55 protein-coding genes (2 of these 55 only partly in view) are annotated in these 55,291 nt (G+C 66.8%); 23 read left to right on the plus strand and 32 right to left on the minus strand.

What is annotated here, in order from left to right:
* A protein-coding gene (locus ABIB14_RS02230; RefSeq protein WP_354233740.1) for an HNH endonuclease crosses the window boundary here: on the minus strand, window positions 1-233 show its start. The gene continues 1,321 nt to the left of window position 1, outside the view; the window shows 233 of its 1,554 coding nt (coding positions 1-233); its start codon is at window positions 231-233; its stop codon lies beyond the left edge, outside the window.
* 259 nt (window positions 234-492) lie between these two features.
* On the opposite strand from ABIB14_RS02230, the gene ABIB14_RS02235 reads away from it, so the two are divergent.
* Window positions 493-1,746 (plus strand): APC family permease, encoded by a 1,254-nt coding sequence (locus tag ABIB14_RS02235; protein WP_354233741.1) that lies wholly within the window; start codon window positions 493-495, stop codon window positions 1,744-1,746.
* Window positions 1,747-1,850: 104 nt separating this feature from the next.
* On the opposite strand, the gene ABIB14_RS02240 is transcribed toward ABIB14_RS02235, so the two are convergent.
* The 4 genes from ABIB14_RS02240 to ABIB14_RS02255 form a co-directional block, all read right to left on the minus strand.
* A complete protein-coding gene (locus ABIB14_RS02240) occupies window positions 1,851-2,597 on the minus strand; it encodes a YqjF family protein (protein ID WP_354233742.1) in 747 nt (248 codons plus the stop codon).
* Between the two features lie 7 nt (window positions 2,598-2,604).
* Complete coding sequence (locus ABIB14_RS02245; RefSeq protein WP_354233743.1) at window positions 2,605-2,991, minus strand: DUF1622 domain-containing protein; 387 nt, start codon at window positions 2,989-2,991, stop codon at window positions 2,605-2,607.
* A 63-nt stretch (window positions 2,992-3,054) separates the two neighbouring features.
* A complete protein-coding gene (locus tag ABIB14_RS02250) occupies window positions 3,055-4,002 on the minus strand; it encodes an NAD-dependent epimerase/dehydratase family protein (protein WP_354233744.1) in 948 nt (315 codons plus the stop codon).
* 188 nt (window positions 4,003-4,190) lie between these two features.
* A complete protein-coding gene (locus tag ABIB14_RS02255) occupies window positions 4,191-5,093 on the minus strand; it encodes an MSMEG_6728 family protein (RefSeq protein WP_354233745.1) in 903 nt (300 codons plus the stop codon).
* Between the two features lie 144 nt (window positions 5,094-5,237).
* On the opposite strand from ABIB14_RS02255, the gene ABIB14_RS02260 reads away from it, so the two are divergent.
* On the plus strand, window positions 5,238-5,810 hold the full coding sequence (locus ABIB14_RS02260; RefSeq protein WP_354233746.1) for a hypothetical protein: 573 nt from the start codon (window positions 5,238-5,240) through the stop codon (window positions 5,808-5,810).
* 142 nt (window positions 5,811-5,952) lie between these two features.
* On the opposite strand, the gene ABIB14_RS02265 is transcribed toward ABIB14_RS02260, so the two are convergent.
* The gene (locus ABIB14_RS02265) at window positions 5,953-6,624 is read right to left on the minus strand and encodes a transglycosylase family protein (RefSeq protein ID WP_354233748.1); all 672 of its coding nucleotides are present in this window, start codon (window positions 6,622-6,624) and stop codon (window positions 5,953-5,955) included.
* A 220-nt stretch (window positions 6,625-6,844) separates the two neighbouring features.
* Window positions 6,845-9,400 carry an excinuclease ABC subunit UvrA gene (uvrA, locus tag ABIB14_RS02270; protein WP_354233749.1) on the minus strand — a complete coding sequence of 852 codons (2,556 nt, stop codon included), beginning with the start codon at window positions 9,398-9,400 and terminating at the stop codon, window positions 6,845-6,847.
* 68 nt (window positions 9,401-9,468) lie between these two features.
* Between uvrA and ABIB14_RS02275 the strand changes: the two genes are divergently transcribed.
* Window positions 9,469-10,533, plus strand: coding sequence for an adenosine deaminase (locus ABIB14_RS02275; protein WP_354233751.1), 1,065 nt, complete (start codon window positions 9,469-9,471; stop codon window positions 10,531-10,533).
* Between the two features lie 106 nt (window positions 10,534-10,639).
* Here ABIB14_RS02275 and ABIB14_RS02280 read toward each other — a convergent pair whose 3' ends face one another.
* Window positions 10,640-11,614 carry an aldo/keto reductase gene (locus ABIB14_RS02280; protein WP_354233753.1) on the minus strand — a complete coding sequence of 325 codons (975 nt, stop codon included), beginning with the start codon at window positions 11,612-11,614 and terminating at the stop codon, window positions 10,640-10,642.
* Between the two features lie 249 nt (window positions 11,615-11,863).
* Between ABIB14_RS02280 and ABIB14_RS02285 the strand changes: the two genes are divergently transcribed.
* Complete coding sequence (locus tag ABIB14_RS02285) at window positions 11,864-12,745, plus strand: pullulanase X25 domain-containing protein (RefSeq protein ID WP_354233755.1); 882 nt, start codon at window positions 11,864-11,866, stop codon at window positions 12,743-12,745.
* A gap of 376 nt (window positions 12,746-13,121) precedes the next feature.
* Here ABIB14_RS02285 and ABIB14_RS02290 read toward each other — a convergent pair whose 3' ends face one another.
* Window positions 13,122-14,354, minus strand: a complete 1,233-nt coding sequence (locus tag ABIB14_RS02290; protein ID WP_354233757.1) for a mechanosensitive ion channel family protein — start codon at window positions 14,352-14,354, stop codon at window positions 13,122-13,124.
* Window positions 14,355-14,566: 212 nt separating this feature from the next.
* On the opposite strand from ABIB14_RS02290, the gene ABIB14_RS02295 reads away from it, so the two are divergent.
* A complete protein-coding gene (locus ABIB14_RS02295) occupies window positions 14,567-15,292 on the plus strand; it encodes a hypothetical protein (RefSeq protein WP_354233758.1) in 726 nt (241 codons plus the stop codon).
* Window positions 15,293-15,365: 73 nt separating this feature from the next.
* Here the strand turns inward: ABIB14_RS02295 and ABIB14_RS02300 are convergent, their stop codons facing one another.
* Entirely contained in the window at window positions 15,366-15,632 is a 267-nt protein-coding gene (locus ABIB14_RS02300) for a YegP family protein (protein WP_354233760.1), read from the minus strand.
* Window positions 15,633-15,789: 157 nt separating this feature from the next.
* On the opposite strand from ABIB14_RS02300, the gene ABIB14_RS02305 reads away from it, so the two are divergent.
* Window positions 15,790-16,107 (plus strand): acylphosphatase, encoded by a 318-nt coding sequence (locus tag ABIB14_RS02305; RefSeq protein WP_354233762.1) that lies wholly within the window; start codon window positions 15,790-15,792, stop codon window positions 16,105-16,107.
* Between the two features lie 36 nt (window positions 16,108-16,143).
* Here the strand turns inward: ABIB14_RS02305 and ABIB14_RS02310 are convergent, their stop codons facing one another.
* Complete coding sequence (locus ABIB14_RS02310; protein ID WP_354233764.1) at window positions 16,144-16,548, minus strand: hypothetical protein; 405 nt, start codon at window positions 16,546-16,548, stop codon at window positions 16,144-16,146.
* Between the two features lie 202 nt (window positions 16,549-16,750).
* Here ABIB14_RS02310 and ABIB14_RS02315 point away from each other — a divergent pair, with 202 nt between their 5' ends.
* Both ABIB14_RS02315 and ABIB14_RS02320 read left to right on the plus strand, forming a co-directional pair.
* Window positions 16,751-17,086 carry a cupin domain-containing protein gene (locus ABIB14_RS02315; RefSeq protein WP_354233766.1) on the plus strand — a complete coding sequence of 112 codons (336 nt, stop codon included), beginning with the start codon at window positions 16,751-16,753 and terminating at the stop codon, window positions 17,084-17,086.
* Window positions 17,087-17,281: 195 nt separating this feature from the next.
* Window positions 17,282-17,602, plus strand: coding sequence for a GYD domain-containing protein (locus tag ABIB14_RS02320; RefSeq protein WP_354233767.1), 321 nt, complete (start codon window positions 17,282-17,284; stop codon window positions 17,600-17,602).
* Window positions 17,603-17,643: 41 nt separating this feature from the next.
* Here ABIB14_RS02320 and ABIB14_RS02325 read toward each other — a convergent pair whose 3' ends face one another.
* Window positions 17,644-18,030 (minus strand): DUF1801 domain-containing protein, encoded by a 387-nt coding sequence (locus ABIB14_RS02325; RefSeq protein ID WP_354233769.1) that lies wholly within the window; start codon window positions 18,028-18,030, stop codon window positions 17,644-17,646.
* Between the two features lie 98 nt (window positions 18,031-18,128).
* Here ABIB14_RS02325 and ABIB14_RS02330 point away from each other — a divergent pair, with 98 nt between their 5' ends.
* Window positions 18,129-19,493 (plus strand): MFS transporter, encoded by a 1,365-nt coding sequence (locus ABIB14_RS02330; RefSeq protein WP_354233770.1) that lies wholly within the window; start codon window positions 18,129-18,131, stop codon window positions 19,491-19,493.
* Here the strand turns inward: ABIB14_RS02330 and ABIB14_RS02335 are convergent.
* The 10 genes from ABIB14_RS02335 to ABIB14_RS02380 all read right to left on the minus strand — a co-directional run bounded on the left by ABIB14_RS02335 (window position 19,490) and on the right by ABIB14_RS02380 (window position 30,796).
* Window positions 19,490-19,894 carry a type II toxin-antitoxin system VapC family toxin gene (locus tag ABIB14_RS02335; RefSeq protein ID WP_354233772.1) on the minus strand — a complete coding sequence of 135 codons (405 nt, stop codon included), beginning with the start codon at window positions 19,892-19,894 and terminating at the stop codon, window positions 19,490-19,492. The genes ABIB14_RS02330 and ABIB14_RS02335 overlap by 4 nt on opposite strands.
* Window positions 19,891-20,157 (minus strand): type II toxin-antitoxin system Phd/YefM family antitoxin, encoded by a 267-nt coding sequence (locus tag ABIB14_RS02340; protein ID WP_354233774.1) that lies wholly within the window; start codon window positions 20,155-20,157, stop codon window positions 19,891-19,893. Before ABIB14_RS02340 ends, ABIB14_RS02335 begins: the two co-directional genes overlap by 4 nt.
* Window positions 20,158-20,244: 87 nt before the next feature.
* Complete coding sequence (locus ABIB14_RS02345) at window positions 20,245-21,537, minus strand: Wadjet anti-phage system protein JetD domain-containing protein (RefSeq protein ID WP_354233776.1); 1,293 nt, start codon at window positions 21,535-21,537, stop codon at window positions 20,245-20,247.
* On the minus strand, window positions 21,527-24,934 hold the full coding sequence (locus ABIB14_RS02350; RefSeq protein WP_354233778.1) for an ATP-binding protein: 3,408 nt from the start codon (window positions 24,932-24,934) through the stop codon (window positions 21,527-21,529). Before ABIB14_RS02350 ends, ABIB14_RS02345 begins: the two co-directional genes overlap by 11 nt.
* Window positions 24,931-25,587 carry a DUF4194 domain-containing protein gene (locus ABIB14_RS02355; protein ID WP_354233780.1) on the minus strand — a complete coding sequence of 219 codons (657 nt, stop codon included), beginning with the start codon at window positions 25,585-25,587 and terminating at the stop codon, window positions 24,931-24,933. The genes ABIB14_RS02350 and ABIB14_RS02355 overlap by 4 nt, the downstream gene beginning before the upstream one ends.
* Window positions 25,584-27,026, minus strand: a complete 1,443-nt coding sequence (locus tag ABIB14_RS02360) for a DUF3375 domain-containing protein (RefSeq protein ID WP_354233781.1) — start codon at window positions 27,024-27,026, stop codon at window positions 25,584-25,586. The genes ABIB14_RS02355 and ABIB14_RS02360 overlap by 4 nt, the downstream gene beginning before the upstream one ends.
* Before the next feature lie 152 nt (window positions 27,027-27,178).
* Window positions 27,179-27,805, minus strand: coding sequence for a hypothetical protein (locus ABIB14_RS02365; RefSeq protein ID WP_354233783.1), 627 nt, complete (start codon window positions 27,803-27,805; stop codon window positions 27,179-27,181).
* Window positions 27,806-27,873: 68 nt separating this feature from the next.
* A complete protein-coding gene (locus ABIB14_RS02370; RefSeq protein WP_354233784.1) occupies window positions 27,874-28,455 on the minus strand; it encodes a histidine phosphatase family protein in 582 nt (193 codons plus the stop codon).
* Between the two features lie 59 nt (window positions 28,456-28,514).
* Window positions 28,515-30,173, minus strand: a complete 1,659-nt coding sequence (locus ABIB14_RS02375; RefSeq protein ID WP_354233786.1) for a thiamine pyrophosphate-binding protein — start codon at window positions 30,171-30,173, stop codon at window positions 28,515-28,517.
* A 119-nt stretch (window positions 30,174-30,292) separates the two neighbouring features.
* Complete coding sequence (locus ABIB14_RS02380; RefSeq protein WP_354233788.1) at window positions 30,293-30,796, minus strand: Lrp/AsnC family transcriptional regulator; 504 nt, start codon at window positions 30,794-30,796, stop codon at window positions 30,293-30,295.
* A 93-nt stretch (window positions 30,797-30,889) separates the two neighbouring features.
* Between ABIB14_RS02380 and hisC the strand changes: the two genes are divergently transcribed.
* Complete coding sequence (gene hisC / locus ABIB14_RS02385) at window positions 30,890-32,002, plus strand: histidinol-phosphate transaminase (protein WP_354233790.1); 1,113 nt, start codon at window positions 30,890-30,892, stop codon at window positions 32,000-32,002.
* Window positions 32,003-32,045: 43 nt separating this feature from the next.
* Complete coding sequence (locus ABIB14_RS02390; protein WP_354233792.1) at window positions 32,046-33,458, plus strand: amino acid permease; 1,413 nt, start codon at window positions 32,046-32,048, stop codon at window positions 33,456-33,458.
* Window positions 33,459-33,582: 124 nt separating this feature from the next.
* Here ABIB14_RS02390 and ABIB14_RS02395 read toward each other — a convergent pair whose 3' ends face one another.
* Window positions 33,583-33,834: a hypothetical protein gene (locus tag ABIB14_RS02395; RefSeq protein ID WP_354233793.1), complete on the minus strand. Its 252-nt coding sequence runs from the start codon at window positions 33,832-33,834 to the stop codon at window positions 33,583-33,585.
* 255 nt (window positions 33,835-34,089) lie between these two features.
* Window positions 34,090-34,848 carry a FadR/GntR family transcriptional regulator gene (locus ABIB14_RS02400; RefSeq protein ID WP_354233794.1) on the minus strand — a complete coding sequence of 253 codons (759 nt, stop codon included), beginning with the start codon at window positions 34,846-34,848 and terminating at the stop codon, window positions 34,090-34,092.
* Window positions 34,849-34,943: 95 nt separating this feature from the next.
* Here ABIB14_RS02400 and ABIB14_RS02405 point away from each other — a divergent pair, with 95 nt between their 5' ends.
* Genes ABIB14_RS02405 through ABIB14_RS02415 form a run of 3 tightly spaced genes read left to right on the plus strand, consistent with a single transcriptional unit; the run spans window position 34,944 to window position 38,019 of the window.
* Window positions 34,944-35,822 carry a carbon-nitrogen hydrolase family protein gene (locus ABIB14_RS02405; RefSeq protein WP_354233796.1) on the plus strand — a complete coding sequence of 293 codons (879 nt, stop codon included), beginning with the start codon at window positions 34,944-34,946 and terminating at the stop codon, window positions 35,820-35,822.
* A gap of 10 nt (window positions 35,823-35,832) precedes the next feature.
* Window positions 35,833-37,188: an APC family permease gene (locus ABIB14_RS02410; protein WP_354233797.1), complete on the plus strand. Its 1,356-nt coding sequence runs from the start codon at window positions 35,833-35,835 to the stop codon at window positions 37,186-37,188.
* A 48-nt stretch (window positions 37,189-37,236) separates the two neighbouring features.
* Window positions 37,237-38,019, plus strand: coding sequence for a carbon-nitrogen hydrolase family protein (locus ABIB14_RS02415; RefSeq protein ID WP_354233798.1), 783 nt, complete (start codon window positions 37,237-37,239; stop codon window positions 38,017-38,019).
* A gap of 131 nt (window positions 38,020-38,150) precedes the next feature.
* Here ABIB14_RS02415 and ABIB14_RS02420 read toward each other — a convergent pair whose 3' ends face one another.
* The 6 genes from ABIB14_RS02420 to ABIB14_RS02445 all read right to left on the minus strand — a co-directional run bounded on the left by ABIB14_RS02420 (window position 38,151) and on the right by ABIB14_RS02445 (window position 43,919).
* Complete coding sequence (locus tag ABIB14_RS02420) at window positions 38,151-38,996, minus strand: fumarylacetoacetate hydrolase family protein (protein ID WP_354233799.1); 846 nt, start codon at window positions 38,994-38,996, stop codon at window positions 38,151-38,153.
* Window positions 38,997-39,431: 435 nt separating this feature from the next.
* Window positions 39,432-40,217, minus strand: coding sequence for a DeoR/GlpR family DNA-binding transcription regulator (locus ABIB14_RS02425; RefSeq protein WP_354233800.1), 786 nt, complete (start codon window positions 40,215-40,217; stop codon window positions 39,432-39,434).
* Window positions 40,214-41,062, minus strand: a complete 849-nt coding sequence (locus ABIB14_RS02430; protein WP_354233801.1) for a class II fructose-bisphosphate aldolase — start codon at window positions 41,060-41,062, stop codon at window positions 40,214-40,216. The genes ABIB14_RS02425 and ABIB14_RS02430 overlap by 4 nt, the downstream gene beginning before the upstream one ends.
* Entirely contained in the window at window positions 41,059-42,039 is a 981-nt protein-coding gene (locus ABIB14_RS02435) for a 1-phosphofructokinase family hexose kinase (protein WP_354233802.1), read from the minus strand. The genes ABIB14_RS02430 and ABIB14_RS02435 overlap by 4 nt, the downstream gene beginning before the upstream one ends.
* Window positions 42,036-42,953, minus strand: a complete 918-nt coding sequence (locus ABIB14_RS02440) for an ROK family protein (RefSeq protein ID WP_354233804.1) — start codon at window positions 42,951-42,953, stop codon at window positions 42,036-42,038. The genes ABIB14_RS02435 and ABIB14_RS02440 overlap by 4 nt, the downstream gene beginning before the upstream one ends.
* Window positions 42,954-43,001: 48 nt before the next feature.
* Window positions 43,002-43,919, minus strand: coding sequence for an SIS domain-containing protein (locus tag ABIB14_RS02445; RefSeq protein ID WP_354233806.1), 918 nt, complete (start codon window positions 43,917-43,919; stop codon window positions 43,002-43,004).
* 446 nt (window positions 43,920-44,365) lie between these two features.
* Between ABIB14_RS02445 and ABIB14_RS02450 the strand changes: the two genes are divergently transcribed.
* The 7 genes from ABIB14_RS02450 to ABIB14_RS02480 all read left to right on the plus strand — a co-directional run bounded on the left by ABIB14_RS02450 (window position 44,366) and on the right by ABIB14_RS02480 (window position 51,884).
* Complete coding sequence (locus ABIB14_RS02450; protein WP_354233808.1) at window positions 44,366-45,607, plus strand: extracellular solute-binding protein; 1,242 nt, start codon at window positions 44,366-44,368, stop codon at window positions 45,605-45,607.
* 88 nt (window positions 45,608-45,695) lie between these two features.
* Complete coding sequence (locus ABIB14_RS02455) at window positions 45,696-46,655, plus strand: carbohydrate ABC transporter permease (protein WP_354233810.1); 960 nt, start codon at window positions 45,696-45,698, stop codon at window positions 46,653-46,655.
* On the plus strand, window positions 46,655-47,581 hold the full coding sequence (locus ABIB14_RS02460; protein ID WP_354233812.1) for a carbohydrate ABC transporter permease: 927 nt from the start codon (window positions 46,655-46,657) through the stop codon (window positions 47,579-47,581). The genes ABIB14_RS02455 and ABIB14_RS02460 overlap by 1 nt, the downstream gene beginning before the upstream one ends.
* Window positions 47,582-47,654: 73 nt before the next feature.
* Window positions 47,655-48,377 (plus strand): glucosamine-6-phosphate deaminase, encoded by a 723-nt coding sequence (locus tag ABIB14_RS02465; RefSeq protein WP_354233814.1) that lies wholly within the window; start codon window positions 47,655-47,657, stop codon window positions 48,375-48,377.
* A 64-nt stretch (window positions 48,378-48,441) separates the two neighbouring features.
* Complete coding sequence (gene nagA / locus ABIB14_RS02470; protein ID WP_354233815.1) at window positions 48,442-49,659, plus strand: N-acetylglucosamine-6-phosphate deacetylase; 1,218 nt, start codon at window positions 48,442-48,444, stop codon at window positions 49,657-49,659.
* A complete protein-coding gene (locus ABIB14_RS02475) occupies window positions 49,656-50,408 on the plus strand; it encodes a copper homeostasis protein CutC (protein ID WP_354233816.1) in 753 nt (250 codons plus the stop codon). Before nagA ends, ABIB14_RS02475 begins: the two co-directional genes overlap by 4 nt.
* Before the next feature lie 399 nt (window positions 50,409-50,807).
* Window positions 50,808-51,884 (plus strand): methyltransferase, encoded by a 1,077-nt coding sequence (locus ABIB14_RS02480; protein ID WP_502909585.1) that lies wholly within the window; start codon window positions 50,808-50,810, stop codon window positions 51,882-51,884.
* A 23-nt stretch (window positions 51,885-51,907) separates the two neighbouring features.
* Here ABIB14_RS02480 and ABIB14_RS02485 read toward each other — a convergent pair whose 3' ends face one another.
* Window positions 51,908-52,126 carry a hypothetical protein gene (locus ABIB14_RS02485; protein WP_354233818.1) on the minus strand — a complete coding sequence of 73 codons (219 nt, stop codon included), beginning with the start codon at window positions 52,124-52,126 and terminating at the stop codon, window positions 51,908-51,910.
* A gap of 201 nt (window positions 52,127-52,327) precedes the next feature.
* On the opposite strand from ABIB14_RS02485, the gene ABIB14_RS02490 reads away from it, so the two are divergent.
* On the plus strand, window positions 52,328-53,632 hold the full coding sequence (locus tag ABIB14_RS02490; RefSeq protein ID WP_354233819.1) for a hypothetical protein: 1,305 nt from the start codon (window positions 52,328-52,330) through the stop codon (window positions 53,630-53,632).
* 482 nt (window positions 53,633-54,114) lie between these two features.
* Window positions 54,115-54,741, plus strand: a complete 627-nt coding sequence (locus ABIB14_RS02495; protein ID WP_354233820.1) for a hypothetical protein — start codon at window positions 54,115-54,117, stop codon at window positions 54,739-54,741.
* A 290-nt stretch (window positions 54,742-55,031) separates the two neighbouring features.
* Here ABIB14_RS02495 and ABIB14_RS02500 read toward each other — a convergent pair whose 3' ends face one another.
* Window positions 55,032-55,291: the 3' end of a DUF6994 family protein gene (locus ABIB14_RS02500; RefSeq protein ID WP_354233821.1), read on the minus strand. The gene runs 451 nt beyond the window's last position; the window shows 260 of its 711 coding nt (coding positions 452-711); its start codon lies off the right edge, out of view; it ends in the stop codon at window positions 55,032-55,034.

The raw sequence follows: 55,291 nt of genomic DNA on the forward strand, positions 1-55,291 counted from the left end.
GCGGCCGCGACCAGCTGCAGGTAGTCCACGGCCCGGGAGATCTCCTCGACCCCGGCCGCGTAGTCAGCGGCGTCGCCGAATCCCAGCAACGCCGCGTCTGAGGCCGCCGTCGCAGTCAACTCCCGCAACTGGCCCAAAACACCCGCCAGCGACGGAGTCGTGCGCTCATCACCGGCCGGCCGGGTGGCCGGACCAACGGCCGGACGGACAGTGAGAGCTGCAGTGGTTCCCATGAACCAATCCAACACCGAGGCTAAGACATTATGAGCCGCACCGGCCGCGTCTGAGGCCGCCGTCGCAAGCAACTCCCGCAACTGGCCCAAAACCCTGCGGCGCGGAGGCGGTTCGCTGTGCGTGACTCAAGGTAGCGGCTGGGAGTGAGCAAAGTATCGTGGAACCCGAGATCGGATAGCGATATCCATACACATGTTGGGACGCTATGAATGATGCGATAGGTGAAGTGACGCGTGCACCGATACGGCGGCTGGTCGCATGAGTGACCCTCAGGTTCTTGCGCGCCGGCTGGGCACTTTTGATGCGTCTGTGCTCGGGCTCGGCTCGATGATCGGGGCCGGCGTATTCGCGGCCTTCACCCCGGCAGCTGCCGTTGCCGGCTCCGGTCTGTTGCTCGGGCTGGTCGTTGCTGCCGTAGTGGCTTTCTGCAATGCCACATCTTCCGCCCAGCTCGCCGCCGCCTACCCGACCTCCGGGGGGACCTACGTCTACGGGCGGGAACGACTCGGGCCGTGGCCGGGTTTCCTGGCCGGGTGGGGATTCTTAATCGGCAAGACCGCCAGCGCCGCGGCGATGGCCATGACCTTTGCCACCTACGCCGCCCCGCACGGTTGGGAACGCCCGGTGGCCATCGCAGCCGTCGTCCTCCTCGCCACGGTGAACTATCACGGTGTCACCCGGACGGCCGGGCTGACGCGCATCCTCGTGGTACTGGTACTAGCGGCACTTACGACGGCGGTGGCCGCCTCCTGGGGAAGTTCCGCGCCGGATCCGGCCAAGATTCTCGGGGACGGGCTGTTGGCCCACGGCTGGTATGGGATTTTTCAGTCAGCCGGGTTGCTGTTCTTCGCCTTCGCCGGTTACGCCAGGATCGCGACGATGGGCGAAGAGGTACGGAACCCGCGGCGGACTATTCCCCGTGCCATCGGTATTGCCCTGGGCATAACGATCGTCGTCTACGCCGTCATCGCCGTTATGCTGCTGGCGACCATCGGCGCCGACTCAATGGCGGCCAACCCCGCACCGCTCGCCGTCGCCGTCGAATCCGGGACTACGCCATGGGCCGGCCCCGTCGTCCGAGCCGGCGCGGCGGTCGCGGCCCTGGGTGCGCTGCTGGCGCTCATCGCCGGGCTCGGGCGAACCAGCCTGGCCATGGCCCGCGAACAAGATCTGCCGCACTGGCTCGCCGCGGTCCACCCCCGATATAAGGTGCCCCATCGGGCCGAGGTCACGTTGGCGGTAGTAATCTGCACGATCATCTCCGTCGCCGACCTGCGCGGTGCGATCGGCTTCTCCTCGTTCGGCGTGCTCATCTACTACCTGATCGCCAACATCGCCGCCTTCACTCAACCCGCCGCAGACCGCCGATACCCCAAGGCGCTCCAGGTGCTGGGCGCCGTGGCCTGCGTGGCCCTCGTCGCCGCCCTCCCGCCGATGTCCGTGGCGTTGGGTGTGCTCATGTTCGTTGTTGGGATCCTCCTGCGTGCGATCCGGCGGCGCAGGAAGTCGTGACAGCACAGCACAGCCCTGCACAGCACCGCCCTGCACAGCGCGCCGACGCGCTGCCGTTTTCCGACGCGCTGCCGCGTGGCCGTGGCGCCCCCGTGCCTCGCGGGCTACAGAAGGCCGTGCAGCGCCCGCGGGCGGCCAAACTGTGTCCGGACCCCTGGCGAGAACAACACCGATTCGGGCGGCCCGGACACCGTGATGCCTGCTGCCGCCACGAGCTGGTCCTCCAACACCGTCAGCCGTGCCTGAAACAGCGGCCAGGGGCTGTGGGTATTCGGAACGTAGAGCGTCTCCCCGCGGAAGCGGGTATGCAATCCGAACCGCGCCGTGAGGTGGACGGACAGCGGGTCGGCGGCGTCGACGTCGTACTGCGGGGCAACCGCAAAGTCGCTCCGCGCGCCGTCCCGAAACCGCCGCACCGAATATCCGGTAGACGGATCCGCCGGCATCGCAGCGGGGTTGGCCGCCCGGAAGCGGTCCCGGGACCACACGTAGGGGATTCCCGCCGCACGGGCCGCCAGCACCACCGCCAAACGCGACGCATCCAGGCTCAGGAAGACGACTCCCCTGGTGCCGTCCGGTTCCCGGGAGTAGAGCCGCACGTTGATCTCGTTGAAGCTGCCGAAGTAGGGAATCCCCGGTCCCCGGCCCACACCGGCACCCTGCATGCGGAAGCCGATGAGCCCCACCCAGGCCGACCCGTCGAACTCGTCCGGGACCACGCCGGCAGGCATGAACGACGCCGCGACCGGCCGTGGAATGCGCCAGTGCAGGAAGACGGCGTCCGTCCAACGCTGGTCCATGATGACCGGTCGGGGCAACTCCGGCGCCAAAGGCCAGTGATTTATTTCCATCGGTTCGTCAGCTCGCCATGGCGGCTTGGTTGCCCGCGGGTTGCTTCTGCCAGGGCCAGCGGCCGGTGATTTCCAGCTCGAGCGAGAAGCTCAGGAAGGTCCGGATCAGCACGATGATGGCCAGCACTCCCACACTCTCGAAGGTAGGGGTCACGGCGACGGTCCGGATGATGTCGGCCGCCACGAGCAGCTCGAGGCCCAGCAGGATGGAGCGGCCCAGCAGTTGCCGGTAGGAACGGTAGACCGTGAGCGGTTCTGAGCCGGCGGGCAGGCGGCGCGGTTGGAATCCCCGCAGTGCCATGGGGAGGGATACCAGGGCACCGATCACCATCACGGCCACACCGGCGAAATCCATGAACCGGCCGATCGTCTCAATGATGTGCTGAAAATCCATGCTGCCCCTCGGAAGTCGGGTGTGAAATGTAGTGGCGTGAGGCCCCGGCCCAGTGCCAACGCATCAGGGATGCCGCTCCCCGACGCCGGCCAGCACGGCGCGGTAGCCCTCGCGGAAACTCGGATACTGGAACTCGAAGCGTGTGCTCCGAAGCAACGCGTTGCTGATGCGCTTGTTCCCGCCACGCGACGGCTCGCCGCTGGAGCCGCCGCTGGGGCCGCTGCCGGAGCCGCCACGCGAGCCCCCGCCAGAGGGGCCGGAGGTGCGCTCAGCCGCCGCAGCAGCAGGCTCCGATGCCGGTTCCGGTAGCCCGAGTTCGGCGGCCAGGAACCGCAACACCTCGGCGAGTTCGGCCGGTTCGTTGTCCACGCCCAGGTACACCGGAGCGGGCTGGACAGCCGTTGTGCATAGGTGCACGATGGCGGCAGCGGCGTCGTCGCGGTGGATCCGGTTGGTGAAGCGTGGTTCCGCCGGGATGGTGGCTTTCCCGCCGCGCACCTGGTCGATCAACCGGGTCCGGCCGGGCCCGTAGATCCCGCCCAGGCGCAACACCACGGGCGAAATCGCCGAGCCGCCCAGGCGGGTGTGGAGCAGTTCCTCAGCCTCGCGGATGATGCGGCCGGAAAACCCGCCGGGATTAGGCGCCGTCGCTTCGTTTACCCAACTGCCGTCGGCGTCGCCGTAGACCGCGGTGGAGGACACAAACAGCACCCGGTGCACCGGCGCTCCGGACGCCGCCACGGCATCGAGCACATGCGCCAGCCCGTCAACATACGCGGCCCGGTAGGCCTCCTCGGTGGGGGAGTCCGCCGCAATCGCGACGACGACGGCTTTGGTGTCCGCCGGGACCGGCGGCAGTTCGCCCCGGCTCAGGTCAGCCGCTGCGCCTTCGATGGCAGCCGGCAGTTTGTCCGGGGAGCGTCGCCAGCCCACCACGCGGTGTCCGGCAGCAGCAAAGCGCAGTCCGGCCTCGGTACCCAAGTCGCCGCAACCGGCCAGCAGAACAGTCATACCGGCCAGTCTGCCAGCAATTGCGGTGCGGTGCTGTGAGCGGGGGAAACGCTGCCATCCCCACTCGCGGCTTCCGGTCCAGCTCGACGTCTGGAAACGCCGATGGCGGACGGAACCCGCGAGCCGGGGTGCGCCGACCCCGGCGCCCCAGGGGTGCGCCGACCCCAGCGCCCAGCAGCGCCCAAAACTTAGCGCGCGGCGATCGGGAAGAACACCCGCGGGTCCTGCAACAGCGCCGGGTAATCGAAGTCCCGGCGCGCCACGATCTCGGTGACCGCAAAGTTGCGGGCGAACTTGCCGTCCACCGTGACCGGACGGCCCTGGACCTCGCCGACGGCGAAGGACTGGCCGCCGTCGAACGGGATCGCCACCACGGACCTCCCCGGCAGCGTGGTGAAGGCCTCCTCCTGCGCCAGGCGCTTGCGCGTAGGCTTCTTCACCAGCGGCTTGGCCGGGCGCTTGCGGGCGTTCTTGTCCGGCCGGCGGGACCCGTTGTCCGCGTAAACAAACTGGTACTCGTCGTCGTCGGCGCCGGAAGCCTTGCCGCGAACCGGCGGTAGGCTGACGGTGTCCAGTCGCTGCGGGTCGGTGTCGCTCAACGGCAGGCGGAGGACCCACATGCGGTCCCCGGCAGGATCTTCCGGCAACAGCTCGTGCTTGGGCGCGGGCCACACGTACTCAAGGTCAGGGTCGATGCCGGGGAACACCGAGGCGTAGAACCGCTGGTCCTTGGCGAGCAGCCGGGAGCGGTGGCTGAGGTGGAAATCCGGGTTCCCCAGCCAGTACGGCATCTGGATTTTGGCGGCGTAGTCCGGGTGCGCGGCCTGCGGAGCAAACTCCGTGATCTTGTCCCGGGTGGTGTCTTCGCCGCCGCGGGCGGTCCATTCGTCCACTACGGCGAGACCGTACAGGGTCAATGCCGGGACATGCCCCATCCACATCCGTACGGCCGGGTGGGACTGCCACCCGTACTCGGGAATCACCAGCGCGCGCAGCATTTGCAGAGCTTCGACGCGCTGCTTGCCGAGCCGAACGCGGTCAAGGGCCGCGGCGCTCTGCCGGAAATCGGGGAAAGGAAGGAAAGTCTGCATCTCTCCAGTTTGGGGCCGCCGGCCCGCAACGCCAATTGCTGGGGCCTGCGGGTGAGGGTGTTCACATCGCGAAATGATACAGACAGTTCCCAGCTGGGGGATCTACCATTAGCCAAACCATCCCTGCCGCACGGAAGACCCGCCATGACCCTTGAAGCAGCGGCGCCCTTTGCGCCCAAATACGGACAAATGCTCCCCCCGGAAGCCAACGGCATCCTGGTCCTCGAAGAATTCACCCTGGACCCGGCCGAGGCCCGGAAGGAGCAAAGCGGGTTCCGCGCGGGCTTGGCCTCGATGGCCCTGACCGTGCGGCGACTGATGGCATTCCGGCTCCTGATCGCGATCGTCGCCATCGCCAACCTGCCGCTGTTCCTGCTCTCCAGTGGCTGGGAAATCTACGTGGTCTCATTCACGCTGGTGGTAGCCGTCCATGCGGCCGTGTCCTGGCTGAACCGGCATGAACCGCGATTGAGGCAGCGCGGGATGCTCGAACTCCATCTGCACCGGGAGCGCAGCGCCAACTACCGCAAGGTCCGCGACGGGGTGAAGTACGTGATCGATACCCCGGCCCGGATGAACGAACAGCTCTACCTCGAACTGCTCGCCGCCAAACGCGTCGCACTGCACCTCGCGCAGGGCACCGTGGCCCTGCTTGACACCAGCGACGACGCCGCCTGGAAGGTCCGCATCATCCGCGAACTCCCGCGGACCGTCTGAGGACAGCCTGATCGCATAACTACCGATTGAACGACGACGCCGGAGCGACCCCCAAGGGCGCGCCGGCGTCGTCGTTTAATCACACTGCCGTTCAGTTACACTGCCGATCAGTTACATTGCCGTTCAATCACATTGCTGCAGCTTAGGCGGGGAGCTGCAGGACCTGGCCGACCAGCACAAGGTCCGGGTTGCTGATGGTGGCCGCGTTGGCGTCGGCGAGAGCCTGCCAGCCGCCGTGGATGTTGAGCTGCTTGGCGATCTTGCTCAGGTTGTCGCCGCTTTGGACCGTGTAGGTCTCGCCGCTCAGGGCCACCGCGGCGACGTGCCGCGGTGCCGCCTGAACAGGGGCCGTGCGCACCGGCGCGGCCTGGGCGGGTACGTACCGGACTGGCGCCTGGGCCGCCGGCAGCTTCACCGGCAGCTTCGTCGGGGCGGCGGCAGGGGCCGCGGCCGCGCCTCCGCTCAGACCCAGCTTGGCGGCGCACGCCGGCCACGCGCCCCAGCCCTGTCTGGACTGGACGTTTTGCGCGACGGCGATCTGCTGTTCGCGGCTGGCGGAGGCCGCCGATCCCGAGCCGCCGTAGGCGGCCCACGTGCTTTGGCTGAACTGCAACCCGCCCGAATAGCCGTTGCCGGTGTTGGTGCTCCAGTTGCCGCTGCTCTCGCACTGGGCCAGCGAATCCCAGGTGGAATTGGTCGTGGCGGTGGGGGTAGCCGCGGTCGCGGCAGTGGCGGAGAGGGCGACGCCGGCCACCGAGATGACGGCCAGAGTGGCTCCACGGCGTGCGGCAGTAGTAAAGGTTGAGGTCTTCATGGTTTCAGCTGCTCCTGAGGGCCACCGGCGCTCGGTCCGTCCCCGGACGTTATCGCGTCACTGCCCGCCCCTGACAATAGAGGTCATTTTCGGTGGCTGCCGGTCGGGCAGATCATGGTGGGGGCAGCACCGGGCATGCAATAGCCCGTTTGCGGGCATCCGTCCACGGTAGGGCAGCCCGGGACACAGATCAACCCCTCACCGGCTTTCTGGCCAAGAATCAGCCACCGAGGACCGCTGCCAGGTACGGAGCCGTCCGGCTCTTGGTGGAGCGCGCGACGACGGCGGGCTCGCCAGCGGCGAGAATCTTGCCGCCGGCGTCGCCACCGGCTGGACCCAGGTCGATCACCCAGTCCGCGGCGGCCACCACGTCCATCTCGTGCTCCACCACCACCACTGTGTTTCCGGCGTCCACCAGCCGGTGCAGCTGGGCCATGAGGAGTTCGACGTCGGCCGGGTGCAGTCCCGTGGTGGGCTCGTCCAGCAGGTAGAGCGAGTGGCCGCGCTGGGCACGCTGCAGTTCGGTGGCGAGCTTGATGCGTTGCGCCTCGCCGCCGGAAAGCTCGGTGGCAGGCTGGCCCAGCCGGAGGTAGCCCAGGCCCACCTCGCGCAGGGTCTGTAAAGCACGCGCGGCGGCCGGGACGTCGGCCAGGAAGCCGGCGGCCGTGTTGACCGTCATGCCCAGCACTTCGGCCACATTCTTGCCCCGGTAGGCGACTTCCAGGGTCTCCGGGTTGTAGCGCGAGCCGTGGCACTCCGGGCATGGGCCGTAGCTGCCGGGCAGGAAGAGCAGCTCGACGGCAACGAACCCCTCGCCCTGGCAGGTTTCGCAGCGCCCGCCGGCCACGTTGAACGAGAATCGTCCGGCGCCGTAGCCGCGGGCCTTTGCCTGGTCCGTGGCGGCGAATTCCTTGCGGACGGCGTCGAACAGCCCTGTGTAGGTGGCTAGGTTGGACCGCGGGGTGCGGCCGATCGGCTTCTGGTCCACCTTCACCAGGCGGTCGATCCGCTCCAGCCCGGACACCGGGCCGACGCTCAGCGGGGCGCTGGGCTCAGCGTCTTCCGGGGACTCTTGCGGTGCCGCGGCGGAGTCTGGGTGTAGCCACGCACCGGCCACCTCGGCCAGGACCTGGCTGACCAGGGTCGATTTGCCGGAGCCGGACACGCCGGTCACCGCGGTCAGGACGCCCAGCGGGAAGCTGGCGTCCAGGTTTTGCAGGTTGTGGCGGCTGATGTCGCGCAGCTCGAGCCAGCCCGTCGGCCCGCGCCGGGACCCGCGCACCCCGGCGCCGGACCCGGCGTCGTGCGGCTGTTGACCTGCGGCGTCCGGGAACAGGTACGGCCGGGTGACAGAGGCTTCCACCTCGGCCAGCCCGGCGACGGGTCCGCTGTAGAGCACCTCGCCGCCGCCCTCGCCGGCGCGCGGTCCAACGTCCACCAGCCAGTCGGCGCGGCGCACCACGTCCATGTTGTGCTCCACCACGAACACCGAGTTGCCGGAGGATTTCAGCTGGTCCAGCACCGCCAGTAGGGGCTCGGCGTCGGCCGGGTGCAGGCCGGCGGACGGCTCGTCGAGCACGTAGATCACGCCGAACAGCCCGGAACGCAGTTGAGTGGCGATCCGCAGGCGTTGCATTTCGCCGGGGGAGAGGGTGGGGGTGGACCGGCCCAGGGCGAGGTAGCCCAGACCCAGGTCCACCAGCACGGTGACGCGCTGCAGCAGGTCGCGGGTGATGGCGACGGCCACCTCGTTGGACTCGGAAGACTGCTTGCGCGAGGCGGTCCCCGCCGAAGTGAGCTCGGTGGTGGGGCGGATGATCTCGGCCAGCTCAGTCATGGGCGCAGCATTGAGCTCGGCGATGGTGCGGCCGGCGAACGTGACAGCCAGGGCCTCCGGGCGCAGGCCGCTGCCGCCGCAGCGCGGGCACGGGCCGGTTTCCATGAAGCGCAGCACCTTCTCGCGCATGGTGTTGCTCTTGGAATCGGCGAGGGTGTGCAGCACGTAGCTGCGGGCGCTCCAGAAGCGGCCCTTGTAAGGCTTGGCGACGCGGTCGCGTTGCGGCGTCACCTCCACCACGGGCTGTTCCTCGGTGAACAGGATCCAGTCGCGCTCCTTTTTGGGCAGCTTCCGCCACGGGGTGTCGACGTCGTAGCCCAGGTGGGTGAGGACGTCGCGCAAGTTTTTGCCCTGCCAGGCGCCGGGCCAGGCGGCGATCGCGCCGTCGCGGATGCTCAGCGTCGGGTCCGGGACCAGCGAGGACTCGGTGACCGTGTGGGCGATGCCCAGGCCGTGGCATTCCGGGCAGGCGCCTGCCGCGGTGTTGGGCGAGAACGCGTCTGAGTCCAGCGGCGCGGCGCCGTCGGGGTAGCTGCCGGCGCGGGAGAAGAGCATGCGTAGCGAGTTGGACAGCGTGCTGACGGTGCCCACGGTGGAACGGGAGCTGGGTGTCCCGCGTCGCTGCTGGAGCGCGACGGCGGGCGGCAGTCCGGTGATCAGTTCCACCTTTGGGTTGTGGCCCTGCTGGATCAGCCGGCGGGCGTAGGGCGCCACGGATTCGAAGTACCGGCGCTGGGCCTCGGCGTAGATGGTGCCGAAGGCCAGCGAGGACTTGCCGGAGCCGGAGACACCGGTGAAGGCGACGATCGCGTCCCGGGGCACATCCACGTCCACGTTGCGCAGGTTGTTCTCCCGGGCGCCGCGGACCCGGACAAAGCCGTCCGCGGGGTGGTCCGGCGCCAGGCCGGCGGGATGGGAAGCCTGCTGAGTGTTCTGCATCTGTTCGACTCTATCCGGCGCAGCTTCCGGCGGGCATCTTCATCCCCGGGCGGGCATATCCTTAGCGAATGGAAATTTACGACGGCGCCGCGGACGCGTCCCAGGCTGAGGGCGTCCCCGAGTTCGCCGAAATCCCCGAAGAAGTCCACGCCGCGCTGCCGGTCGCGGAGCTGCACCTGCACATCGAGGGCACGCTGGAGCCGGAGCTGATCTTTGCGCTCGCGGAACGCAACGGGATCTCGCTGCCGTACGCGGACCTGGACGAGCTCCGGGCCCGGTACGAGTTCACAGACCTGCAGTCGTTCCTGGACCTGTACTACGCCAACATGGCCGTACTGCGGACCGAGCAGGACTTCGCGGACATGACCCGCGCCTATCTGACCCGGGCCGCGGCCGCCGGGGTGCGGCATGCCGAGATCATGCTGGATCCGCAGGCGCACCTGTCCCGCGGGGTGTCCTTGGAGACCTGCGTCAATGGCGTCGCGTCGGTGCTGGCGGCCTCGGAGCAGGAGTTCGGCATCTCGACGCTGCTGATCGCCGCGTTCCTGCGCGACCTGTCCGAGGAGTCGGCGCTGGAGGTGCTGGAGCAGCTGCTTGCCATGGGCGCGCCGATCATCGGGATCGGGCTGGACTCCGCCGAGGCGGGCAACCCGCCGTCGAAGTTCGAGCGGCTCTTCGCCCGGGCCAAGGAGGCCGGGCTGCGGCGGGTCGCGCACGCCGGCGAGGAGGGTCCGGCGTCGTACATCATCGAGGCGTTGGACCTGCTGGAAGTGGAGCGGATCGACCACGGCGTCCGCTGCATGGACGATCCCGAGCTGGTGGAACGCCTGGTGAACGAGCTCATGCCGCTGACCGTCTGCCCGCTGTCCAACGTCCGGCTCCGCGCGGTGGACACGCTGGCCGACCACCCGCTGGCAGGCATGCTCGCGGCCGGGCTGAACGTCAGCGTGAACTCGGACGATCCGGCCTACTTCGGCGGCTACGTGGATGACAACTTCGCCCAGCTCAGGTCCGTGATCGGCCTGTCCGAGTTCGACTGCGTGCGCCTCGCGGCCAACTCCATCCGGTCCTCGTTCGCGAGCGAGGACCGCAAGACGGAGCTGCTGGCCGAGCTCGCAGCCTCGGGCCGATAACACCCCGGGTTGCCCTATCACTCATGGTCGCTAAAACGGGCGGATGGGAACCATAACTGACAGGGCAACGGCGCTGCGCGCGGGTTCGGTGACCCCCGCTGCATGCTCAGACGTCGATTGTGCCCATGTCCGGGTACCGGGCGCCCGCCTCATAGCCGGCCGGAGCCAGCTCATCAAGGCGCCTGAGGTCCTCGGCGGAAAGTTCGACGTCGGCGGCGCCCAGGTTCTCGCGCAGCCGTTTGCGCTTCTTGGTCCCCGGGATCGGCACGATGTGGCCGCCCTGGGCCAGCAGCCACGCGAGGGCCAGCTGCGCGGGGGTGCAGCCCTTCTCGGTGGCCAGGTCCGTGACCCGGTCCACGAGTTGGACGTTGCGGGTGAAGTTCTCGCCTTGGAAGCGGGGCGAGCGGCGGCGGAAGTCGTTCTCGGCGAAGTCGTCCTCGCTGCGCAGCTGGCCGGTGAGGAAGCCGCGGCCCAGCGGGCTGTACGGGACGAAGCCGATGCCGAGTTCTGCGAGGACCGGGAAAACCTTGGTCTCCGGTTCGCGCTCCCAGAGCGAGTATTCGGTTTGCAGGGCGGCGATGGGGTGCACGGCGTGGGCGCGGCGGATCGTGTCGGCGCTGGCTTCGGAGAGTCCCAGCTGCCTGACCTTGCCGGCCTGCACCAGCTCGGCCATGGCGCCCACGGTCTCCTCGATCGGCACGGTCTTGTCCACCCGGTGCTGGTAGTAGAGGTCGATGTGGTCCACGCCAAGGCGCTGCAGGCTCGCGTCGCACGCGGACCGGACGTACTCGGGTTTGCCGTTGATGCCCACCCAGGAGCCGTCTTCGCGGCGTTCGTTGCCGAACTTGGTGGCCAGCACGACGTCGTCGCGCCGGCCGGCGATGGCTCCGCCCACCAGCTTTTCGTTGCGGAACGGGCCGTACATGTCCGCGGTGTCCAGCAGGGTTCCGCCGGCGTCGAGGAAGGCCTGGATGGTAGCCACGGACTCCTGCTCGTTGCCCGAGCCGTAAAACTCGCTCATGCCCATACAGCCCAGGCCGAGGGCCGAGACGGTGAGCGATCCGAGGGTACGTGTTTCCATGGGGATCTCCTGAATCAGAGGGGGAGGGGACGCCGTGGATCAGTCCGTGGATCTCTCCGATGGGCGGCTCGGCCGGCGAGGCTGCGGCGATCAGGCAACTCTAGTCAGCCTGCTTGCCGCGGGCAACGGGTTCCGGGTGTGCTTTTCCGTCACAGTCGGTCACGACGCAAAGAGTTAACCTCGCCCGGTCGCGTATCCTGCCGAACCTTGGCAAGATGCAGGTGGATCATTTGCTTCTAAAGGAGACCCATGGGCGAGAACTCAGCGGAAAACACCAACCTTCGGCTTAAAGCTGTTCTGGATGTCCTGGCCGAGGGGGTGTGGTCGGGCGAGAAGCTGAACGCCGGCGTGGTGCTGGGTGAAGCGATCACGCGGGTGCCGCTCAACGACCACGAGCGCGAGTTGCTCAGCGGCGGTATTCCCCGAGGCCACAAGGCGCTTACCACCGCCACGGCCAGGCTGGTCAAGGCCGGCTGGCTGGTCAAGGGCCGCTCCGGCTGGACCGTCACCGAGGCCGGCCAGCGCGCCACTGTCGCTTTCGCCGACCCGGCCGCCTTTACCGCCGCGCTCGACGCCGGTACCCCGGTCCCGGCCGGCACTCCGCTGCCGTCCGCCCCCGCCGGGAAGCCGGCGCCCAAGGCAGCACCCAAGGCAGCACCCAAGGCAGCACCGAAGGCCGCCAAGGTCGCCGAGAAAGTGGCCGACAAGGCAGCCAGGCTGGTCGAAGAGGCCGTCGCCCCGGTGGCCAAGGCGGTCCGGAAGCGGAGGACGGCGGATCAGGCAGCCCAGGCGGCAACACCGGCCAGCCACGCCGCCAGCGAGCAGGCCGCCGAACAGCCCGCCGAAGTTGCCGTTGCCGGCGACTTCAACGTCCTGCTGGGCGCGCCCGCGAACTGGGCTCCGCAGTATGACGAGTCCCAGATGCTGCTGGATGAAGTGGATCAGTTGTGGAAGCTCGCCGTGGACCTGCCGCCGGGCTCCTACAGCTTCAAGATCGCGATCAACCGCTCCTGGGATGAAAACTACGGCGCGTTCGGCGCGTTCGACGGCGCCAACCACGAGGTGCATCACCGCGGCGGCGTGCTGGTGATCCGCTACGACCACCGGACCCGCGACATCGTTCTCGAGTAGGCGCGCGGCACGCAATGATCCTGCTGCTGCAGCAGCGTGAGCCCGGGCTCAGAACCGGGTCGGGTCCGGCGACGGTGGAACAGGTGGCGGCGGGACCGGGCCCGGATCCGGGATCGGCAACGGACCCGGCACGGGTGCCGGGGTCGGAGACGGACCCGGCATCGGACTTGGTGTGGGGCTCGGGTCCGGCCCGGGGATGGGCGCCGGCGGCGGAGGTCCGGGATCCGGCGGGAACGGGTCGCCGGGCTGCGGGTCCGGCATCGTCGGGCCGGGCTCGGGCGGGAACGGATCAGGACCAGGTGCCGGAGGGATCGTCATGGCTCCGATTATCAACCCGTGCAGGCGGACTGGGAAGACCGGACAGCGAGGACCGGTCCTAGTTCTTCTGCGCCGCGATCGACTTGTCCCTGTCCTCGAATACGTCCTCGCCCGGCCCGGCAAACGCGCGGGAGCGCCGCACCGCTTCGATGGAGCCGGTGAAGAGCTGCGAATCGTGCGGGTCGGAGGGCATCCGTGCGCTGGTTTCGTCGGCCGCGGAGATCCGTCCCGGCCGCTTAGCCGCCGGCCGGTCCGAGGCCTCCTGCTGGGTGGAGGCCGTCGCGGACGGCATGGATTCGAGCCGGACGTGCGGCAGCGCCGTCGGGTAATCCTGCTGCAGGAAGAGCACCAGCTCCTCGCGGATCAGGCAGCGCAGGTCAAAGAGCGAGGCGCTGTCGCCGGCGCTGACCAGGATGCGTACCCGGACAAACCCCGCTGTCGCATCGGTGATCTGCAGGACGCCCACGCGCTTGTCCCAGAGTTCGGTGCTGGCGAGGACCTTCTTGAGCTCGGCCCGCATGGCTTCCACCGGCGCGCGCCAGTCCAAGTCGAACTCCACCGTGCCCATCACCTCGGACTGGCGCCGGGTCCAGTTCTCAAACGGGGTGGTGGTGAAGTAGGTGGAGGGCAGGATCAGCCGGCGGTCATCCCAGACGTGGACCACTACGTAGGTCAGGGTGATTTCCTCGATCCGACCCCATTCCTTCTGGACCACCACGACGTCGTCCACCCGGATGGCGTCCGTGAACGCGAGCTGCAGGCCGGCGAAGACGTTGACCAGCGACGTCTGCGCGGCGAGGCCGGCCACGATCGAGATCACCCCGGCGGACGCCAGCAGCCCGGCGCCGAGGGCCTGGATGGCGGGGAACGTCAGCATGATGCTGCCCAGCGCCACGATCGCGATCAGCGCCACGCCGATCCGCCGGGCCATGATCACCTGGGTCCGGAGACGCCGGGCACGCCGGTTGTCCGCCACATCCACCCGGTAGCGGGTGAGGATGATGGTTTCGATGACCAGCAGGATGGCGATCGCCAGCCAGGCCAAGGATGCGATTAGGGCTATCAGCAGGGCATGGTCCACGTTGCGGCGCCACTCGACGTCGTTCGTGGTCATGCGGAGTGCGATCCGCACGCCGGTTAGGCAGAGCGCAAAGCGCAACGGAAGCCGCGCCTCCCGCGAGGTTTCCCGAAGCGCCTCCTGCCTGCGGTTGAGCCGGAGGACAACCCGGCGCACCAGCCAGGAAGCGACCAGCCCGGCGGCCACGGCCAGGGCAACGGCGAAAAAGGGCATCGCGGAACTTAGAAAATCTTGCATCACTTTCAGGTCTAGCAAGCTTCGCCGAATCAACGGAAATCGGTGGAATGTCAACGTGGGTCCGCTCACGCCGGCCCGCCATGCCTGCATCACGTGGGACCAGTAGCCGGTTAGGGACCTAATGCCCTAGATTCCGCCGCCAAAACCCCGAAAATGAGGCGAACACTTGCGTCTTCGGGGAGGGTGACATGCGTCGCACCGCATCTTGGGCGGCTGCGTTTGGACTGGTCCTGGTGCTGACCGCGTGTGGCGCTCCGGCAGCGCCGTCGCCCAGCGCCGGGTCCCCGGCGGCCAGTTCGACGGCGGCCGGCACCATGACTCCGGGCACCGCGACTCCGGGCACCGCGACTCCATCGGACTGGAAGACGTTCACGACGTCGGACGGGCTGTCCTTCGATTACCCGCCGGACTGGACCGCCCGGGATCCCGGCGGGGCGTTGGGCGGGGCGTTCGTGGATATCACGAACGCCGGCGGTAAACCGATGGCCCAACTGCGGACCAACATCGTCACCGGTGCGGAGTGCAGCGTGCGGTACCCCTACCAGGTCTACGATTCGCACGCTGTCCAGGCCCTGGCCGAGCCGGGCGCCGCGGACCAGGCCGTGCCCCGCTACGTCTTCGCATCCCGGGGTGACGGAACCGGGCCGGGACCCACGCAGACCACCACTGCCGCGTACGGGATCACCATGATGCCCGAGGAATCCGGAACGCTGGCCTGCCCCATGTTCCTGCTTTTCCTGTGGCCGCCGAGCGGGGCGTTGTTCGGCGGCGCCTACAACCCGGCAAACAACCTCACGCCCGCGGAGGCCTCGCTGCCCTATCTGGAGAAGGCGAGACTCTATGCCGGCACCCCGGAGTACCGCCAGATCCGCACCATGATCACGTCGCTGCGGCCGGCGAAGTCGGCCGGGTAGCGAACCGTTCTGTCCCGGAACGCGGGAGAGCCCGCCCTGCTGCGAGCAGGGCGGGCTCTCATCGGAACCACCTTCACACGGCGGGGAGGTGCCTCCGCTGGCGGGTGCGCGGGCGGACCGTCTGGCTGCTCCTGGTCCAGGTGGTGCCGCCCCAGGGAGTGGAGTGCGTTTCCCGGATCAGCCCGGTTCCGGCGCACTCGCGGACTGCCATGATGCCGTCCGCCGCGGAGCGCTTGTCCTCGAAGGCCTTGGAGACGGCCAGCACTGTCCCGTCCGCCCCCAGCAGCCGGAACCGGATGTTCGATTCCGAATCGGTGAAGATCTCAAAGTGTCCTGCCATGGTCTATGTCCTTTCGGCGTTCCGGCCGGCGACGCGGGGTGTCCGCTGTGTGCCAGGTGCCGGAAGTGTTCTATCCACATTGCCTAAGTCACAGGCGGGACTAAAGGGGCTAAGGTCCCGGATGTTGCCTATGCCGGGCCGGGACTACATTGGACCCATGGCTGAAATCGCGGACAGTCCGGGCGCTGAAGACTCCGGTATTATCGTGCGGCTCACGGCCCGGGTGGAGGGCATGGTGCAGGCGGTCGGCTTCCGGTATTGGACGGTCCGGAAGGCCGAGGAGCTCTCGCTGCGCGGGACGGTCAGGAACGACGACGACGGCACGGTCGCCGTCGTCGTCGAGGGCCCGCAGGCAGTGGTGCTGCAGTTCCGGGCCTGGCTGCGCTCGCCGGACGCGCCCGGACGGGTGGACCACGTGGAGGAGCGGATGTCCAGGGCGACCGGAGCGTTCAGCAACTTCCGGGTGGTGTACTGACTGGTAGCCGGCCTGTTCGCGGGTGCAGGCGCGGAACTACTCGGGCTTGGTTTCGGCCTTGTCAGTGCCCTTAGCCGTAGCCGCTTTGCGGAGCGGATCCACTTTCCCGTCTGTGCCGTAGTCGCCCTCTGCGTACTGGCCGATTTCGGAGTCGGCGGTGCGGCCCGGCACGGATCCGCTCTCGCCGTAGTTGGCCTCGACGTATCGACCCGATTCCCGGGCTTTGCCTCCCAGCGGTTCGGGCAGTCCGCCCTCGCTGCCGGCCGGGCCGTAATCCCCTTCGATGTATTGGCCCTCATCGTCGTCAGTATGCCGCCCAGTCTGCGCGCCGGCCCTGCCAAAGTTTCCTTCGACGTACCTGCCCCGCAGGTCTTTTTCTTCTGGCTTCTCTTCCGAGGCTGGATTATCCGGGGTGTCTCTGATGCCGCTGTTGTCCGTCATGGCCATGCCTTTCCCGAATCGAACACTGCGTCTTTGCGGCGCAATTTCAGTCTAGCGAGGGGCGCCGCTTCCCAACAGGGACTGCCGTCCCAGGCCCTCCTGCCGGGCCGGGACTGCGTTCGGCCGGCCCGCTGGCGGGTATACGATCCGGTCGGGACAAATGACCCTCGGCACGGGGCCCGGAGGTGGCTAGGGTGGGCCCATGCAGAAGATATCGATCGACGCTTTGGCCCGGCAACAGCTCACGGCGGCGCTCGCGGCCGGCAGCGGACGGGCAGCGGACACCGTGTACGGCGGCCACGAGAAGGTGCTCCGCCAGACCGTGATGGCGTTCAGGGCCGGAACCCAGTTGAGCGAGCACCAGAACCCCGGGGAGGCCACCGTGTTTGTGCTCAAGGGGTCTGTCCGGCTGAGCGCCGGCAACGAATCCTGGCAGGGCAAAGCAGGCGACCTTCTGATCGTGCCGGACGGTTTGCACAGCCTGCAGGCCGAGGAGGACTCCGCGATCCTGATGACGGTGGCCAAGGTCTCGGGCTGACGCAGGGCTGGGGCAGGGCTGGGGCAGGGCGGCGCCCTCGCGGGCTTTCCGGAACCTGTTGTCAGCGCCCGGCGGTGCGCCTACGCTGTGCCCGACGGCCCCACTCGGGGACCGGCTCCAGGAAGGTCTCGCGCTGGCATGCCGGGCGACTTGCCCTGATGCCTGCGTTCTGGACCTTACGGGACAGGAAAAGCCATGACCAAATATCTGTTTGAAGCGAATTACGTGGGCGAGGGCATCAAGGGCCTCATGCGCGAAGGCGGTAGCAAGCGGCGTGACGCCCTGGTTGACGCCGTTAAATCCGTCGGCGGATCGCTCGATTGTTTCTATTACGCCTTCGGACACACCGATGTGCTGGGCGTCTTTGACGTCCCGACTCCCGCCGACGCCGCGGCGCTCTCGCTGATGATCAATGCGACCGGCAACGTAACCGTGCGGCTGAAGCCGCTCATGACGCCGGAGGACCTTGACGAAGCAGCCAAGAAGACCCCGACGTATCGCGCCCCCGGACAGTAACCCGGGCAGTAGGGCGGCCGGGAACCCGGGCAGTGACGCGGCTACCGGGCGTCCTTAATTTTGCGCCAGCCGCCGGCCCTGTTGTTGGCAATAATTGCCCGGAACATCGCGCCGAGGGCGTCCTCGTTCACGGCGTCGCCCTCATGGAAGGCGACGGTGCGGGCAGTCTTGTTGCCGTGCCCGGCGGTGATGACGTGCTGCGGGTCAGGCACGATGCCGCCGTCGTACAGGAACACGTTGACGTGGTCCTTTGCCGCGAGCAGGGCGCAGATGTTGCCGTCCAGTACGAAGTACGGCTGGACGGAGCGTTTGATGGTTTCCTCGACGCCGGGATCGGCGGCGTGGACCAAAGCGCGGACCTGCTGGCAGATAACCTGCTGCCAGGCCGGGAGGGCTTCGATGTAATGGTCCACGCGCGGATCAGCCATGCTGGCATTATGCCCGATATCGGCCTCAGAGGGAGCAGTATTCCGTGCCGGGGCGGCCTGGTTCGATTTCGGCTGGCGCCATAGGTCAGACTGTTGCCGTGAGCAACTCTTCCCGGACAGGCTTGGCCGTCGCAGGGCTCAGCCTTGGTACCGCGCTGAACCCGCTGAACTCCTCGATGATCGCCGTCGCGCTGGTGGTACTCCGCGCCGATTTCGGGCTCGACGTCGCCACGGTCACCTGGGTGATTACCGCCTTCTACCTCACCTCCGCGGCGGGTCAGCCGCTGATGGGCAGGCTGGCGGACCGCTTCGGCCCGCGCCGGCTGTTCCTCTGGGGCATGGCGCTCGTGGCGGTGACCTGCGCGCTGGCGCCGTTCGCGCCTAACTTCGCCCTGCTCTGCGTGGCGCGGGCGTTCATGGCGCTGGGGACCGCGACGGCGTACCCCAGCGCCATCGTCATGGTCGCCGCGCTGGCGCGGCAGGCGAACGTGAAATCCACCCGGCCGCTGGGCCGGATCCAGATGGCGAACACCTCGGCGGCCGCCGTCGGGCCGGTGGTGGGCGGACTGCTGGTGAGCCTGGTGGGCTGGCAGGCGCTGTTCCTGGTCAACGTCCCGCTCGCACTGGCGTCCATCTTCATGGTCCGGCGGTTCGCCCCGGCGGACGGTGAGCGGGAGCACGGCGAGGTGCGGGACCTCGTCCGTGACTCGGACCTGCCGGGCATCGGCGCCTTCATCGGCGCCCTGGTGCTGGTGATGATGGCGCTGCTGAATGTGTTGCCGGATTACCGGTGGTGGCTGCTGGCGGCCGGGCTGCTGCTGGCGGCGTTGTTCGCGTGGCGGGAGCTGCGCTTCAGCGCGCCGTTCCTGGACCTGCGGCTGCTGGGCCGCAACCGGCCGCTGCTGCTGGTCTACCTCGGGTTCGCTCTGTTCAACGGGGTCTACTACTTCGCGTTCTTCGGGCTCCCGCAGTTGCTGCAGACCGCCGGCGGTTACGACCCGGGGATCGTGGGCTTGCTGATGTTGCCGCTGGCCGCCATCTCGGTGGTGCTGACGCCGTTCGCGGTCCGCGGCATTGACCGGTTCGGAGTGCGGCGGGTGCTGATCGCCGGCGTCGTCCTGCTGGTGGTTGCGTCGGGGGCGATGTGGCTGCTGACCACATCCCTGGCCGCACCGCTGGTGCTGGCGCTGACCGCGTTGCTGGGGGTTCCGTATTGCGTGGTCAGCATTTCCTCCAGCCAGGGGATGTACGTGTCCACCCGATTGGAGGAGCGCGGAGTGGCCGCCGGGATCTTGCAGACCTGCCGGTACCTGGGCGCGATCACGGCTACCGTACTGATCGGCATCTTCTACGGCAGCGGAGTCACGCAGGCGAACTGGGGGCTGATGGTCTTCGTCATGCTGGGGTTGGGTGCGGTGGTGTTCGTCGTGTCGCTGGTGTGGCGGGAAGAGCGGGAAGGCTAAGGCCGGTCATGGGCCCCCGGCGACTCGGTATTGAGTCCGGCTTCTGATGCGGCGGCGATGAGTTCGGCGTCGTAGGCCACCAGGATGTCCGTCTGCAGCCGAATTGCGGTGGCGAGGTGGATGGCGTCGGCGCTTCGGAGCCGCCCGGGCATAGCGGCGGCATACATCAGATCCGAACGCGCTACGTCCACCAGGTTGATTCCGCCCAGAACCGTGTTGATCAGTTCGACCGGCAGGCCCCGGCGTGTGCCCGCGCAGTGAAGTTCGGTGTAGAGCAACATCGAGGCCACCAGATGGTCGCCTCCCTGCGCTGCCGCGGAAAGGTACCGGGCCACAGACGTGGACTCGGTTTCCGCCACGACCAACTTGAGGGCGGCGGACGTGTCTACGTAGATGATCAACGGTCGCCGCGTAGTTCGGAAAGGATCTCGGCGCTGCCTGCGTCAGTCTTGACGCGGCGCAGGACCTGGAAATCGACTGGTTCCGCGGCTGCGCGCCGCACGCTTCCGGACCGGAGTAGTCGTTCAAACGGCGAGGCTGCAGGCGGGATCAATGTCGCAGCTATTTCGCCGTTGTTAGTGACATCAATGGTCTCACCGTTCTTGACACGCTCCAGGATCTTGCTGCTCTGGTTGCGGAGCTCGCGGTGCGGGATAGTGGTCATTGTGTCCTCCGTAGCAATCGTAGCACCGCACATTTATGCCGGGCACGGAACGCCGTACCTTCGGGACCGCCCGGCTCCCGCGTTGGATCAGGGGAGCCGGTCCAGCGCCCAGTCCCAATGGATGAGTTCCTGTTCGAGGCGGACGGCCGGTCCGTAGGAGTCGTTGCCCAGTGAGTTGTAGACGGCCGCCTCCTCCTGCGTCAGCCTGGTCAGCACCGCCCGTGACGGAGTCGGCTCGCTGCCCCAGGCGTCGCGGTGGGCCAGCAGCGTCGCTTCATCCATCAGGACGCTGGCCACGTGCGGGTGCACCGCACGGAGTTGGTCCAGGATCCGGAACCCATGGGTGTCCAAATCGCCCCAATAGAGAACGTCGCAGTCCCGGAGCCAGGCCGCGTCCCGCAGGCAGGAAAATCCGTAGCCTGCCCCGAACAGGGCCAGTGTTCCGGGCCGTTCGGGCAGGGCCAGAAAATTGACCAGGTTTTCAGTCGCAATCACCGTGTGCACCGGCAGGGCCAGCATGCTGAACGCCTCGGCTGTGACGGTGATGTCCCGCGCGCCGCCGCAGACGTCAACGTCAGAGGCTAAAACCCGGAACCGGACCAGCTCGGGCGGATGCAGGAATCCGTGCCGCCGGGCGAACCGCGCGGCCGCCGTGCGGCCTGCCCCGTCGTCCAGGGCAACGTCGGCTCCGGTCATTTCTACCGGAGGTTCGGCGCCGGCCTCGCCCTCGAGATTGGCCTCCGGATCAACACCCCTGGAGCCGGGCGTGAGGGCGGCAAGCATCTGGTCGATGACCTGCCGGTGCAGCTCGATGAATTTGGTGTGCACCCCGGGTAGTCCCAGCTGCCGGAGGTAAATACCTGGTGACGGGTTGTCCCGAAGCCACAGCGCAGCCCGCGCGGCGGGTACGGCGTCATCACCCAGCTCGAGCAGTTTCATGGGACGCCTCGTGACCCAGCCCATTAGCAGCGGATCGAGCTCAGCAAGCGATGCGGCGAGCGCCTGGAAATGCACAGCTTCCCGGCTCTTTCCGGCGAAGGCGATCTCGTCCTGCACAGTGGAAAACACCGCCGCGGCAGGAATCAGGTTAGACCCGACCGTCCGCCGCCCCGCTTCCACCGTCTCCAGGGCGTACGCCCCGGCCCCGGCAGAAAGCTCAGCCGCCCAGGCACGGACCGCCGCGTAGTCACTCAACAGCGCCGCCGCCGTCGGACGTTTCAACATCCGGCGGCGGGGGTAGGCGACGGAGGGAGCAAGCAGTTCCCGCAGCAGCGCCCCGCTGTTCCACGCCTTCACCGAAACGGCCCGCAGCCCCGCCAGCGTGGTCCAGCCCTGCGTGGTCCAGCCCCGGCGCTGCCCGGGTCTTGACTCAGCCGGCACGCCGGTCCTTCTCCTCGCGGTACTCCTGGATGGTCATGTTGCGCAGCTGGGAGTCGTCCCCGTGGGTGTTCGCCACGAAGCCGACGTGCGAGACGAACGGCTCGATCACGTGGATCTTCTGCAGGGGAGTGACGATCAGCAGCTGCAGTTTCAGCCGCTCGAACAATTCCAGCCCGTACCGGGCCGATTCGTCCGAGCCGCGGCCGAACGCCTCATCAATCACCACAAACCGGAAACTCCGGCCGCTGCCCGCGTTCCTGCCCGCGCCCTTACCGGACCCGAGCCCGAACTGGAACGCCAGCGCCGCCGCCAGGATGGTGTAGGCGAGCTTCTCCTTCTGGCCGCCGGACTTGCCGCCGGAATCGGTGAAATGCTCGTACTCCTCGCCGGTCTCGGTCCACTTTTCCGACGCCGAAAACGTGAACCAGTTCCGCACGTCCGTGACCTTCGCGGTCCACCGCTCATCCAGGGTGGTCAGCCCGTCCCGGCCCCGGAACCGCTCGATCAGCCGCTCCACCTGCAGGTACTTCTGCTCCGAGTACTGGTCCTCGTCGCCGATGGTGCCTTCCGAGCAGGCCCGCAGGTCGCTGCCGAACTCCCGCACGTCCTGGTCCGACGTGCTCTGGTGCTCCAGCTGGATGTGCCGGCCCGTGTTGTACGGAATCCCCGCCAGCGAGAGGTTGATCTCGCCGATCCGGTTCACGATGTCCTGTCGCCGGCTGTCCAGGAACGCGTTGAACGCCACCACCTCGTGGATGGTGTTCTGGTTCAGCGACTCCTTGAACCGGGCCTCGAACCGGGGCAGGTCGTTGCCCTCCAGCTGCTCCAGCAGCCGGTTGTAGTCCGCCGCTGCCTCAAGAGAGGCGTCGATGTCCGTGGTCTCGTTGGGGTACTTGTTGCGGAAGTCCGCCATCTGCCGGACGGTGCCCTCCGCGGCGCGCGCAATCCGCTTGGCCAGGGCATCGATCCGCTCCGTCAGCCCTGACCGGACAGCACTCTCCACGGCGGCAGTGTTCCGGTAGGTGAGCGGCTTATCCCCGAGCGCATCCCCGGTGAGGCGTCCGACGGCGGCCAGCACCGCGGCGTCGTCCGTCACCGGCGTCTCGCCCAGGACGGCCCGGCACTCCTCGATGGCCTCGGCGATGTCCCTGGCGTCTTTCTCGTTGGCGCCGATGCGCTGCTGCAGCTTCCCCGCCTTGTCCTCCGTGCGGCCCAGCTGGTTCGTCACCTGGGCCTGCTTGGCCATCAGCTGCTGCAGGACGTCGGACGTGGACTCCAGCTCCCGTTTCTCCGCCTTGAGGTCCTCGATCTTGCGGGCCGTGAGCTGCCAGCTGATCTCGCCGAAGTCCTGGACCGCGCCGACGATGCCCAGCTGCCGGTTCTGCCGGCCGAGCGATCCCAGCTGGTCGTTGACCTTGCCGAGCTGGGTGGCCACCACCTTCAGCTGGCCCTGGGCCTCGTCCAGTTCGGCGCGGAACCGGGCAATTTTCTCCTGGTTGTCCCAGCCCAGCACGTAGTTGCGCCGGTCCGCCAGGTCCTTGCGGTCGTCCTTTTCGTGCCGGCCCCGGCCGCCCTTGAGCTGGCCGTTGGCCGTCAACGCCCTGGGGTAGCGGCGGAAGTCCGCCAGGTTCTCGCAGCAGAAGTAGTCGAACCGGTTGCTGAGCTCGTCCTGCAGGAAATCCCGGAACGGCGTGCCGGCCTTGATGGCGATCTTCGCCGCCAGCGTCCCCGGCTCGGCAGCCTTCGGCGCGTACGAGTCCCCGATCCGCAGATAGACGAGCCGGCCTTTGAGGTTATTCGAGTCCACCCACGTGCTGACGGCCGTGTAATGCTCCGCCGGCACCAGGAGCGAGAGGGCGAACCCGCGCAGCGTGCGCTCCGCGGCGCCTTCCCAGGCTGACTCGCCGTCGCGGACCTTGAGGAGCTCGCCCGCGTAGGGCAGGTCGGTGTCCTTGATGCCGGTGCCTTCGCAAAGACGACGGCGGATGTCCAGTTGGGGGAGCGGGATCAGGTTGCGCCGGGCCTGCAGGCTGGTGAGCTCGGCGGTGATGTCCGCGGCCTGGCCGGTCAGGACGGTCCGCGACATGGTCAGTTCGGTGCGGCGGTCCTGCAGTTCGTCCGTCGCCGTGGCGAGCTCCGCCTCGACGTCGGCGAGCCGGGCCCGGTTGGCATCGAACAGCACCCGGTCCTCCGGGGTTTGCAGGCCCAGGTCCGCCGCTGCGGCGGTGTACGCCTCGAACCGTTGCCGCTGGGCTGCGGAGTCGGCGGCGAACCGGGATAGGTCGGCGTCGATCGCCGCCAACCGGCCGCCGCCGTTGGTGCGGATGTCTTCTTCCACCGCGGCGAGGTCCCGTCGCAGTTCGGCGGTCTCGGCCTTGAGCCGGGCGGCGTCCTCCTGCAGCCGCACGCCGGTCTGCACCAGCTCGGCCTGGTGCGCCAGGCTCAGCTGCAGTTTCCGGTCCGTGAACCAGGGGTGCAGCTGGTCGCGCTGTGTGCGGGCCAGCTCGTCGTCGGCGGTCAGCATGGCGTGTTGTGCGGCACCCACCTTGATGGGCGTCAGCAGGGCGATCTGGTCCTTGGCGCGGAGGACGGCGTCGTGGGCCTTCTTCAGGTCATCGAAATGGTGGATCAGGTTGGTGATCCGGGTGGCGGCCTCGTCCTCTTCCAGCATGTTGCTGCGCACGAACGAGGTGATGTTTTCGACCTGCTTCATCGACACCGTCCGGTGGAACAGCTCCATGGCCTGGTTGCCGCTGATGCCGAACTGCCGCTTGAATGCCGCCGAGTAGGGATCGAAGGAGTCATGCACCGAAGCACCTGCGGCGCGGAGCTTCTTTTTCAGTTTCAGCGGGTCCTGGCCGAAGTTGGCGAAGTCCGTGGCGATGGACTGCTCCGCTTCCGCGAGCGAGTAGAAGCGGTTGGGCTGGCCGCCCTCCTGCGTCGCCCACAACGTGATGCCCAGGGTCACCCACTTGCCCAGCACGGCGTTGTGGAAGACGCCCAGCACCACCGTCAGCTGCCCCGTCCCGCGCAACGCCACCGGCTTGGAGTACTCGCCGCCGGCGCTCCGGGCACTCTTGTGGAAGCCGCGGACGTACGACATCAGGGAGCGTTCCTTCTTCTGCGCCCCCGCGGCCTTGTTGTATTCGATCCTGTGCGCCGGCAGCAGCAGCGTGGTGATCGCATCCACCACGGTGGACTTACCCGAGCCGATGTCGCCGGTGAGCAGGCTGTTCGCACCGTCCAGCCGGAAGGTTCGCACGCCCTGGTGGAAGGTGCCCCAGTTAAGCAGCTCCAACCGGTGCAGCCGGAAGCCCGGCGCAGTGCCGGCCCGGTCCGCGGTCTCGTCCAGGCTGAACAGGCTCTCCTGCAGGTCCGTGCCCAGGTCCGCCGTCACTTGCTCTCCTCCGTTTCAACCGCGCCGCCCGCAGGGGCGCCGGCGAGCGGTTCTCCGCCGAGCGTGGCCCGGTAGTCGGCCAGCCGCGCGTCGAACTCCTCCAGCCACTGCGCATCCACGTACGCCTTGAGGATCCGGGCCACCTCGTACGTGTCCGCCTGCCCCTTCAGCTTGCGCAGGAAGCCCAGTTCCACCACCTTCTTGATGTCCGCGCCCAGCCGGTCCAGGACCCGGGCCTCGTTGCTGGATTCTGGCAGGAACACCGAGACCATGTCCGCGATGTCCTGTTCGGTCATGATGAGCCGGAGTTCGCTGCTGTTGGTGTCGAACTCGAGCATCCGGCCGCGGAGCAGGGCCAGCAGCAGGCTGACGTTGAACGTCAGTGTCCGGCGCGCGATCAGCCGCGGGAGCGTCCCGTCCGGATCCTCCCGCGAGCGCAGGAACGCGTAGCCCTCCGATTCGTCCAGGATCAGGTCCAGGCCCAGCACGGAGACGTAGTCGCGCACCTGTGAGGTCAGGCCGAGCAGGGATTGCCAGACCTTTTCGTCCGATTCCGCGTACATCACTCCTTTGAAAAGCCTGGTGACGACGGCGGGGAGCTGCTCCGGCGTCCCTGCTACGGTTTGTGCGCTGCTGGGGTTCGCCGGGCTCATACTGGCCTTCCGAAGATGATTTGTTCGAGGGTGGCTTCGCGGATGCTGCCGTCCGGCAACTGCCAAGAGAGCTGCTGGGACTGGTCCGGGTTGATGCTGGCCCAGTCCGACTCCGTGGCCAGCTGGTAGTACGCCACCACCTCGGCGAGGCCCTGCGAGAGCGGGTACACAGCGGTGACCTCCGCGAGGGTCGCCTGCTCCGCCTCGGCCAGGACCGCATCGATGTTGCCCTGCAGCCGCAGCTTGTCCACATGGAACTGGCTGAACAGGGCGCCAGCGTCCACGTCCGCGTCATCGGCGGTCAGGACGGCGTCGTCCACCATCACCTTGCGGCTGGGCTCATACAGTGGCCGCTCAAACGGCAGCACCACGTCCACGGACGGCGCGTCGATCTCGATAAAAGCGCCCGACGGCGGCGCCTCCCGGGTGCCCAGCGCGGCGGATTCGACGCCGCGGATGAGCCGCATGATGCGCTTGTTTTCCAGGAATACCTTGTCATCGAGGAGCCGGCGCATCTGTTGGGAGAGCTGGCGGACGGTGGCCTGGGTCTGTTCGACGGCGGGCAGCCAGTCCTGGTGGAGGTTGGCTACGGCGTGCAGGCTGTCCGTCCCGGCGAGGGCTTCGATCTGGGTGGCGCGCTGGAGCAGGTCCTGCAGTTCGGTGCGCAGCTGCGGGGACATCAGGTAGTCCCAGAAGCCCTGGAACGTGCGGCCCTGCAGGGAGCTGCTGATGTCCTGCTGGTTGGCGAAAATGGACGCCAGGAGCTCGCCCTGGGTCCCGTCCCAGGTGGCGATCTGTTCCCGGACCTGCCGGTCCAGTTTGCGGAAGTTCTGCTCGACTTCGCGGAAGTCGGACAGCAGGTCCTTCGCTAAAGCGGTGAGCTGCTGCAGGTGGTCCAGGGCTTCGGGGCCGGTCATCACCCGGATATGGCCGGCGCGGATCCGCTTCATCTCGGCGTCGATCCCGTCCCGCTGGCGTTGCAGCTCGGCGAGCCTGACTTCGGGGTCCGTCTCGGACTGCTGCACCAGCTGCTTGAGCACGGCGAAGATGCTGGTCAGCCGGGACTGCGTGGCCACGAAGTCCCGGCCGCGAAGGTTCTCCACCCACCGGACCACGTCCTCCGCGGCCGGGGTCAGGTCAAAGTGCGGCTCATCCTGGCCCGGCACGTAGTACTTCCGCAGCCAGGCCCGCTCCGGCGCGGCCCAGTCGTCCAGGTAGTCGGCGGCCGCACGCGGGAACTTGTCGCCGCCGTCGGCATCCCGTAACCCGAAGAGGACGTCGTCCAGGACATCAATGAGCTGCTGGCGGCCGAGGTTGCGCTGGTTGGGCCCGGTGAACGCCGCCATGAAGAACGCCACGGCCAGCGGCGCGTTTTGGGCGCGCAACAGGGACCAGCCTGCGTGGTTCTCCCGCAGCGCGTTGATTGCGTAATAGTCCATCCGGTCCCCGTGGTGTGTCACTGAGTAGCGTCTTCTGCCCCTCCACTCTAAAGGGCGCCGCGGACATTTTCCGTGGGCTGCGCATTAGGGCCGTGCGTCCCGTTCCAGCGCGGCGTCGTGCTCGGCGTCGTGCGCGGCGGAGGAGGTAACGCTCAGCCGGTGTGGCTGGGAGGTTCTTCCCGGGCGAGGGCCGTGATCCAGGCCGGAGTCACCTTACCCAGCCGGCGGTCGGTGACTTCCCGCAGCTGGGCCGCCGCGAACTGCATGGCGCGGTCGTCTTGGTCGAAGACTTCTTCAGGTTCGCCGGGCTTGTGGTCTTCCTCAGTGTTCCGTGGGGCCGGAGCGCCGTCCACCCCTGCGGCCGGCGGGGCGGGGCGCGGCCGGGCCGCCGCTGAGGGCTGCGCTTCCGCAGTTGCACGGCCCGTCAGGGCCCGGGCCGCTGTGTTGAGCTGCTTTTCCGAGGCGGCTTCGAGGACGGCGAGCTCGCCGCTTCCGGCCAACGGGCTCTCACCCAGGACCTTGAGGACTTTCAGCCCGATGGTGCCGCGCTCCGTGTTCCCGGAGTAGGCGGCGTCGAGGGCCCACTGCGTCCGCCGCCACCATTCGGCGCGATTATCCGCCTCACTTTTCTGTTTCAGGGTCCGCCAGCCGATGACCCCGGCCACAGTGGCGCCAAGCAGGACCGCCAGCGGCCCCAGAGCGGCAAGGATCTGCCACCACTCGGCCGGGCCGGTGGAAGCGAAGGCCTCGATTGGTGTCGAAGACGAAGTCGGTGGCATGGGATCAGACTAGTCCGCCGGTCGGACGGCGGCGCCCGGAGCTATGGATTGGCAGGCCGGGGCACCGCTCAGCCGACGACGGCGGTCAGCCGTTCGCCGTTAAGGTATTCGAGCTGCCAGCCGTCCACCGGGTGGTGGTGGGCTAGGTTCAGCGCGGCGTTGTCGATACTCGGCAGGGCTTGACCAAGCGCGCGGCCCAGGGCCAGACGGATGAGCGTGCCGTGGGCGACCACCAGGACGCGGCGGCCGCTGAACTCCTCGGCCAGGGCATCCAGCGCAGCCAGTCCGCGGTGAGCAGCCTCATCGTCGCTCTCGGCGCCGCGGAACCCGCCGGGGATGCGCAGGGCCTCCAGCTCCGGGCCGGCCTGCATGCCCTCGGCCGGCCCGAACGATCGCTCGGTGAGTTCCGGGACCCGCCGGGCCACGCTGAGCCCGAGCCCGGCGGCGATCAGGTCGGCAGTCTCCGCCGCGCGGCTCAGCGGCGAAGATACGAGAGCGTCCCACTCGTACTCAAACAACGCGGCGACGGCGTCCCGTGCCTGGCCGCGGCCGACGTCGTTCAGCGGAATGTCGGTGGATCCCTGCAGCCTGCGCTGCGCGTTCCAGTCGGTCTGGCCATGGCGGACGAGGGCGAAGGTTGTCAGGGTCATGGATCCATCCTGCCAGAGGGCACGCGTCCTCCCGGCCCGTGGTAAGGACCGTGCCGCCGTCAGCCCGCCACTGCCGACTTTGCAGCCTGCGAGGCCTGCATCCACTCGCTCAGCCACGGAGCACGGACGCTGGAGGTGATCCGGCAGTCGGCCACGAAGGTTCCCTTGGCGCCGGCATCGATCCAGTTCTGCAGCGCGGAAAGGTCAGCCAGTGACCGGATGACCGCTGACTCGGCGCCCAACGCACGGGCAACACCGCTGAAGTCCACCTCCGGGATCAGCATGGGTTTTTCGCTCAGGCCCTGCGAGCCGTACTGGTGGATTTCGGCGCCGTAGGCGGCGTCGTTGTAGATCACGACGACGGCGCTCGCCGCCGCCCCAATGAGCGATTCGAGGTCGGCCAGGCCCATCAGGAAACCGCCGTCGCCAGAGGCCAGCACCAGGGTGCGGCCGTCCTCCACCGCACGGGCCGCCCCGACGGCGCTGGCCAGGCCAAGGCCGATGGACTGGTAGGCGGTCCCCACCATCACCAGGTCCTGCGGCCGCGGGATGCGCCAGTACATGGGTGCCCAGCCGATGAAGTGCCCGCCGTCCTGCACCACCGTGCGGCGCTCCGGCAGCACAGCATCCAGCGCAGTGGCCAGGGCGCGCGGGTCCAGCCTGCCGTCCGCGGTGTGCGCGGATCCTGCGTGGTGGGCGGGTCCTTCGGCGAGGCGCCTGCGGGCTTCCGCGCGCCAGGCTTCTGTGGAAGCCGGGTGGTCCAGCATCCGGAGCAGGCGTCCGGCAGCGGACTTCGCGTCCGCGCTGACGAACAGGTCCACCCGCGGGTGCGTGGGCTGCAGGGTGGTGTCGATCTGGATGACGGTGCAGTCCGGGCCGAGCAGGTGTCCGAACCGCATGGTGAACGGACTCAGGCTCGCCCCTGCCACCAGCACCACATCGGCCTCACCCATCAGCCCGGCAGCGGTGTCCGTGCCAAAGCCGCCCGCGACACCGAGGTACCCGTCGCCCTGGAGGAGGTTCAGCGCCAGTGCGGTTCCGGCGGTCAGCGCGCCCAGGCGGTCGGCGAGCTCTCGGAGGTCCGGGCCGGCGCCGGCGAGGTGGGCACCCCGGCCGGCCAGGATCAGCGGCCGCCTGGCCCCGGCGAGCAGGCGGGCAACCTGCCCTAGTCCGCCGTCGACGTCGTCCGTTACCAGGGGTGCCGACTCCGCCGGAACTTCCTCGTCCGCAGCCTCGAGTGCCGCGAGGTCGTAGGGGATGGCAAGGACGACGGCGGTGCGCCGGGTGAGTGCGTACTCCACCGCCTGCCGGGTGATGGAGCCCGCGGTGTCGCGGGTGACGGTGAAGGTGGCCGCGCCGAGGCCCGCGGCGATGGCGGCCTGGTCCACGTCCTGCGGTCGGGCGCCGCTGGTGGGCGCGTCCCCGGTGACGAGGACCACGGGGATCTGTGCCTGGACCGCCTCGGCCAGGGCGGTGAGCGCATTGGTGTAGCCGGGGCCGTAGGTGGTGGTGCCCGCTGCGAGCCGTCCGGACGACCGGTAGTACGCGTCGGCCGCGGCGACGGCGGCGCCTTCATGCCGGACGGGTGTGAATCGGAGGCCGAGCCTCTCGGCGGCGTCCAGGAAGTAGGCGTTGCCGTTGCCCATGACGCCGAATACGTCGGTGAGGTGGCTGCCGAGAACCTGTGCCACGCGGCCGGAGACGGTAAGTGAAGTCATGCAGAAATCCTGCGGGCTGGCCCTCAGATCGGCAAGAGAGTAGTTCTGACTAGGGATTTCTGGCAGTAGATAGTGTCGAAACTGACAATTTGCTCACTCGTGGCGCACGTCACCACCGTTCAGTTCGCCGGGCGGGATTCCAGTTCCGTGAGCCGGCTCAGGAGGCCGTCGTAGCGGGGTGGCATGAGTTCCAGCACGGAAATGGCCGTGCTGGTTCGTTGGATCCCCTCGATTTGCAGGATTTGGTTGGTGATGCGGTAGAGGTCGGCGGTGCCGCGTGCCACCACCTTTGCCATGAGGTCCGCGTCCCCGGTGGTGGCGTGCACTTCGATGACCTCCGGGATCGCGGCGAGCCCGTCTTCCACCGAACCCGCGCGCGTCTGGCTGATCGACAGGGAGAGGAAGGCCATCAGCTCGTAGCCAAGCGCGGCGGGGTCCAGCCTGCGGCTGAAGGAGCGGAGGGCGCCGCTGCGCTCCAGCCGTGCCAGCCGGGCGTGGACCGTGTTGCGGGCGACGCCGAGTGTCCGTGAGAGTGCCAGGGCGCTGGCTTCGGGATCCTGGTCGAGGGCCAGGATGATCCTGCCGTCGAGGGAATCTAGGGTGCGAGGGTTAGCGATGGTCATATTTTCACCACAGACAGTAGAAGTTGAGCAGAAGTCCCAAGGGCCAGAGGCTATCTTGCCATGTGGGCTCGATCACTTCCATGATCAGACCCCATGACCAGTGATCAACTCCTGACCGCACCCGGCTCTGCTCTGCCGGATACTGCGCTGCCCGCCCTCCGGGCCGCGGTGGCCGGACTTCCGTCCTACGTTCCGGGCCGGCGCAGCGCCGGTGCGGACATTGCAGCACTCGCCAGCAACGAAAGCCATTACGAGCCGCTGCCCGCCGCCGCCGCTGCGGTGGCCGAAGCGGCCGGCAGGATGAACCGCTACCCGGACAGCGCCGCCGTCGAACTCCGCGAACGGATCGCCCGGCACCTGGGCGTCACCGCGGCGGAGGTGGCGGTGGGGCCCGGCAGTGTGGGCGTCCTCCAGCAGATCATCACCGGACTGTGCGACGCCGGGACCGAAGTGATTTTCGCGTGGCGCTCCTTTGAGGCCTACCCCGTCCTGGTGGAGCTGGCAGGCGCACGGCCGGTCCGCATCCCGCTGGACGACGCCGAGGGGCATGACCTCGATGCCATGGCCGCGGCCGTCACCGAACGCACCAGGGTCATTCTGCTCTGTACCCCCAACAATCCGACAGGCGTGCCGATCAGCCACGATCGCATCGAGGCCTTCCTGCGCTCCGTCCGTTCCGACATCCTGGTGGTGATCGACGAGGCCTACGTGGAATACGCCGAGGCGGGCAGCGGCCCCGATTCGCTGGCGCTCTACCGCCGGTATCCGAACGTCTGCATCCTGCGCACGTTCTCCAAGGCCTACGGACTCGCCGGCCTGCGCGTGGGCTACGCCGTGGCCGCGCCCGTCATCGCCGAGGGGCTGCGCCGGACCGCGCTTCCCTTCGCCGTGAGCGCCCTGGCCCAGCAGGCGGCCATCGTGTCGCTGGATGCCGGGGAGGAGATGGCAGCGCGGGTGGCCGCCGTTACGGGGGAGCGGGCCCGGATGGCCACGCAGCTGGAAGCCTTGGGCTGGCGGGTACCGGCGAGCCAGGGCAATTTCCTGTGGATCCGTACCGATGACGAGCTTCGGGCCAGGCTGGTGGACGCGTTCGACCATGCCGGCATCCTGGTCCGGGCGTACCAGGGCGACGGCGTGCGGATCACCGTGGCCGACCCCGCCTCCAACAACCGTGTGCTCCGTGTCCTGGCGGCCCACACAGCCTGACCTCTTCATCCCAATCCGTTCCACTTCAACTAGAGGAATCCCCATGGAACACCAGACAACGACGTCTAACCGCGCCCTCGGCGCGGCCCTGAAACCCCGCCAGCTGACGATGATGGGGCTGGGCAGTGCCATCGGCGCAGGCCTGTTCATCGGTTCCGGCGCGGGCATCCAGGCGGCCGGCCCGGCCGTGCTGATCTCCTACCTCGTGGCCGGCACGCTCATCATCCTGGTGATGTGGGCGCTCGGCGAGATGGCCGCGGCCAACCCGGACAGCGGTGCCTTCTCCGTCTACACGGCCAAGGCGTACGGGCCGGTGGCCGGTGCCACGGTGGGCTGGCTGTGGTGGATCCAGCTCGTGGTGGTCATCGCAGCTGAGGCGCTGGGTGCGGCGGGTCTGCTGGCCACCATCTTCCCGGCGCTGCCGGTGTGGCTGATGGCCTTTGTGTTCATCGTGCTGCTCACCGCCGTGAACCTGACCAGTGTGAAGAACTTCGGCGAGTTCGAGTTCTGGTTCGCGCTGCTGAAAGTGGCGGCGATCGTCGGGTTCCTGCTGGTGGGCGCGGCCTTGCTGTTCGGCTGGCTGCCGGGCGTGCAGTCGCCGGGGCTTACCAACTTCACCGGTGCCGGATTCGCACCCAGTGGCTTCGCCGGGATTGCCTCGGCACTCTTCGTGGTGGCGTTCGCGTTCGGCGGCACCGAGATTGTGTCGGTTGCGGCAGCGGAGACTGCGGAGCCGGCCCGCAGCGTGCGGAAAGCAGTCAAGACTGTGCTGTGGCGCATCCTGGTGTTCTACATCGGTGCCATCTTCGTGATCGCGGCGGTGGTTCCCGTGGGTTCGGCCGGGCTGAAGAGCCCGTTCGCCGCCGTGCTGGACGCGGCCGGTATGCCCGGCGCGGCCACCGCCATCACCCTGGTAGCCGTCGCAGCGCTCCTCTCGGCCCTGAACGCCAACCTCTACGGGGCGTCCCGGATGGCGTTCTCCCTGGCCGAGCGCGGCGAAGCGCCGCGCCTGCTTGCCTCCGTGTCCAAGGCCCGGGTCCCGGTGGTCGCGGTCCTGGCCAGCGTCGCCTTCGGCGTTGTCACGGTGGTGCTGGAGCTGGCTTTCCCCGAAAAGGTCCTTCCCGTCCTGCTCAATATTGTGGGCTCGACCTGCCTGCTGGTGTGGACGTCCGCGCTCCTTGCCCAGCTCGCACTGCGCCTGCGAGCAGACCGCGAGGGAACGGAGCTTCCCCTGCGGATGCCCGGCTTCCCCTGGCTCACGGGCTTTGGCCTCCTCATCCTCGCGGCGATCTTCACTGTGGGCTTCATCGGCGAGGATTCCCGCCCGCAGCTGTTGAGCACATTCGGACTCGTGGCGGTGCTTGCGGTGGCGAACTGGTGGCACCACCGTCCCGGGAAGGTTGCACCGGTTATCGAAGCGTCGGATGGCGTTAAGGAGTCTGTGCTGATCGACTGAATCGGGTCTCCGGGATCAGCTATCAGATTCCATGTGCAGGAAGGGCGCGTCCGGCTTTTTGGCGGACGCGCCCTTCGCGCTGCATGTCACAGTGCGAGGAGGTTTAGCGCGATGGGCAGCACGCTCAGACCCGCAGCACCCAGGCGGCGTTATTCGGCTGCAGCCAGCCGTCCTCGGCGAGCGGCGCGGCACTCAGCAGCACTGTTCCCGCCGGCAGTGGTACCGGTTCAGCTCCCATCGCGACGGCGACAAAGAAGTCTGCGCTTCGCTCGCATAACAGCAGGTCCCCGGCCTCGACGCGCCAGATGCCGCCGTCGTTCCGGCCGAAGACTTCCGTCTTCCACAGCAGCCGGCGCATTTCCAGCGCCTTGGTCACCAATGCCAGCGAAGACTCGGGGGTCCTGCTGCTGGAGTTCGATCGCCTGCTCGGACTCGAAGTGACCGGGCAGTGCCGGGGACTCCGTGGGTGCCGCAGGCTCTGCGGCACCCAGGGTTCCGCGCTGCCTCCGGGCCCGGATAATCCCGCCGGTCAACGCCACCGCAATGGTGAGCACCGCCGTCAGCAGCACTCTGAGACCGGCGTGGGCTCGGGAGCACGACGGCGGCGCTTGATTTGGATGCGGCCGTTGCCTCAGGTGGAAGCGGGTCCGCCGTCCGTAAGGCCCATAAACATCGTCCTGTGCAGCACGTCCACGTGCTTGCGGGAGATCTCCACTGCTTCCTTACCGTCGCCGGCGCGCAGGGCTGCCACGAGGGCGATGTGGTCGCAGTTTGATTTGTGCAGCAACTCAATCGGGTAGGGGATGAAGTAGGCGTAAAGCTCTGTCAGGGTCTGGTTGTACGCCTCCACCGCAGTACCCAGCCCCGACGCGGTGCCCACCAGTTGGTGGAACTGGTCGTCTGCCTGGTGATAGTCGGACCAGTCCGTGGAATCGGCCATGTCGTGGGTCAGCCTATCGAGCTCAGCCAACTGTTCAGCCGTGGCGTTGAGCGCCGCGTAGTGCGTCACAGCGCATTCGAAGAGCAGCCGCCGGTCTACCAGCCGGTTCACCGCCCGGGATTCGGCGGGAGACGCCGAGAGTTCGACCAGTATGCTGCGCGGGGGCTCGTCGGCAACGAAGGTTCCGCCGCCCCGTCCGCGGCGGCGGACCACCACGCCCTGTTCCGCCAGACTCGCCAGCGCGCGGCGGGCAGTGATCGGGCTGACCGAAAGACCCAAAGCCACGTCCTCCTGGTCGGGCAGGCGCTCGCCGGGTTTTAGAAGTCCCAGCGAAATCGCCATGCCGATCCGCAGCCGGACGGCGTCGATGGCACTTCGGCGGTCGATTCCGGCCAGCCGGCCCGCGCCGATGGGCGAAGGGTCGGCCGTGTCCTCTAACTGACGGGTCATATCCGCTACTTTACGGCCCATCCCAACCTCTTCCCATAATTTGATCATTCTGATCTAATATAGTTCAGATCACACCCCCCAACGCGGAGATAACCATGCAACGCACCCTTCCTCTCATCGCAGCGCAAGCCCGGCCCCGGCTGATCGGTGAACCCGTCTCGGCTTTCGCGGAAGAGGTCAAAGCAGCTCTCGCCGTCCAGCCGCATAGCAGGTTGATTGTCTATCCGGAGCTGCATTTGTTCGGGGATTCCAACCCCGACCAGCAGCGCACGGAAGTGCTCCAGGACTCTGCCGAGCCGCTGGATGGCCCCCGGGTCAAGGAGCTCATGGAGCTCGCTGCGGACCTTGGCATCTGGCTGGTCCCGGGCAGCGTGTGCGAGCGCGGCCCGGAGGGGCAGCTGTTCAACACCCAGTTGGTCCTATCCCCAGAGGGAGAGCTTGCCGGCTACTACCGGAAGGTTTTCCCGTGGCGCCCGTTCGAGCCCTATGACCCCGGCGACAGGTTCACCACAGTGGACCTGGCCGGCATCGGGAGGGTGGGCCTGAACATCTGCTACGACGCGTGGTTCCCCGAGGTATCACGCCAGCTTGCCTGGATGGGTGCCGAGGTCATCCTCAACGTCGTCAAGACCACGACGCCGGACCGCCGGCAGGAGCTGGTGCTCGCGAAGTCCAACGCCATCGTGAACCAGGTCTTCGTGGTCAGCGTCAACTGCGCCGGTCCCACCGGCAAAGGCCTGAGCATCATCGTGGACCCCGAGGGCAACACCCTGGCCGAGGCCGCCGACGACGCCCCGGTGCTGCTCGCCGCGGAACTGGACCTTGCCGCCGTCGAGCACGTCAGAACCTACGGCACCGAGAACCTCAACCGACCCTGGTCCCAATTCCGGGACGGCGAGGCCGCCGTCGAACTGCCCGTTTATCAGGGCCGGATCAATCCGGTCACTTGGACGCCCCAGTCCTTTAATTCCTAAGGAAGCCTTCGTGACAACACAACCTACCCTGACCCGCACGCTGAAGCTGCCCTCGCTGGTGCTGTTCGGTCTGGCGTACCTCACCCCGCTGATCGTCCTGGCCATCTTCGGCCTCATCGCCGAAGCCACGGGCGGGGCGACGCCGTCGGCCTACCTGGTGGCGATGGTGGCCATGCTGTTCACGGCCCACAGCTACGGCCGGATGGCCATCGCCCACCCGGTGGCCGGGTCCGCCTACACCTACGTCCGGCGGTCCATCGATCCCCGGGTGGGCTTCCTGGTGGGCTGGGCCATCCTGCTGGACTACCTCTTCCTGCCCATGGTGATCTGGCTGATCGGCGGCTCCTACCTGAGTGCGCAGTTCCCCGAGATTCCCATCGGTGGCTGGATCGTGGGCTTCATCCTCATCACCACGGCCCTGAACATCCTTGGCATCAAGGTGGCGGACAAGGCCAACTTCGTGCTGATGGCGTTCCAGCTGCTGGTGATCGTGTTCTTCGTGGCGCTGGCCATCGGCAACGTGGTCTCCACCTCCGGCGCAGCCGGTCTGGCCAGCACCCAGCCGTTCTTCAACGACACCTCCAGCTTCGCCACCATCTCGGCGGGTGCCGCCATCGCCGCGTACTCGTTCCTCGGTTTTGACGCCGTCACCACGCTCACCGAGGAAACCGTCGATCCCCGTAAGAACATGCCCCGCGCCATTATGCTCATCGCGCTGATCGGCGGCGGCATCTTCGTCGCAGTGTCCTACGTGACGCAGCTCGTCCACCCCGGCGGCGTGTTCGAGGACTCGGCCTCCGCGGCCAGCTCCATCGCGTTGCAGATCGGTGGTCAGCTGTTCGGAGCGGTCTTCCTGGCCGGCCTGGTGGTGGCTCAGTTCGCCTCCGGCCTCGCCGCGCAGGCCAGCGCTTCCCGCCTGATGTACGCCATGGGCCGTGACTCCGTGCTGCCCAAGGCGGTCTTCGGCCGGCTGAGCGCGAAGTTCCACACGCCCATCGTGAACCTCGTCATCACCGGCGCCGTCGGCCTGATCGCGATCTTCCTGGACGTCGCTACGTCGACGTCGTTCATCAACTTCGGTGCCTTCACCGCCTTTACCTTGGTCAACGTCTCTGTGGTCTTCCACTACGTGCGCCAGCGCCGTGCCGGGAACCGCCTGAACACCGTGTCCTACGTGGCGGTCCCGGCGGTCGGCGCTATCGTCTGCGCCTACCTGCTCTCCCAGCTGGACAGCAACGCGATTACGCTGGGACTGTCATGGCTGGCGTTGGGCATTGTGGTCCTGGCCCTGATCACACGCGGCTTCAGGGCGGCGCCGCCGGAAATGACAACCACGGAGAAGGCGACAGTCGAGGCGGCCGTCTGAGGCTGCGGGCTGTCCTGCAACGAAGCTAACGGGCCGGAAGGAGCAGATATGAGGATAGCGCTCGGGCAGCTGGAGTCGGGAACCGACATTGGTGCCAATCTTGCCGCCATCGACAGCTTTACTGCAACGGCTGCCCGCGACGGCGCCACCCTGGTTGCCTTCCCGGAGTACGCAACGTACGAAAAGAAAGTCATGGACGCCTCCTTCCCCGAAGCCGCCGAACCGCTGGACGGCCCCATCTGCAGGGAGCTCGCGTCCACCGCCGCCCGCCACCGCATCACGCTGGTGGCGGGGGTCGTGGAAACGTCGGAGGAGCCGGGCAAGGCGTACAACACCCTGGTAGCCTTCGCGCCGGACGGGGACCGGCTCGCCGAGTACCGGAAGATCCACCTCTTCGACGCTCAGGGGTTTGGCGAGTCGCAGTTCATCAAGCCAGGTCCTTCCACCAACCCGGTGGTGTTCGAATCAGAAGGAATGCGCTTCGGCCTCATGACCTGCTACGACCTTCGCTTCCCGGAACTTGCTAGGTCCCTGGTCGACGCCGGGGCCCAGGTGCTGCTGGTCTGCTCGTCGTGGGTGCCGGGAACCCACAAGACCGAGCAATGGCTGGCGTTGAATACTGCGCGCGCCATCGAGAACAGCGTCTACGTGGCGGGCGTGTGCCAGGCCCCACCGGTCTCCGTGGGCCGCAGCGTTCTGGTTGATCCCATGGGGTTCGTTGAAGCTGACCTTGGCCTTGAACCCGGTGTCCGGGCCGTGGGCATCACACTCGAAACGGTGGCGAGGGTGCGCGAGGCCTTTCCGATGTTCCGGCAGCGGCGGCTGCCTTAGCCGTGCCAAACGTCGGGGGCGGCCACCGAGAGGCCGCCCCCCGGTCGCGGTGCTCCTAGCTCTTGAGTTTGTAGGTCTTCGGGAGCTTCAGTCCGCGCTCTTCTGACCGCGCCCTTTCTTAGGCCAGGATCCTAGGCCTGGATAAATTCCTGGCGCTGGCGCCCGAGGCCTTCCACTTCAATTTCGAGGACGTCGCCGGCCTTCAGGTACGGGAAGCGCCCCGACATCGCCACCCCTTCCGGCGTGCCGGTGCAGATCAGATCCCCCGGTTCCAACACAAGGTACTGGCTGAGGTGGTGAATGATGGTGGCGACGTCGAAGATCAGGTCTCCGGTGGTCGAGTCCTGGCGCGACTCGCCGTTGACCCAGCTGCGCAGCCGCAGGTTGCCGGCGTCGACCTCATCCGGGGTGGCCAGATACGGGCCGGTGGGGCAGAACCCGGCGCAGCTCTTGCCCTTGGACCATTGGCCGCCGGACACTTCGAGCTGGAAGTCGCGCTCGGACAGATCGTTGACGGTGACGAAACCGGCGATGTAGTCCATGGCCTCCGACGGGGACGAGAGGTAGGAAGCGCGCGCACCGATGACGACGCCGAGCTCGACCTCCCAGTCCGTTTTGCTGGACCCGCGGGGAATCGCGACGGCGTCATCGGGCCCCACCACGGTGTTGGGGGCCTTGTGGAAGAGGAGGGGAAAGGCGGGGGGAGCGGAGCCGGACTCGGCGGCGTGCCCGGCGTAGTTCAAGCCGATGCCATACACCGAGGAGGGCCTGGTGATGGGGGCGCCGATCCGGAGGCCGTCGGCCTCCAGCTCGGGCAATTCGCCGGCGGCCAGGGCTGCGGCGGCGCGGGCGGGTCCGCCGGAGGACCAGAAGTCCCCGGTGAGATCCGCAGTCACGGACGCGAGGGAGTAGTACTTTCCGCCGTCCATGACGGCGGGGATTTCGGAACCGGGTGTACCCAGACGTGCAAATTTCATCAGTTCAGCTCTTTCTCGGAAGGCAAGACCAGGCCGTCGTACTGCAGCACGGCCCCGACCTCGGCGGGAGAGGATAATCGGCCAACCGGTGGGCCCGGACCAGCAGTTCAGAGGTACTTTTTCGTCATTCTATGCCGCACCGGCCGTGGGAACCGACTGTGACTTCAGCCCGGAGAACGCCCCCGAGGTTAGGGCAGGAGCCGCTCCGGCGCCCGGTCCCAGCGGATCAGCTCCTGCTCAAGGCGGACCGCCGGTCCTTAGGTGTTTGCGCCCAGACCGCGGCAGGCGGCGGCTTCCTCGTCGGTCAGCCTGGTCAGCGTTGCCCGGGCCGCGTCCAGCTTCGCGTTCTTGCCCATGCGTGCTCTCCATGCCTGGGAAAGTTCTGATCGCAACTGGCGCTGCCCCTTTCAGGCGCATCCTGTTCCACCCCTTGCATCAGCGGGCGATGATGACTTTGACGCCGTGGCTTTCGAAGGCTTCCCGGTCGGCGGGGGTGATGCCGGCATCGGTGATGAGATTGCGGAACGCGACCCCGCTCATGGTGGCGAAGGAGCGCTGGCCGATCTTCGACGAGTCCGCGACCATGTAGGCTTCGGACGCGCGCCGGGCCATGAGTGCGTTGACTGTGGCTTCGCCTTCGTCGTTCACGGTGGGACCCAGGACTGGGTCCGCACCGTTAACGCCAATGAAGGCCAGGTCCAGGGCCACGTTCTGAAGGGTCGCATCCGCGAACGGTCCCACGAGCTCGTACGAGCGGGGGTTGACGATTCCGCCGGTAACCATGATCTTGATATTTGGCCGCACGGCGAGCTGGGCCGCGATGTTGATCGCGTTGGTCACCACGGTCAGCGCCGGCCGGTTCGATGGTACGTTCAGGTCCGCCCGGGTGGCCAGGACCTGGGCGATAGCGGTATTGGTGGTGCCGCCGGAGAGCCCAACGACGGCGCCACGCGGTATGAGGCTGCTGGCGGTCTGGGCGATGAGCTGTTTCTGCTGGGAATGGTCATCACGGTTGTAGCGGCCGGGCAGGTCATAGGCCACGGAGCCCTTGACCGCACCGCCGCGGGTGCGGGTCAACAGCCTCTGCGTGGCCAGGCTGTCAAGGTCACGCCGGGCCGTGGCCGGTGACACGGCCAGGGTCGCGACGATGTCGTCCACTTCAACCTGCCCGTTTTCGGCCAGCAGGTTCAGGATGGAGTTCAGGCGCTCGGTGCGGTTCATGAGTCGTACTCCAGAGTGGCGAAGAGGGTCAGCAGCCTGGCCGACTCGGGAACCAACGCGTCACGGCCAGCCCGGAGATACCGGCGTGGGTCGACCAGGGCCGGATCGGCATTAAGGCAGTCGCGCACGGCGCGGGTGAAGAACCCGTTCAGATGGGTGGAGACGTTAATTTTGGTCATGCCTGCGGAAATTGCGGAGACGATGTCCTGGTCGGCAACGCCGGAGGAACCGTGCAACACAAGCGGGACATCCAGGCTCCCGCGAAGACGGCCGATCAGCTCCAAATCCAGGGTGGCGCTGCGTTCAGTCATTGCATGGGAGGAACCGACGGCGACAGCGAGGGCGTCGACTCCGGTCGCGGCCACAAAGTCGGCGGCTTCCTTCGGGTCGGTGCGCACCCCGGGCGCGTGCGCGCCGTCCTTGCCCCCGACCTTGCCCAGTTCCGCTTCCACATACACGCCCATAGCATGAGCGTAATCGGTGACCCGGGCGGTAGCCGCAACGTTGTCTTCGTAGGCCAGGTGGGCTCCGTCATACATGATGGAGCCGAAGCCCAGATCAACGGCCTGCATCGCCAGCTGCTCGTCTTCGGCATGATCGAGATGAAGGGAAACGGGCACGCTGGCCCTTTTGGCCAGCGCCATCGAGGCCAGCGCCAGGGGTTCGAGCCCGCCGTGGTATCTGGCGCAGTTCTCGGAGATCTGCAGGATGAGCGGCAGCCCGGCCCTTTGGGCGCCGGCGATCAAGCCCTCAGCGGTTTCCAAATGAATAACGTTGAAGGCGCCCTGCCCGGTGCCGCGGGCGGCCGCAGCGGACATCAGTTCTGCTGTGGGGACAAGGGTCATGCCGGATTCTCCTCATAAGTGACGATCAGTTGCTGCGCCAGTTCGGTGTGACGCGGCGAAATTTCGCCGGCGGCCGGCATCAGCACGGCGGCCGCCGACCACGCGGTTGCCGCGCGCAAAATCTGCTCAGGGTCCCGCCGGCCCGAAGCCATGACCACAGCAGCGGCGGCGACCGCTGCATCACCGGCACCGGTGGGGTTGCCCGCCAGCGGCCGGGGCAGCCGCGCTTTCCACACGCTGCCGGGGGACCGGGCCGTGAAGGCGGACATCCCGTCAGCACCGGTGCTGACCAGCACCATCCGGGCCCCCAGATCCATCAGGTGACGCGCTGCCTGGCACAGGTCGGTCTGGCCTGTTGCTTCCATCAGTTCCTCGAGGTTTGGCTTGAGGAGGTCCGCTCCGGCCCGCGCTGCGGCCAGCATTTGTGGGCCCGACGTGTCAATGACGGCCGGCACGCCGCGGCTGTGTGCAAGCCTGACCAACTCCGAATAAAAGTCATCGGGCGCGTCTGCCGGGAGGCTGCCGGAGCCGACGAGGACCCCGCAGTCCGGGGTGCCGAGTCTGCCAGGGCCGTCCAGTGTCTCCGCGATCGCGGAGTTCAGCGCCTGCCACCCTAAAGCCCCCAACGCTGGTCCGTGCTCGTTGAAGATACTCGTGACATCATGGCCGGAATCGACGAAAGCTATGCTTCGACGGGTGTCCGCTGTCACCGGTATGAGCCGGTGGGGTATGCCGCTGGCCTCCAGCTCCGTGCGGAATACCGCGCCGGCGGCGCCGCCCACGGGAGCTACGGCAATAACGGGGTGGCCCATTTGGTGCGCCACCCGGGCGACATTCAAACCCTTGCCTCCGGCCCGCTCCAGCGGTGGGGAGACGCGGTGTGTCCGGCCCGGGTGGAGGCCGTCGAGGTGGTAGGTCATGTCCACTGCCGGGTTGGGTGTGACTGTGACGATGAGCCGGTGTGACGGGGGGGTCATGGCGCCTCGATGTTGGATTCGATGGAACTCAGGAGCTCGCGGGCTTTCAGTGCGGAGCCGATCAGACCGGCGTCCTGACCCAGGGTGGCGGGGACGATCCGCGGGCGCCGGTGGATGCTCAGCAGGTCTTCCACGCGTGTCCGCAGGGGTGCCAGCAGCGCCTCCCCGGCCTGGGACAGGCCGCCGCCCATCACGACCGTCTCGGTTCCGAGGATCGATACGCACTGGACGATGCTGAAGGCAAGTGCGTCGACCGCCTCGTTCCAGACCCGGGAGGCCTCCGGATCGCCCGCTTCGGCCAGGTCAAGAACCTGCCGCGCTCCGCCGACGCTGGCTCCGGTGGCGGCGCAGTAGCGGGATGCGATGGCCCCCGCTGAGCCGACGGCTTCCAGAATCGTAGTGGAACCCGGGCGGTCAGGATCCGGCACCGGGGCATGCCCCAGTTCGCCGGCGTATCCGCCGCCGGTCAGACGCCGGTCATCGACGAAGACCGCCCCGGCAATGCCGGTCCCGATGACCAGCACAACCGCGTTGGAGGCGCCGCGGGCGGCCCCGAACCTAAACTCGGCTTCCCCGGCAGACCCCACGTCATGCCCGAAGGCCACCGGAAGCCCGAGCGCGACCTGCGCCCGTTCCCCAAACGGAAAGTCTTTCCAGCCCAGGTTTGCGGAGAGGATGCCGGTGCCCGTTGCCTCATCGACCAGGCCGGGGACAATCAGCCCGGCAGCGCGGACAGGATGACCAGGGTAGCGGTCCCGGTATTCTGACGCGACTTCCGTGATCTTTTTGATCAACGCGCCTCCCGTGTCCACCGGGTCCCTGGGGGTGGCCATTCGGCGCAGGCCGATGATCCGGCCCGTGGCCAGGACGATGCCGGCCTTCATATCCGTTCCGCCCACGTCGAAAGCCAGCACAGCCGGTCCGCTTGCGGAGCCGGATTGTGTGCAATGCTCGTTCATCGGCTAGGCATCCAGAATGACGGAGCGGCTCAGGTTCCGCGGCTGATCGGGGTTCAGACCGAGGGTGCGGGCACGTTCCAAAGCAACTTTCTGGGCCCGCACGAGCTCGGCAAGCGGTGCTGCGTCGCGGTGGATATACAAGCCTCCGGTGTTCGCGATATCTGCAGCCAGCCCGTGAGGTTCGTCGCCGAAGAGCCACGTGACGCGGTTGGGCGCAGCGATGGCGATAGGGCCATGACGATATTCCATCGCCGGGTACGATTCGGTCCAGGACTGGGAGGCTTCACGCATCTTCAGGGCCGCCTCGTGGGCCAGGCCGACGGTCCAGCCGCGGCCAAGGAACGTGAACTGTTCGGCAGCCATCAGTTCCGGCGCGACCGGCTCCAGGACGGCGGCGCTGGCATCGGAAATGGCCGAATCCACCGCGATGCCGAGCGCGGTCTGCAGGTAGACCAGCCCCGAGGTGGCGAACCGGGTCTGCACGACCGACCGTTCATCCGCATACGGCAGGCCGATGACGGACCCGGCGATATCCGCGACGGGCGACCCGGTATCACCAACGAGGGCCACCGTCGGGACGCTGCCTTGCAGTCTCTGGAGTATTTCCAGGACCTCCGTGGTGGTCCCCGAACGAGTGATCGCCACCACCGCGTCGTAGCCCCGGTCGACGAAGGCCTCGGAGGCCGCGAACGTGTCCGTTACGCCACGGCCGGTGGATTCGCGCAGGAACGCATAGGACTGCGCCATGAACCAGGACGTGCCGCATCCTATGACGGCAATCTTCTGGCCGTCGGCGGGCAGCAGGCCCGGGGCCTCGGAACGGGCCTGTTCGGCTGCTCGTGCCCAGATTTCGGGCTGGGACGTCAGTTCAGCTTCCATATGGGTGCCAAGCAGGGAACGGTCAGTATGCAGCTCAGTCATGGGACAGGCTCCTAGTAGTGAGGGGTCAGATGGCAGGCCATCAGGGACCTGAAGACGTCGAGGCGCGCCGCCGTTCGGAATCACCTGACTAGATGATTATTACTGATTGTTTGATGCATGTAAACATCATTATCGATCTATGCGAGTTGTTGGACGCCGGTCCCGGTCGGAAAGCGCCTGATTGCGGACGCGGCCGCCTGTTTGCCGGCCACGAAGCGCGCCCGGCGGGCGGTATTCGCTTGCCAGGATGAGGAATTAGTCTCAAAAAAAGAGTTGACCTGAGAGCTGGATCACGCGACAATCGGTAGGCAAGATGATTATAAGTGCATTTTTTGATGAAGCTAACATCATGAATCGTCAAACTTCCTCTCCTTAAGCTTGCGCAGGCTATCTGCTGCAGGCCCCCGGCGGAGGCAGATGGCATCCCCTGAACGTAAAGGAAGACAATGAAGAAGTCCTTGCGCACCGGCGCACTCGCCTCAATTGCGGCAGCGGGCATGCTGCTCTCCGCCTGCGGATTCGGCGGATCCGGCGGCAACGCCGGCGCCGGAGAAAGCACCATCAACCTTCTGGTCCCGAGCTACGCCGACGGCACCAAGGGCCGCTGGGAAGGCATCATCAAGGACTTCGAGGCCAAAAACCCAGGCACCAAGGTCAATCTTGAAGTCCAGTCCTGGGACAACATTAACGATGTCGTGAAAACCAAGATTCAGGGAAAACAGGCCCCGGACATCCTCAACATCGATGCTTTCGCGGGCTTCGCCAAGGACCAGCTCCTGTACCCGGCAAAGGATGTTTTGTCGGAGTCCACGGCGAAGGACTTCCAGGACAAATTTGCGCAGAATGCCTCGATCGACGGCACTCAGTACGGCCTCCCGATACTGGCCTCGGCACGCGCCCTGTTCTACAACAAAGACTTGTTCGCAAAAGCAGGAATCTCCGCACCACCCAAAACCTGGGCCGAGCTTGAGGCCGATGCGAAAAAGATCACGGATACGGGAACACCCGGATATGGTCTTCCCCTTGGAGCCGAGGAGGCCCAGGCCGAAACCGGAATCTGGTTCTACGGGGCCGGCGGCGGCTATGGCGATGCGAAGAAGATCACGGTGAATACTCCGGAGAACCTCGAGGGCGCCAACTTCATGAAGAAACTCGTGGATGAAAAGGTCACCCAGGCCAACGCCGGAGCTACCAACCGGACCCCGCTGATCAACGTCTTCATTCAGGGTCAGCTGGGAATGATCGAGGCGCTGCCGCCGACTGTGGGTCAGATCAAGGAAAAGAACCCCGCACTGAAATATGGTGTAGCTCCGATCCCCACGAAAGACGGATCGCCTTTCACCCTCGGCGTCGCTGACCACCTGATGGCCTTCAAGAACGACGGCAAGAAGCAGGACGCAATCAAGAAGTTCCTGGACTACTTCTACTCGACCGACGTCTACCCCAAGTGGGTCGCAGCCGAAGGGTTCCTGCCCACCACCAAGTCCGGTGCCGAGAAACTCGCATCCGACCCGGATACAAAACCGTTCCTGGACCTCCTGCCCAACGCCAGGTTCTACCCGTCCACCAACAAGGCCTGGACCGCGACGCAGGGTGCGGTGAAGTCGCTGATAGGACAGATCGCGCAGGGGACAGACCCGGCCGCAGTGCTGAAGGACATCCAGACCAAGGCCGACGCCGCTTCCTAGGCCCCGGGGGTGGCCGGTGAGTATTACGAAAATGTCACTCGCCGGCCACCCCTTGCAGATCCATCCTCTGACACCCGGAGAATCTCCCATGAGTAAAACAGCCGTCACAGGCGATACCCACGACGTACCCGCAGCCAGGCAGGCTGCACCCCGGCGCCCCCAGACCGGCCGTGGCCGGGACAGCATCTGGAGGGCACTGCCCTGGATCGCGCCCTGCCTGGTGCTGATTGTCGGCATCGTCCTGTTCCCTGCGGCCTACATGATCTACAACGCGTTCCGCTCCATCAGCAGTTACGGGACGGACACCGGCCCCGCGGGGTTGAAAAACTTCACGCAGGTCTTTGCCGACCCGTCCCTGCCCCGCGTCCTGGGCAACACCGTGGTGTGGGTTGCCGCGGTCGTCATCATCACCGTGCTGCTGTCCCTGGCGCTGGCACAGTTCCTCAACAAGCCCTTCCCCGGGCGGACCTTAGTCCGGATGGCTGTGATTGTGCCCTGGGCGGCCAGCGTGGTCATGACCACTACGGTGTTCGTCTACGGCCTAGACCCCTTCTACGGCATCATCAACAAGTCCATGGTGGACCTGCACCTGATCGATGCGCCCTTCGGCTTCACCAAAAGCATGCCCGCCGCCTTCATCGTCGCTATCCTGACCGCAGTTTTCGTCTCCCTGCCGTTCACGTCCTACACAATCCTCGCAGGCCTGCAGGGCGTCCCCGGGGAGGTACTCGAGGCCGCAAAAATGGACGGGGCCAGCCCTGCCCGCACCTATTTCAGTGTTGTCCTGCCACAGCTTCGCGACAGCCTCGCCGTGGCAGTGCTGATCAATATCATCAACGTCTTCAACAACCTCGCGATCCTGAAACTCATCACCGGCTCCCTTCCCGGATACGACGCCGACACCCTTATCACCCGCATGTTCAAGTGGATCCAGGTCGACCAGCGGCTGGATGTTGCCAGCGCCATGAGCGTTGTCAACTTCGCCATTGTCCTGGTGGTCGTGGCCGCCTACATAAAGATCGTCAAACCCATGAAGGAAATGGACTAATGGCACATTCGACGCTCCCGCCGGTGGCCGGCACAACACCGACCGGTCCCGCCGTCGTCCGCACCGCACCGCGCAAGACGCGCTACGGCAGCGACCACGCCAGCGGCCGCCGCGTCGCATTGCGCATGGTTGCGGGCTTGATCATCGCGTTGATCTTCATTTCCCCCTACGTGATCATGGCCGTCGGCTCGCTGAAGAGTCGCCCGGAGATCCTGAGCGTCCCCCCCAAGTACCTCCCTGCCACGCCCCGCTTCGACAACTACGCCACCATGTGGTCAACGCCGGAGACACCGCTGCCGCAAAACCTGATCTCAACCATCATCATCGCCTCCTGTGCCACCCTCCTGGTCCTGCTGGTCGCCACCCCCGCCGCGTATTACACCGCCAGATTCAAGTTCCCCGGAAAAATGGTTTTCATGTTCCTCGTGATCGTGACGCAGATGCTGCAACCGGCGGTTCTGACCGCGGGCCTGTTTCGGGAAATGCTTGCCCTGAACATCGCCGACACCTGGCTCGCCATGATCCTGATCAACGCCGCCTTCAACCTCTCCTTTGCGGTATGGATCATGCACAGCTTCTTCGCCGGTGTGCCCAAGGAAATCGATGAGGCGGCACAGATTGATGGAGCCGGCAGATTCAGTGTCCTGTTCAAGATCAACCTCCCCCTGGTCTGGCCGGGCATCGTCACGGCCATCATCTTCACCTTCGTCTCCTGCTGGAACGAGTTCGCGGCCAGCCTCGTGATCCTGCAGACCGCCGGAAACCAGCCGCTCTCCGTCGCGCTGACCAAATTCGTCGGCCAGTACGACTCCGCCTGGCAGTACGTCTTCGGCGTCTCCATCGTCGCCGTCGTCCCCGTAGTGATCCTCTTTATGCTGATCGAAAAGCGCCTGATCGGCGGACTGACTGCCGGCGGCGTGAAGTGAATCCTCAGGCCGAGACACTCCAAGCCATCCGAACCGGGCCACCCGGTTGCACGACAGGAACAACGAAATCCACGTGAAAATTATCAAGACCGGCACCCCGGGCCAGGCCGGTGCCAGCGGGGCCCTGATTGTTGCCGCCCTGATCAGGGAGAAACCCGACGCCGTCCTGGGGCTGGCGACCGGATCATCACCAATGCCGCTCTACGAGGCCCTGGCTGCGGAGAACCTCGATCTGGGCAGGGTGCGCGGATTCTCCCTCGACGAATACCTCGGACTGGGCTCCACACACAAACACAGCTACGCCCAGGTCATCCGCCGCGAAGTCATCGACCGGCTGGGTCTGACCCCGGCACTCATCCACACACCGGACGGAGAGGCGGCGGACGGCGCCCTCGAGGCAGCCGGCTTTGAAGCCCGCATCCGCTCGGCCGGGGGCGCCGATCTCCAAGTCCTCGGGATCGGATCCAACGGACATCTGGCCTTCAACGAACCCGGGTCCGCGTTCACTTCCCGGACCCGGGTCGTTGAACTGGCCGACAGCACCCGGGCAGACAACGCCCGGTTCTTCGACTCGCTGGAAGACGTTCCCACACGCGCCATCACCCAAGGCCTGGCCACCATCTTCGAAGCCCGGCACCTGCTGCTGATTGCCCATGGCCACCGTAAGGCAGAGGCCACAGCCCGGGCCATCGAAGGGCCGGTCACCGAGCAGTTTCCCGCCTCCTTGATTCAACTCCACCCGAACGTCACCGTCATCGTCGACGAGGCCGCCGCCAGCAAACTGCAACGAGCCTGACCAGCCGGAGGATCTCCCACAGCTATCAGGCCCGCCCGGGGCCGACGAACGGAAGTACAACCTTATGATCATCGAAGCAGCACGCATTTTCAGCGCCGGCGAGTGGCTGGAACCAGGCTGGATTGAAATATCGGAGGCGCAGATCCACGCCGTCGGCAGGGGGAATCCACCACGCGATCCCGATTTCAGGACTGCAATGACCCTTGTGCCGGGCTTCATCGATGCCCACGTCCACGGCGGCGGCGGGCAGTCCTTTGACGACCCGGATCCGGACGCCGCCAGCCGCATCGCGGAGACCCATCTGCGGCACGGGACGACCACAATCATGGCAAGCCTCGTGACCGCGCCACTGAACCAGCTGGAACAACACATCCGCAGGCTGGCGCCCCACGTCCGCAGCGGGGACCTGGCCGGTATCCACCTCGAAGGGCCATGGCTGAGCCCATCACATAAGGGCGCGCACGCTCCGGAACTGCTGCGTGCCCCGGTCCGGGGCGACATTGCCCACCTCCTGCAGGCAGGCGCCGGGACAGTGCGCATGGTCACCCTGGCCCCGGAGCTCGCCGGCGGACTCGACGCCGTCCGGCAGATCTGCAGCCACGGAGCCGTCGCTGCCATCGGTCATACGGATGCCTCCTACGAGCAAACCCGGGCTGCCATCCAGGCCGGGGCCACCGCGGGAACGCACGTCTTCAACGGGATGCGGCCCATCCATCACCGCCACCCCGGGCCGGCAACAGCGCTGCTGGAAGACAAGGATGTGTTTGTTGAACTGATAGCCGACGGCGTTCACCTTCACCCCGCAATGATCCGGAGAATCTTCGACAGCCCGGCGCGGGCAGTTCTCGTTACTGACGCCATGGCAGCCGCCGACGCCCCCGAAGGCCGCTACCGGCTCGGCGGCCTGGACGTTGACGTCCGCGACGGACAAGCCCGCCTGGCCGGCAGCGGCAGCATCGCCGGAAGCACACTGACCCTGGACGCGGCCCTCCGATACGCCGTGGAGGCGGCAGGTGTGCCCCTCGGACAAGCACTCACCGCCCTCACGGAGCACCCCGCCGCCATGCTGGGGCTCGCCGATGTCGGCGCGTTGGAGCCCGCGAAGCGCGCCGACCTCGTCGTCCTCGACGAGGTCCTCACCGTCCGTGCCGTAATGCGGGCCGGGCAATGGACATCCCCGCCGCCGTTCCTCCATGTCGGGGCCGGCAACGCCCGGGCGGGCAGCGCAACGGTGCCCGGCCGGCCCGGGGTTGCCCGAGGTGAAAGAAGGTCCGTCGCATGACTGATCTGGAGATTGCTGTCCAGGATGCCGCCGGAGTGCGCATTGCGCTGGAAGGCGGAGCCACCCGGGTTGAGTTGTGCGCCGCGCTGCGGACCGGCGGATTGACGCCGTCCATGGGCGCCGTACAGCTGGCTGTGGAGGCCGCAGGAGGACGGGCCGGGTTTGTTCATGTGCTCGTGCGCAGCCGGGGCGGCGGCTACGTGTACTCGGACGAGGACGCGCGCACGATGTGCGCTGACATCACTTCACTGGCCGGCACTGGGGTGGGCGGTGTGGTGGTCGGCGCGCTCACTGCAGACGGCCGGATCGACCTTGACGTGCTGGCACGTTTCACCGCCGCAGCCGGGGACCTACCTGTGACCTTCCACCGGGCGCTGGATGCCACGGCAGACCCTCTGGCGGAGCTTGTCCGGCTGGCCGGGACGGGGGTGTGCAGGGTGCTGACCTCCGGCGCGGCGGTCCGCAGCATCGAAGGGCTCGCCACCCTGGCGGCCATGGTCCGGCTCGCGCCGGACGGAGTGCAGATCATGGCAGGCGGCGGCGTGCGGCTAGAGGACATCCCGGCACTGGCAGCCGCAGGCGTGGCCGCCGTGCACCTTTCCGCGCGGACCACGGTCCTGGACCGGCACCCGGCGGGTCCCGGAGGCGGGGCGCAGGAATTGGATGCCACGGACCCGGTGCTGGTAGCCGGTGCGCGCGCCGCGCTCTCCGTAGAGGACCCCAGAAATACTGGCTCGGGCAGTCGGTAGCCGGGGGTCTGTCAGCCCCGGAGCGCGAACGCAACGTCGATTTAGTGCGCCGCGAAGGCTAAAGGCACGCACTAGCCGAGGGACAGGCGGATCGGGAAGCGGCAGACGTGCCGTGCACCCCGACGCCGTCGGTGGAGCCGTTGGTGCGCACCTGTATCCTGACAATGCAGGTTGACTGGTTCCAGGGGCCATCAACCAAGCGCGGGTCGCGGCGGGATGACGGTCCGGAATCTTGGAAGTAGCCAGCCACGTTGTCGACGATCCCCCGGACTCTTGGAATGGATCTTTATCTCTGACACGCCAGCTCCTGTCGAAACCCCGACGTCTGTCCTCAAGCCTTCGAGCAGAGCTACGGAGGTTGAGGGTGCCCTCGTGACCTGGGCCGAGGCTGGTGAGAGCATGTCCGCGCGATGGCGTTCGGCGAACGGCAGACCGGCGCCGACGCGCGTCGAAGTGGTGTCCGACTCTCTCACGGCCGATGATGCGAACCGGATGGCGTCACAGGGGATCGCGATGCTCTGGCACGGTGACTTCCACAACGCACGGCAGATCCTCAACGCCGTGGACCGGCGGCTAGGTGCCGGAAAGAAAGAGATCGCAGCAACTCCGGCCGATAAGTTCTATCGGCACCGCCAGTCCCGCTCGCACCGTGCACGCGTTCTCGGCCTGCTGCTGGTACCTCTTGGTCCGGGCCCGGTGGTGCCGCTGCGCCGCGCACCGGACATCCGGCAGGCCGCCGCTGAAGCGTACGGTGATATCGGCGAATCTTCCATCGTGTCCCTGCATGAGCTTGTCGGGGTCATTGGCGCCCACGAGTGGCGACGTAACGGCGTGTACGTCGACGCCCTGCAGGGCCGCATCCACCCGCACTACGGCACGTTCTTTCCCACACGGAGTGAGTATGTGGATCTCGTGGCCGCCGCTGCGCTGCCCTCTGACACGCTGGCGTTCGACGTCGGAACCGGCACCGGGGTGCTCGCTGCCGTCCTCGCGCGCCGGGGAGTCCGCCGCGTAGTGGCAACGGACAATGAGCCGCGTGCGATCGCCTGTGCCGCTGAGAATTTCCGGAACCTCGGTGTCCAGGACCGTGCCGAGGCCGTCCTGACCGACATGTTCCCGCCCGGACGCGCGCCGCTGATCGTGTGCAACCCTCCCTGGATTCCGGCCACTCCGCATTCCAGTTTGGACAGTGCAGTCTATGACCCCGGAAGCAGAATGCTGTTCCGCTTCCTGAACGAACTTTCCGATCATCTTGAGCCGGGCGGGGAGGGCTGGCTGGTCCTCTCCGACCTGGCCGAGCACCTTGGCCTGCGGTCGCGTGAGGATCTGCTGGCCGCCATCGAGGCGGCCGGGCTGCAGGTGTTGGAACGGCTCGACACCAAGCCAACGCATCCGAAGGCATCGGACCGGGACGATCCTCTCTTCGAAGCGCGCACGGCCGAGGTCACGTCCCTATGGCGGCTTGTTCCCCGATAATCACAACCTTCCGCCGTCGGGAATCACGACGGCGGCCCGTTTGAGGCGCCCGGTCCGTCGAACAACGCGCTGGTGCTGCCCTGTGGCACCACGACGCGGACGGCGTTGCGCTGGACGGTGAAGTCAGAGGGCGTAGTGGTCGCGATCTCGCCGTCGAGGTTCACCGGCAGTGGGTGCTCGGTCCCCAGCCGCTGCAGGTGACGGGTCGCGTCGTAGGCTGCCCGCTCGTCGTCGATCGCCACGCTGGGCGAGCCCGACTTGTCGCTGATGGCGACGGAGATGATAGGGACGTTGGGCCCCAGCAGCTGCCTTAAACGCGCCGCGGCCTTCCAAGCCGGGATCCATGAATAGAATCACCATGGTTCCAGTGCGGCACGGGCGAATTCGCACCTATCAGCCGCGTTCACACCTCCTGGAGAGGTGCAACGACAGAGGAGTAAGCGATGACAAATATCGAGAGCATCACGCTGGAGGCGGAGCTGGTCGGTGAGGACGCCACGCGTGACATTGCTAAGGCGGTCAGCGCTCGTCATTCTATTGCTCGCAAGTACGTCATGAGGCTCCGACGGCGGCATCCGGACGCAACGCCCGCTGAAGTGATTCAGATGTTGGAGCGTCACTACGGAACCTCGATCACGACTGCTGGTGCCCTCATCAGCGCCGGCGCGATCGCGGCTGATATTGGTATCGCGATGATTCCTGGAGTCGGGGCGGCAGCAGCCGGCATGAAGAGTGCGGGACAACAGGCCGCCAAAAAGACCGGTAAGGAAGCCGTCAAACTTGCCGCAAAGAGCGCTGCGAAACAAGCCGCAAAGAACATGGCGCTGGGTACTGCGAAGAACGGTGCACAGCGAGCCGCTGCTCTCCTTCCCGCAGGCGATGAGCAGTTGCAGTTCGAGATCACCGCGGTTTTCGCGCTCGCTATTGCCGATATCCACGGAATGGACCTCGATAAAGACCAGGCGCTCGCCCTTGTCTACGGACTCTCGAACGAACGCGTGAGCCAGAAGCAAATCGCAACGATGGCGACAGACCTATCGAGCGCGTCGCCTGAAGGCATCGTCGGCGTTGGCAGTGGGGTCTCTGCTGGCCGCACGGACTGGTCGCACTGGGCGAACACGCTCGCGGACACTCTCCCTGGAGGCGCCGCGCAGAGCTTGGTTCGGACCATGGAGACGGGTCAGCTGGACGTCGTGCGAGAAAATTTGAGTGGAAAGCAGCAGGCAACGATTGAATACGGAGTTGGAGCCCTGGCGGGAGGCGTCACGCGCTTCGTGTTCGGTCGCGACGTCATCGTCTCAGCCCGGGCCGCATTCGCTGATGCCCCCGACATGTTCCCCGAACATCTCGCTGTCGATATGAAAGCCAATGCTGACGGAGACGTTGACTTCGAACAGAACCGTGCCCTTGCAGCGATGGAGGACGCCGCGAAGACGACAGGAAACTGGATTGCCGGCACTGCGAGCACGGTGGGGAGCGGTGTCGCAACGGGTGCTGTGGCCGTGGGCTCCGGGGTGGCAACCGCTGCCGACACGGTAACTCGCGCGTTCCGGAGCGTCGACATCGACGGGGACGGGATCCCGGATGAGCCACAGGCCCTCACCGCGGTCAAGGGCGTCGGAGGCGCCCTCGCCGGTGCCGCGGGTTCGGTCGGAGGGAGCGTCGCAGGGTTGTTCAAACGAAAAAATCGCGGCGGGCAGACTGCGGACGGGTCGGAGACTGGCAGCGAAGAACTTGTCGAAAAGTAACCCAGTGGTTGCTGGACCTCGAACAGACGCGCAACCTTGGCGACCGTTTCCTGCGGATCTTTATCGATGAGTTTAACCGGCCTTCGCCGGGGAGCGAACCGCTTCCGCATGGCAGTTACTTGGTGCGTCAGGAGGTGAACACCTCGATGGGCGTGTGGGGAGCGGACATAGGCGGTCTTGTCCTTGAGAGCGATGCTGCGGTCGTCGTCGAGAACTATTTCACTTCAGAGACGGTCACGGGCATAGTTACAGCGGCTACCTGGCGTTCAGCGTGCGGGGCGGCAAGCGGGGTGCTGTCGCGGTTCGGTGCGCATCGGCCCGCAGCCGCAAATTCCAGGACCGGCGGGGCGCGTCATAGTCGGCCGGCTATTGCTTACGTATATGGTTCGAGGGGACTTGACGCGGCGATCTGTTGTGGCCGTTCCACACCGCGAAATTACGAGGGCGTTTCGACGTCGAACGAAACTGGAGACTAAATCGTCATGACCTTTTTCAAAGCAAGGGTTCTGCTTTGGCCTCTCCTGCTGATCACCGTGCTGGTTGTCGCGGGTACGGGCGCCGCTTTCGCATTCGGTGGGCTCAACGCTCTCGCTATCAGTTCGCTGTTCACCAGCAGCTCGAACGAACGCGATTCGCAGGTGGTTCAGGCCGTCACGCGCGTGCAAGAGGTCGCCCTGCTCAGCCTTCACATCGAGGGTGTCACCAGGCACGAAAGCAATGGAGAGATTCTCGGCGTGGCGATACCCGCGAGCGAAAAAACGACGCTGATCCAGTACAAATTCGACGCAAAATTAGGCGTCGATGGGTCACAGGTGAAGATCGAACCCATCGGCCCAAAGTCGTTTCGGGTGACCATCCCTCAATTTATTGGCATCGGCTTTGACAATCCCGTGTTCGAGGACCCCCTCGAGAGCAACAATGCGCTTAGCTGGCTGACACCGCCAGCCGTCCAAACTCGCATGATCAACAACATTCTCAGCGACGAGAACAAGCAGAAGTACATCACCCAAAACGCAGTAGCGCTGAAAGAGCAAGCCAAGGTGTTCTACTCCGGAATCATCGCAAGCGTCGATCCCGAAATCACCATCGACTTTGAGTTCGCAGAGTAGATGCCCCCAGCGCCCCGTCCTCGCCGCATGAACCCGAGGTGCTGCTATGTCCGGAGAGGGGACTATTACGCCGGAGTAACCCGGTGAGCCAACTTGATGGGGAACCCACCGCGTCGCCACCGCGTAATCCGTGACCGGGAGCGCCAGCGGTGCTGGGCCACACGACCACTGGTGCTCTCCGCACGATCGGTGGTGCTGAACCGCACCCTTCTCAGCGCCCTCACCCTGGCGGACATCCCACCGCGAAGCGAGGACGTCGTGCCCAACGCTCTTAGTGCCGGACTTGGTGATCAGCTGAGCGGGCAGCGCCTGACCTCGTCCAGGATGCGCAGGCGGCGTGCCTCAAATAGTTCCAGACTGTCCAGGCGGTAACGCGCATAGGTTGGCAGGTCGGAGGGCAGCGCCGGCGATTCGAAGTTGTCGAAGGGGAGCAGGAAGCGCACTGCTCCACTCGCATCTACGAAGTCGCCGAGATGGAAATGTTCGATGTATCCGGCGAATGAGCCGAATAACGCGAAGAAGCCGGCATAGCGATCCATGGTCGTGGCCA

It is taken from the genome of Arthrobacter sp. UYEF3, from assembly GCF_040546245.1.
Lineage (GTDB): Bacteria > Actinomycetota > Actinomycetes > Actinomycetales > Micrococcaceae > Arthrobacter.

Coding starts and splice junctions, on each gene's coding strand:
- ABIB14_RS02235 (WP_354233741.1), top strand. CDS start 493: ATGAGTGACCCTCAGGTTCTTGCGCGCCGGCTGGGCACTTTTGATGCG.
- ABIB14_RS02300 (WP_354233760.1), bottom strand. CDS start 15,632: ATGGCAGGACACTTTGAGATCTTCACCGATTCGGAATCGAACATCCGG.
- ABIB14_RS02320 (WP_354233767.1), top strand. CDS start 17,282: ATGACCAAATATCTGTTTGAAGCGAATTACGTGGGCGAGGGCATCAAG.
- ABIB14_RS02405 (WP_354233796.1), top strand. CDS start 34,944: ATGCAACGCACCCTTCCTCTCATCGCAGCGCAAGCCCGGCCCCGGCTG.
- ABIB14_RS02400 (WP_354233794.1), bottom strand. CDS start 34,848: ATGACCCGTCAGTTAGAGGACACGGCCGACCCTTCGCCCATCGGCGCG.
- ABIB14_RS02265 (WP_354233748.1), bottom strand. CDS start 6,624: ATGAAGACCTCAACCTTTACTACTGCCGCACGCCGTGGAGCCACTCTG.
- ABIB14_RS02495 (WP_354233820.1), top strand. CDS start 54,115: ATGACCTTTTTCAAAGCAAGGGTTCTGCTTTGGCCTCTCCTGCTGATC.
- ABIB14_RS02310 (WP_354233764.1), bottom strand. CDS start 16,548: ATGACGGACAACAGCGGCATCAGAGACACCCCGGATAATCCAGCCTCG.
- ABIB14_RS02445 (WP_354233806.1), bottom strand. CDS start 43,919: ATGACTGAGCTGCATACTGACCGTTCCCTGCTTGGCACCCATATGGAA.
- ABIB14_RS02255 (WP_354233745.1), bottom strand. CDS start 5,093: ATGCAGACTTTCCTTCCTTTCCCCGATTTCCGGCAGAGCGCCGCGGCC.
- ABIB14_RS02260 (WP_354233746.1), top strand. CDS start 5,238: ATGACCCTTGAAGCAGCGGCGCCCTTTGCGCCCAAATACGGACAAATG.
- ABIB14_RS02340 (WP_354233774.1), bottom strand. CDS start 20,157: ATGACCACTATCCCGCACCGCGAGCTCCGCAACCAGAGCAGCAAGATC.
- ABIB14_RS02280 (WP_354233753.1), bottom strand. CDS start 11,614: ATGGAAACACGTACCCTCGGATCGCTCACCGTCTCGGCCCTCGGCCTG.
- ABIB14_RS02370 (WP_354233784.1), bottom strand. CDS start 28,455: ATGACCCTGACAACCTTCGCCCTCGTCCGCCATGGCCAGACCGACTGG.
- hisC (WP_354233790.1), top strand. CDS start 30,890: ATGACCAGTGATCAACTCCTGACCGCACCCGGCTCTGCTCTGCCGGAT.
- ABIB14_RS02480 (WP_502909585.1), top strand. CDS start 50,808: ATGTCCGCGCGATGGCGTTCGGCGAACGGCAGACCGGCGCCGACGCGC.
- ABIB14_RS02455 (WP_354233810.1), top strand. CDS start 45,696: ATGAGTAAAACAGCCGTCACAGGCGATACCCACGACGTACCCGCAGCC.
- ABIB14_RS02435 (WP_354233802.1), bottom strand. CDS start 42,039: ATGACCCCCCCGTCACACCGGCTCATCGTCACAGTCACACCCAACCCG.
- ABIB14_RS02450 (WP_354233808.1), top strand. CDS start 44,366: ATGAAGAAGTCCTTGCGCACCGGCGCACTCGCCTCAATTGCGGCAGCG.
- ABIB14_RS02355 (WP_354233780.1), bottom strand. CDS start 25,587: ATGAGCCCGGCGAACCCCAGCAGCGCACAAACCGTAGCAGGGACGCCG.
- ABIB14_RS02275 (WP_354233751.1), top strand. CDS start 9,469: ATGGAAATTTACGACGGCGCCGCGGACGCGTCCCAGGCTGAGGGCGTC.
- ABIB14_RS02290 (WP_354233757.1), bottom strand. CDS start 14,354: ATGCCCTTTTTCGCCGTTGCCCTGGCCGTGGCCGCCGGGCTGGTCGCT.
- nagA (WP_354233815.1), top strand. CDS start 48,442: ATGATCATCGAAGCAGCACGCATTTTCAGCGCCGGCGAGTGGCTGGAA.
- ABIB14_RS02240 (WP_354233742.1), bottom strand. CDS start 2,597: ATGGAAATAAATCACTGGCCTTTGGCGCCGGAGTTGCCCCGACCGGTC.
- ABIB14_RS02250 (WP_354233744.1), bottom strand. CDS start 4,002: ATGACTGTTCTGCTGGCCGGTTGCGGCGACTTGGGTACCGAGGCCGGA.
- ABIB14_RS02475 (WP_354233816.1), top strand. CDS start 49,656: ATGACTGATCTGGAGATTGCTGTCCAGGATGCCGCCGGAGTGCGCATT.
- ABIB14_RS02365 (WP_354233783.1), bottom strand. CDS start 27,805: ATGCCACCGACTTCGTCTTCGACACCAATCGAGGCCTTCGCTTCCACC.
- uvrA (WP_354233749.1), bottom strand. CDS start 9,400: ATGCAGAACACTCAGCAGGCTTCCCATCCCGCCGGCCTGGCGCCGGAC.
- ABIB14_RS02375 (WP_354233786.1), bottom strand. CDS start 30,173: ATGACTTCACTTACCGTCTCCGGCCGCGTGGCACAGGTTCTCGGCAGC.
- ABIB14_RS02490 (WP_354233819.1), top strand. CDS start 52,328: ATGACAAATATCGAGAGCATCACGCTGGAGGCGGAGCTGGTCGGTGAG.
- ABIB14_RS02430 (WP_354233801.1), bottom strand. CDS start 41,062: ATGACCCTTGTCCCCACAGCAGAACTGATGTCCGCTGCGGCCGCCCGC.
- ABIB14_RS02245 (WP_354233743.1), bottom strand. CDS start 2,991: ATGGATTTTCAGCACATCATTGAGACGATCGGCCGGTTCATGGATTTC.
- ABIB14_RS02305 (WP_354233762.1), top strand. CDS start 15,790: ATGGCTGAAATCGCGGACAGTCCGGGCGCTGAAGACTCCGGTATTATC.
- ABIB14_RS02460 (WP_354233812.1), top strand. CDS start 46,655: ATGGCACATTCGACGCTCCCGCCGGTGGCCGGCACAACACCGACCGGT.
- ABIB14_RS02420 (WP_354233799.1), bottom strand. CDS start 38,996: ATGAAATTTGCACGTCTGGGTACACCCGGTTCCGAAATCCCCGCCGTC.
- ABIB14_RS02315 (WP_354233766.1), top strand. CDS start 16,751: ATGCAGAAGATATCGATCGACGCTTTGGCCCGGCAACAGCTCACGGCG.
- ABIB14_RS02325 (WP_354233769.1), bottom strand. CDS start 18,030: ATGGCTGATCCGCGCGTGGACCATTACATCGAAGCCCTCCCGGCCTGG.
- ABIB14_RS02360 (WP_354233781.1), bottom strand. CDS start 27,026: ATGGACTATTACGCAATCAACGCGCTGCGGGAGAACCACGCAGGCTGG.
- ABIB14_RS02380 (WP_354233788.1), bottom strand. CDS start 30,796: ATGACCATCGCTAACCCTCGCACCCTAGATTCCCTCGACGGCAGGATC.
- ABIB14_RS02415 (WP_354233798.1), top strand. CDS start 37,237: ATGAGGATAGCGCTCGGGCAGCTGGAGTCGGGAACCGACATTGGTGCC.
- ABIB14_RS02425 (WP_354233800.1), bottom strand. CDS start 40,217: ATGAACCGCACCGAGCGCCTGAACTCCATCCTGAACCTGCTGGCCGAA.
- ABIB14_RS02285 (WP_354233755.1), top strand. CDS start 11,864: ATGGGCGAGAACTCAGCGGAAAACACCAACCTTCGGCTTAAAGCTGTT.
- ABIB14_RS02295 (WP_354233758.1), top strand. CDS start 14,567: ATGCGTCGCACCGCATCTTGGGCGGCTGCGTTTGGACTGGTCCTGGTG.
- ABIB14_RS02390 (WP_354233792.1), top strand. CDS start 32,046: ATGGAACACCAGACAACGACGTCTAACCGCGCCCTCGGCGCGGCCCTG.